Source organism: Dictyobacter kobayashii, assembly GCF_003967555.1.
GTDB classification, from domain to species: domain Bacteria; phylum Chloroflexota; class Ktedonobacteria; order Ktedonobacterales; family Ktedonobacteraceae; genus Dictyobacter; species Dictyobacter kobayashii.
In genome coordinates this window covers 5935690-5993360 of the sequence record NZ_BIFS01000001.1, presented here as the reverse complement: position 1 = coordinate 5993360, position 57671 = coordinate 5935690, and the positions used below count along the sequence as shown (strand labels likewise).

47 protein-coding genes and 4 pseudogenes (2 of these 51 only partly in view) are annotated in these 57671 nt (G+C 52.6%); 23 read left to right on the top strand and 28 right to left on the bottom strand.

All coding sequences use genetic code 11. The features are described from left to right. Together EL645_RS26730 and EL645_RS26725 are read right to left on the bottom strand one after the other, a co-directional pair. On the bottom strand, nt 1–773 hold the 5' portion of the coding sequence (locus EL645_RS26730) for an NADP-dependent oxidoreductase (protein WP_126553888.1). 148 nt of this gene lie to the left of the window's left edge; the window shows 773 of its 921 coding nt (coding positions 1–773); its start codon is at nt 771–773; its stop codon lies off the left edge, out of view. Between the two features lie 42 nt (nt 774–815). Further along, nucleotides 816–1738: pseudogene (locus EL645_RS26725) on the bottom strand (alpha/beta hydrolase). A 190-nt stretch (nt 1739–1928) separates the two neighbouring features. Between EL645_RS26725 and EL645_RS26720 the strand changes: the two are divergent. After that, on the top strand, nt 1929–2348 hold the full coding sequence (locus EL645_RS26720) for a winged helix-turn-helix transcriptional regulator (RefSeq protein ID WP_126553884.1): 420 nt from the start codon (nt 1929–1931) through the stop codon (nt 2346–2348). 114 nt (nt 2349–2462) lie between these two features. On the opposite strand, the gene EL645_RS26715 is transcribed toward EL645_RS26720, so the two are convergent. Further along, nucleotides 2463–2954, bottom strand: coding sequence for a DinB family protein (locus EL645_RS26715; RefSeq protein WP_126553882.1), 492 nt, complete (start codon nt 2952–2954; stop codon nt 2463–2465). A 298-nt stretch (nt 2955–3252) separates the two neighbouring features. After that, entirely contained in the window at nt 3253–4569 is a 1317-nt protein-coding gene (locus tag EL645_RS26710) for an MFS transporter (protein ID WP_246035485.1), read from the bottom strand. Between the two features lie 428 nt (nt 4570–4997). Here EL645_RS26710 and EL645_RS26705 point away from each other — a divergent pair, with 428 nt between their 5' ends. The 9 genes and pseudogenes from EL645_RS26705 (at nt 4998) to EL645_RS26665 (ending at nt 14854) form a co-directional block, all read left to right on the top strand. After that, entirely contained in the window at nt 4998–5498 is a 501-nt protein-coding gene (locus EL645_RS26705; protein WP_161977715.1) for a MarR family winged helix-turn-helix transcriptional regulator, read from the top strand. A 4-nt stretch (nt 5499–5502) separates the two neighbouring features. Continuing rightward, a complete protein-coding gene (locus EL645_RS26700; protein ID WP_126553878.1) occupies nt 5503–5931 on the top strand; it encodes a DUF6640 family protein in 429 nt (142 codons plus the stop codon). A 691-nt stretch (nt 5932–6622) separates the two neighbouring features. Next, complete coding sequence (locus EL645_RS26695; protein WP_126553876.1) at nt 6623–7654, top strand: LacI family DNA-binding transcriptional regulator; 1032 nt, start codon at nt 6623–6625, stop codon at nt 7652–7654. 30 nt (nt 7655–7684) lie between these two features. Beyond that, nucleotides 7685–8590, top strand: coding sequence for a 5-deoxy-glucuronate isomerase (iolB, locus tag EL645_RS26690; RefSeq protein WP_126553874.1), 906 nt, complete (start codon nt 7685–7687; stop codon nt 8588–8590). A 15-nt stretch (nt 8591–8605) separates the two neighbouring features. Then, complete coding sequence (iolC, locus tag EL645_RS26685) at nt 8606–9634, top strand: 5-dehydro-2-deoxygluconokinase (RefSeq protein WP_126553871.1); 1029 nt, start codon at nt 8606–8608, stop codon at nt 9632–9634. A gap of 190 nt (nt 9635–9824) precedes the next feature. After that, a pseudogene (gene iolD, locus EL645_RS26680) lies at nt 9825–11703 on the top strand (3D-(3,5/4)-trihydroxycyclohexane-1,2-dione acylhydrolase (decyclizing)). Nucleotides 11704–11767: 64 nt separating this feature from the next. Beyond that, nucleotides 11768–12697, top strand: coding sequence for a TIM barrel protein (locus EL645_RS26675; RefSeq protein ID WP_126553869.1), 930 nt, complete (start codon nt 11768–11770; stop codon nt 12695–12697). 37 nt (nt 12698–12734) lie between these two features. Continuing rightward, a complete protein-coding gene (iolG, locus tag EL645_RS26670; RefSeq protein ID WP_126553867.1) occupies nt 12735–13784 on the top strand; it encodes an inositol 2-dehydrogenase in 1050 nt (349 codons plus the stop codon). A gap of 47 nt (nt 13785–13831) precedes the next feature. Further along, the gene (locus tag EL645_RS26665; RefSeq protein ID WP_161977714.1) at nt 13832–14854 is read left to right on the top strand and encodes a tagatose 1,6-diphosphate aldolase; all 1023 of its coding nucleotides are present in this window, start codon (nt 13832–13834) and stop codon (nt 14852–14854) included. 341 nt (nt 14855–15195) lie between these two features. Here EL645_RS26665 and EL645_RS26660 read toward each other — a convergent pair whose 3' ends face one another. Further along, nucleotides 15196–15519 (bottom strand): alpha/beta fold hydrolase, encoded by a 324-nt coding sequence (locus tag EL645_RS26660; protein WP_126553863.1) that lies wholly within the window; start codon nt 15517–15519, stop codon nt 15196–15198. A gap of 260 nt (nt 15520–15779) precedes the next feature. On the opposite strand from EL645_RS26660, the gene EL645_RS26655 reads away from it, so the two are divergent. Then, nucleotides 15780–17495: a putative glycosyltransferase family protein gene (locus tag EL645_RS26655; RefSeq protein WP_126553861.1), complete on the top strand. Its 1716-nt coding sequence runs from the start codon at nt 15780–15782 to the stop codon at nt 17493–17495. 39 nt (nt 17496–17534) lie between these two features. On the opposite strand, the gene EL645_RS26650 is transcribed toward EL645_RS26655, so the two are convergent. The 3 genes and pseudogenes from EL645_RS26650 to EL645_RS26645 form a co-directional block, all read right to left on the bottom strand. After that, nucleotides 17535–19958, bottom strand: coding sequence for a glycoside hydrolase family 65 protein (locus EL645_RS26650; RefSeq protein WP_371865767.1), 2424 nt, complete (start codon nt 19956–19958; stop codon nt 17535–17537). A gap of 39 nt (nt 19959–19997) precedes the next feature. Next, a pseudogene (gene otsB, locus EL645_RS45785) lies at nt 19998–20744 on the bottom strand (trehalose-phosphatase); the annotation flags it as partial. Between the two features lie 407 nt (nt 20745–21151). Continuing rightward, nucleotides 21152–23101, bottom strand: coding sequence for a PAS domain S-box protein (locus tag EL645_RS26645; protein WP_161977712.1), 1950 nt, complete (start codon nt 23099–23101; stop codon nt 21152–21154). 1464 nt (nt 23102–24565) lie between these two features. Between EL645_RS26645 and EL645_RS26640 the strand changes: the two genes are divergently transcribed. The 5 genes from EL645_RS26640 (at nt 24566) to EL645_RS26620 (ending at nt 30314) form a co-directional block, all read left to right on the top strand. Continuing rightward, nucleotides 24566–25504, top strand: a complete 939-nt coding sequence (locus EL645_RS26640; protein WP_126553856.1) for a hypothetical protein — start codon at nt 24566–24568, stop codon at nt 25502–25504. Between the two features lie 46 nt (nt 25505–25550). Then, entirely contained in the window at nt 25551–26180 is a 630-nt protein-coding gene (locus EL645_RS26635; RefSeq protein ID WP_126553854.1) for a hypothetical protein, read from the top strand. A gap of 481 nt (nt 26181–26661) precedes the next feature. Then, nucleotides 26662–28593, top strand: a complete 1932-nt coding sequence (locus EL645_RS26630; RefSeq protein ID WP_218032028.1) for an alkyl/aryl-sulfatase — start codon at nt 26662–26664, stop codon at nt 28591–28593. 605 nt (nt 28594–29198) lie between these two features. Beyond that, on the top strand, nt 29199–29471 hold the full coding sequence (locus tag EL645_RS26625; protein WP_126553850.1) for a hypothetical protein: 273 nt from the start codon (nt 29199–29201) through the stop codon (nt 29469–29471). Nucleotides 29472–29501: 30 nt separating this feature from the next. Beyond that, nucleotides 29502–30314, top strand: a complete 813-nt coding sequence (locus tag EL645_RS26620) for a hypothetical protein (protein WP_126553849.1) — start codon at nt 29502–29504, stop codon at nt 30312–30314. 102 nt (nt 30315–30416) lie between these two features. Here the strand turns inward: EL645_RS26620 and EL645_RS26615 are convergent, their stop codons facing one another. The 3 genes from EL645_RS26615 to EL645_RS26605 form a co-directional block, all read right to left on the bottom strand. Then, the gene (locus EL645_RS26615; protein ID WP_126553847.1) at nt 30417–30734 is read right to left on the bottom strand and encodes a helix-turn-helix transcriptional regulator; all 318 of its coding nucleotides are present in this window, start codon (nt 30732–30734) and stop codon (nt 30417–30419) included. A gap of 190 nt (nt 30735–30924) precedes the next feature. Next, on the bottom strand, nt 30925–32166 hold the full coding sequence (locus EL645_RS26610; RefSeq protein ID WP_126553845.1) for an NAD(P)-binding domain-containing protein: 1242 nt from the start codon (nt 32164–32166) through the stop codon (nt 30925–30927). A 53-nt stretch (nt 32167–32219) separates the two neighbouring features. Beyond that, a complete protein-coding gene (locus EL645_RS26605) occupies nt 32220–33461 on the bottom strand; it encodes an FAD-dependent oxidoreductase (RefSeq protein ID WP_126553843.1) in 1242 nt (413 codons plus the stop codon). A 490-nt stretch (nt 33462–33951) separates the two neighbouring features. Here EL645_RS26605 and EL645_RS26600 point away from each other — a divergent pair, with 490 nt between their 5' ends. Beyond that, nucleotides 33952–34680, top strand: a complete 729-nt coding sequence (locus EL645_RS26600) for a 3-keto-alpha-glucoside-1,2-lyase-like domain-containing protein (protein ID WP_126553841.1) — start codon at nt 33952–33954, stop codon at nt 34678–34680. Nucleotides 34681–34767: 87 nt separating this feature from the next. Here EL645_RS26600 and EL645_RS26595 read toward each other — a convergent pair whose 3' ends face one another. The 4 genes from EL645_RS26595 to EL645_RS26580 all read right to left on the bottom strand — a co-directional run bounded on the left by EL645_RS26595 (nt 34768) and on the right by EL645_RS26580 (nt 39492). Next, the gene (locus EL645_RS26595) at nt 34768–35208 is read right to left on the bottom strand and encodes an EamA family transporter (protein ID WP_246035592.1); all 441 of its coding nucleotides are present in this window, start codon (nt 35206–35208) and stop codon (nt 34768–34770) included. Beyond that, a complete protein-coding gene (locus EL645_RS26590; protein ID WP_126553837.1) occupies nt 35147–35734 on the bottom strand; it encodes a DMT family transporter in 588 nt (195 codons plus the stop codon). Before EL645_RS26590 ends, EL645_RS26595 begins: the two co-directional genes overlap by 62 nt. A gap of 141 nt (nt 35735–35875) precedes the next feature. Further along, nucleotides 35876–38353: an MBL fold metallo-hydrolase RNA specificity domain-containing protein gene (locus tag EL645_RS26585; RefSeq protein ID WP_281276419.1), complete on the bottom strand. Its 2478-nt coding sequence runs from the start codon at nt 38351–38353 to the stop codon at nt 35876–35878. A gap of 92 nt (nt 38354–38445) precedes the next feature. Next, nucleotides 38446–39492 carry an MBL fold metallo-hydrolase gene (locus EL645_RS26580; protein ID WP_126553833.1) on the bottom strand — a complete coding sequence of 349 codons (1047 nt, stop codon included), beginning with the start codon at nt 39490–39492 and terminating at the stop codon, nt 38446–38448. Between the two features lie 312 nt (nt 39493–39804). On the opposite strand from EL645_RS26580, the gene EL645_RS26575 reads away from it, so the two are divergent. Beyond that, nucleotides 39805–40206 (top strand): VOC family protein, encoded by a 402-nt coding sequence (locus EL645_RS26575; RefSeq protein ID WP_126553832.1) that lies wholly within the window; start codon nt 39805–39807, stop codon nt 40204–40206. A gap of 288 nt (nt 40207–40494) precedes the next feature. Further along, the gene (locus EL645_RS26570; RefSeq protein ID WP_126553830.1) at nt 40495–41271 is read left to right on the top strand and encodes a class I SAM-dependent methyltransferase; all 777 of its coding nucleotides are present in this window, start codon (nt 40495–40497) and stop codon (nt 41269–41271) included. Nucleotides 41272–41578: 307 nt separating this feature from the next. Here the strand turns inward: EL645_RS26570 and EL645_RS26565 are convergent, their stop codons facing one another. The 11 genes from EL645_RS26565 to EL645_RS26515 form a co-directional block, all read right to left on the bottom strand. After that, nucleotides 41579–42148 carry a HEAT repeat domain-containing protein gene (locus EL645_RS26565; protein WP_126553828.1) on the bottom strand — a complete coding sequence of 190 codons (570 nt, stop codon included), beginning with the start codon at nt 42146–42148 and terminating at the stop codon, nt 41579–41581. 361 nt (nt 42149–42509) lie between these two features. After that, complete coding sequence (locus tag EL645_RS26560) at nt 42510–43193, bottom strand: methyltransferase family protein (RefSeq protein WP_218032027.1); 684 nt, start codon at nt 43191–43193, stop codon at nt 42510–42512. 244 nt (nt 43194–43437) lie between these two features. Then, entirely contained in the window at nt 43438–43899 is a 462-nt protein-coding gene (locus EL645_RS26555) for a hypothetical protein (RefSeq protein ID WP_126553826.1), read from the bottom strand. Between the two features lie 380 nt (nt 43900–44279). Beyond that, nucleotides 44280–46415, bottom strand: coding sequence for a hypothetical protein (locus EL645_RS26550; protein ID WP_126553824.1), 2136 nt, complete (start codon nt 46413–46415; stop codon nt 44280–44282). A 53-nt stretch (nt 46416–46468) separates the two neighbouring features. Further along, a complete protein-coding gene (locus tag EL645_RS26545) occupies nt 46469–47239 on the bottom strand; it encodes an SDR family NAD(P)-dependent oxidoreductase (protein WP_126553822.1) in 771 nt (256 codons plus the stop codon). An 11-nt stretch (nt 47240–47250) separates the two neighbouring features. Continuing rightward, nucleotides 47251–48138, bottom strand: coding sequence for an enolase C-terminal domain-like protein (locus EL645_RS26540; RefSeq protein WP_126553820.1), 888 nt, complete (start codon nt 48136–48138; stop codon nt 47251–47253). Next, nucleotides 48129–48392 carry a hypothetical protein gene (locus EL645_RS26535; RefSeq protein ID WP_126553818.1) on the bottom strand — a complete coding sequence of 88 codons (264 nt, stop codon included), beginning with the start codon at nt 48390–48392 and terminating at the stop codon, nt 48129–48131. The genes EL645_RS26540 and EL645_RS26535 overlap by 10 nt, the downstream gene beginning before the upstream one ends. An 85-nt stretch (nt 48393–48477) precedes the next feature. Further along, nucleotides 48478–49044: an extracellular solute-binding protein gene (locus tag EL645_RS44580; RefSeq protein ID WP_126553816.1), complete on the bottom strand. Its 567-nt coding sequence runs from the start codon at nt 49042–49044 to the stop codon at nt 48478–48480. Beyond that, nucleotides 49041–49937, bottom strand: a complete 897-nt coding sequence (locus EL645_RS44575) for an ABC transporter substrate-binding protein (RefSeq protein WP_161977710.1) — start codon at nt 49935–49937, stop codon at nt 49041–49043. The genes EL645_RS44580 and EL645_RS44575 overlap by 4 nt, the downstream gene beginning before the upstream one ends. Before the next feature lie 87 nt (nt 49938–50024). Next, a complete protein-coding gene (locus EL645_RS26520; RefSeq protein ID WP_126553813.1) occupies nt 50025–50861 on the bottom strand; it encodes a carbohydrate ABC transporter permease in 837 nt (278 codons plus the stop codon). A gap of 58 nt (nt 50862–50919) precedes the next feature. Then, nucleotides 50920–51882, bottom strand: a complete 963-nt coding sequence (locus tag EL645_RS26515) for a carbohydrate ABC transporter permease (protein ID WP_126553811.1) — start codon at nt 51880–51882, stop codon at nt 50920–50922. A gap of 804 nt (nt 51883–52686) precedes the next feature. Between EL645_RS26515 and EL645_RS26510 the strand changes: the two genes are divergently transcribed. The 4 genes and pseudogenes from EL645_RS26510 to EL645_RS26495 all read left to right on the top strand — a co-directional run. Continuing rightward, a complete protein-coding gene (locus tag EL645_RS26510; RefSeq protein WP_126553809.1) occupies nt 52687–53742 on the top strand; it encodes a LacI family DNA-binding transcriptional regulator in 1056 nt (351 codons plus the stop codon). A 244-nt stretch (nt 53743–53986) separates the two neighbouring features. Then, on the top strand, nt 53987–54292 hold the full coding sequence (locus EL645_RS26505) for a hypothetical protein (RefSeq protein WP_246035483.1): 306 nt from the start codon (nt 53987–53989) through the stop codon (nt 54290–54292). Nucleotides 54293–54384: 92 nt separating this feature from the next. Continuing rightward, complete coding sequence (locus EL645_RS26500; RefSeq protein ID WP_126553807.1) at nt 54385–54873, top strand: hypothetical protein; 489 nt, start codon at nt 54385–54387, stop codon at nt 54871–54873. 103 nt (nt 54874–54976) lie between these two features. Next, nucleotides 54977–55216: pseudogene (locus EL645_RS26495) on the top strand (ISNCY family transposase); the annotation flags it as partial. Nucleotides 55217–55298: 82 nt separating this feature from the next. Here EL645_RS26495 and EL645_RS26490 read toward each other — a convergent pair. Both EL645_RS26490 and EL645_RS26485 read right to left on the bottom strand, forming a co-directional pair. After that, nucleotides 55299–56222: a DUF6807 domain-containing protein gene (locus tag EL645_RS26490; RefSeq protein WP_126553803.1), complete on the bottom strand. Its 924-nt coding sequence runs from the start codon at nt 56220–56222 to the stop codon at nt 55299–55301. Between the two features lie 458 nt (nt 56223–56680). Next, on the bottom strand, nt 56681–57671 hold the 3' end of the coding sequence (locus tag EL645_RS26485; RefSeq protein ID WP_126553801.1) for an RHS repeat-associated core domain-containing protein. Its footprint extends 2519 nt past the window's final position; the window shows 991 of its 3510 coding nt (coding positions 2520–3510); the start codon falls outside the window, past its right edge; it ends in the stop codon at nt 56681–56683.

The following is a 57671-nucleotide window of genomic DNA, read 5'->3' as shown; positions in this document are numbered from 1 at the left end:
GCACTGCCCCCCTCAGCGTTACCCTCGGCCTTGACACCATACTTCTCTGCTGCCGCAAAGTTGATAATAGTATCGATGCGTTCTGGTCGGACACCAAGATTCAAAGCGAGTTCGACGTAATCAGCACCGAATGTATCGATAAAGGCATCGAGATGATTATCAGAGATGGTCCGAAGTCGCTCCTCGACGCCCTCGCCGTAGGCGACCGGGATAACATGGTGGTCGCTGAGCCACTGATGATGAGCTGGACTGGCCAGGCCGATCACCTTTGCACCCTCACTTACTGCCAGTTGCACCACGATTGAACCGACGCCACCGGCAGCACCTGAGACAGCAAGGGTGTCGCCCTGTTGCAGCGAGACAGCGCGAATGGCCGCGTAGGCGGTTGTCCCGGCGACGAACAGCGAGCCAGCCACTTCCCAGGAGACATTGGGAGGACGATGGATCAGGTCATTGGCCTCGACAACAACGAATTCTGCGTGGCTGGCCCTCTTGTGTGTGAAGCCAATCACTTCATCGCCCACGGTAAACGCTTGCACTCCTTCGCCGACAGCGGCAACGACACCCGCCAGGTCACTGCCCTGGCCAGAGGGGAAGGTACTGGGCCAGCGCTGATGAAACAGGCCTTTGCGGATGGATGCCTCACCAGGATTGATACTGGCAGCCTTGACGTTGACAAGTACTTGACCCGGACCTGGCACAGGCCGCTCGACATCTTCGACCTGCAACACATCAATATCGCCATAGTGATGAAATCTGACTGCTTTGGACATGATTTTCTTCCTTCTTTTTATCTATCTCTCTCGCGTGAAACGCTATGATAATTGTGTTTGGCGGCGGATAAATCTGCCTATCTGCTCAACTGATTGCTGTCCTTCAGGCAAGACATAAGCGTATTGCTGAAAGACGTGCCACATGTCATCCCACACGACTAGTTCGACCGGGACGTGTACGGCTCTGGCACGTTCGGCGACCTGCAGGGCATCATCCAGCAGGACTTCATCACGACCGACATCAATACGCAGAGGTGGGAAGCCGTGCAGGTCTGCGTAAATCGGGGAAATGAGTGGATTGTGTTTATCTTCCGAGCCAGCATAGAAGCTCGCCAGAAAGTTAATGGTCTGTGCAGAAAAGATGGGATCGACAGCTTCACGCGTCGTCCGGCTCTCAACCGTACCAACCAGGTCCGTCCAGGGCGAAAGGAGTACTGCCCGCCTGGCATGACGCTGTTCCTGTCACGCAAGGTTTGCAACAAGGCAAGAATCAGGCCGCCGCCTGCAGAGTCGCCTGCAAGCACGATATGCTCTGGTTTTGTTCCATTGGCAAGCAACCAGTGATAGGCGGTCAGGGCATCATCAATGGCGGCAGGAAAAACGTGTTCAGGCGCGAGACGATACTCAAACAACAGACTCCGCATACCAGACGCGGTCGCCAGACGTGCGACCAGATCACGATGCGACTTGAGCGAACCAATAATATAGCCACCGCCATGCAGATACAGCACCACACGTTCTGCGTCAGCATCAGGCGGACTTATCCATTCTGCGGGTAGGCCATCCACGTCAACCGCTTCGATGCGTGTCCCTTCAGGCAATGGAACTGGATGTCCGACATAGCCTTCGACCAACAATTCATAGTCGGTGCGCTGCTCTGCTAATGATGGCTGTGGCGCGTCCTGACGGGCAGCCTGACCAGCCAACAAATAGGAGCGAATCTGCACACTTTCCGGGCTAGACATAAGGAAACCTCTTCTTTCAACAAGGATCTCTCGATAAGAATATCTCGATTGGAGTGGATGACCAGGCCGTGCTCGGTCATCCACTCCATCCACTCCAATCCAACCAAAAAGTAGTGTTACTACTTGTAGCTACTCTACCCGAAAAGCTTGTATCTTGTAAGATGTAACCAAAAAGTGATATAGTTACCACATGGAAACTAAGCAACACAGCGGACCCGATATTTTCCAGGAGAACTGCCTGTCGCGGCAGGTGCTGCAATTGATCGCGGATCAATGGACGCCGCTGGTGATCTATGCACTGGAAGATGGCACGATGCGGTTTGGGCAATTGCTCAAGCGGATCGGTGGTATATCGAGGAAAATGCTGACGCAGACGCTGCGGGCAATGGAACGTAACGGCCTGGTGCAACGCGTCGTCTATCCTGTTGTGCCTCCAGCCGTCGAGTATTCTCTCACTCCATTGGGACAGACTCTGGTAGAACCAATAAAAACATTAGGCGACTGGGCTTATGGACATTTGCAGGAGGTCGCACATGCGCAAACGGCGTATGATCAGCGCGACCATACGCCGCTTCAGGATGAAGTAGCTTCTCTTGTCCAACAGCGCTAGCTACGAATTTTTATCATCATTACCAGACTGGGAACACACCTCAACCATAAAGCCGCCCGCCGCTTGCATAGAATCAGCAGCCTCTACCAGCCGGCCCCGTCGTACGGTGGAGGTTCACCTTTTGCGCGTTTCTTCTTTCGTCTTCGCCAGCCAATCACGCAGGGAAGGCATGTGGTCCTCGTAATGCTTGAAAGAGTTGCCGGCTATCAGCTGCCAGGGTCTCCACTCCTGAGGCATGTTCTTGAAACGGTGAGGATCATTGAGATCCTCGTCTCGAAGTTGCTGCACCACTTCCAAAAGAGCCGTGTATGCTTGCCGCTCTTCGTTGACGATGTCGTGTAAGGGTCGGTCCTTATTTTGCTGGTATGTGATCTCGTTGAGCTCATCGTCAGAGAGGTTCCAGAGATCGGAGTCAGCAAGGACGTGCGTGCGCAGAAGCGGAACTATCTCGTTCTCGCCCCATGCAACATGGGCAATGACGTCTTTTACCGACCATTTACCAGCAGCGCCTGGCTTCTGCATCTGCTCCTCATCGATCTGGGCCAGCAACGCCTCCCAGGCAGCTCGCGTCTCTGTAAGTGTCTTGAGCAATGTTGCTTTCTCCATGATATTCTCCTAACTGTTCCCGTTCAGCCCTCAAATGGACTTTCTCTCCCGACTATACTATGAAAACAGGACAGCTCTCACCCTCTTTGTGTAAGCAAAATCACCCCACGGTCGATGGTAGATATCCCATAGAGGCAGGCTGTTTCTATGGCCATACACCAATTGACAACCCCCCGCCTCATTGAGTACAATATGGGCAGGCGGCTCATAAGATGTTAACTCACGAGGAACATGAGATTTGTATCCTCAAAAAAGTCTTTTGGAGCCGCCACCAGACCACTCTCTTTCTTCTTTCCCACTACGACTCCATTTCCTTCTGCGTTGCTTTCCACCACATCCATCCAACACCCACCACCAGCAGGCTGAGTAGTGCGCCGCTGAGCATGGCGATGGGCGCGCCAAAGAGACCCGCCAGCCAACCCATCAGTAGATATCCCAGTGGTAGACTTCCATCGAAGAAGAGTACCTGCACACTTAAGACACGCCCGCTCAGGTGATTCGGTGTGACCGTTTGTAGGATAGTCATTGCCTGCATGGCAAAGGCTTCTTCCATAAAACCAATGCTTGCAATCAGCAGCAATGACAGGAAATAGCTGTGCGAGAACGAAAACATTACTTCCAGAGCTCCGAATGCCAGCATGCCGATCAGCACGCGCCAAGACGTTGGCTGCTGGTTACTCCAGGCTAACCATAGCGCTGAGAGCAACGCGCCAATACCAGCGGCGGCAGAGAGAAAACCAAAGCCAGTTGCTCCCACATGGAGCAAACCGGTGGCGAAGAGTGGAAGGAGAACATTGAAGTTTGAGCCGAAGAGCAAAACCAGGCCCACCACCACGATCACTAACAGTACCACAGGCGTTTTCCAGACATAGTCCAGGCCCTCACGCAGGCTCTGCCAGGTCTTCGCCACACCACCGTTTTGCAGGGGTCGTCCGTGTAGCTCCTGACTCTTGATCAGCGCCAGGCCCACCATCACCGGCAGAAAACTGAGCGCGTTGAGCAGAAAAAGCACAGTGACATTGCTGGCGGCAATAATCAGCCCTCCCAGGGCCGGACCAACAATGCGCGCTAAATTAGAGAGGGAGGAGTTTAAAGCTACAGCATTGGGCAGGTCCTCGCGTCCAACCATCTCGCCCACAAATGCTCGACTCGCTGGCCTGCCTAGACTGCTCGTCAAACCCACTAGCAGGGCTAGCACATATAGATGCCAGATCTGTAGTATCCCGGTCACAATCAGCGCCCAGAGCAGAAACGCTTGCAGCATGGACGCCGCCTGGGTCACCAATAAAACTTGTCGTTTGGGCCAGCGATCCGCAAAGACGCCTCCAAAGATTGAAAAGAATAGTATCGGCAAAGCCTGCAGCGCACCCACCAGACCAAGTTGCCAGCCACTGTGCGTCAACTCTAGTACCAGCCAGACTTGTCCGATACTCTGCATCACAGACCCCAGCAGCGAAACCATCTGGCCGAACCAGTAGAGACGAAAATTGCGATGCCGCAATGAGGTAAACGCCCGTCGCATCCCTCCATCCGCGCTCCATACCGTCATCTCCCGTTCAGAAGCGCCCGCAGCAGGACCAGGCCTCCTCAGAACAGGGAAAAAATACTTTTTCATGTTTGCGGTTCCTTCTCATACCCATCAAAAGCCATTCCTTAGCTAACCTACCCTCTACTAAACAGACCAGCAAAACAATATTTCTCCCTGCTAACCTGTTCAACGTATCGGATGACAAGTATACAAGAGAAGCACCCAGAAAACACCGTTCCATTGAACGATGCACAACCATTGACAACCGTGATACAATTAAAATGAGAAAAAACGTCTCTCACTAAACCTGCTGCAACTATCAATCCACTATTTATAAAACCCCACCATGTACGTGCGGGGCTTGCCCCGCTTATGACCTCCCATCTCGCAAATGCATCAATAAAAACTCCCTCATTGAAGAAATATCTGCGACAATCAACCCTTGACGCAATTGTCACCATCAAATATAATCACTATCAATGATTATTTGCGATACAAATCAAAAGAAGGCTATTATGGATCTACCGGCTCAAACAAAAAATGAGGTCAAGCGGCACGAACCTGTTACGTCTCTATTGCCAGTTCAACGGCAGTGGACAAGCGTACTACTTAACCACGCTGCCAGTCTGGCCCAGCAACACTTCACCCAGGCTTTATCAACACTCCATATTACTGCCCGCCAGTTTGGTGCTCTCTCTGTACTTGCAAATAAAGGACCATTGACACAGATAGAGCTCGGACGCTTGATTACAGTTGATCGCAATACAATGGTCTCGCTCACCGATGATCTAGAGCAACTCGGACTTGTACAACGTTGTCGGCATCCCCACGATCGCCGGGCCTACGCAATCACATTGACCGCTAATGGCCAGCATACCTTTGAGCAAGCAAACAAACTGGCCAAAGGCTCAGAAGAAGATTTTTATGCATCATTATCGGAAACAGACGTAACCCATTTGCGATCCTTGCTTCTCCGTTTGATTGAGACACAGGAAACAAGTCCCGAAAGGAAATAATATTATGCTAGCTTTTTTTGATCCAGGGCGTTTACTTGTCAGTATCGTTGCTCTGGCAACAATACTTGGAGGATTACTGGCGGATTTTGTCGTTCCGGCCACGGCTCGGCAACACATCTTTAATCCTCATTGGCCTCCACACGCTAAATTCCACAATGGACAAACCATTTCGCTAGGTATCCTGCTTGGCGGCCTCTCTCTTTTTCTGCTCTGGATTCCCCTGCAGACATCATGGCCGCAGTTTCAGCTCGCCGTGCTCATTGCATCTTTTTATTGGATAGCGCTTCTCTGCGCACGTGCCTTTCCCGGTACAGCCTGGACAGATCCCGAATTTAAATCTTCCGGACATGCTCTGGCCCCCCAGTTTATCCTGACCCTTATATTATTGGCTCTATTAGTGCTAGGATCTATCCTGCGGGCTTCTCACCTATAGTGTTTTGATCGGGTGTACAATATACCTCCACTTGAACCGAAGGCGAGAGGAAAAAGCCCAAAGAAACACGATCTGTACGTGCGGGGCTTGTCCCCGCTTCCTCCTCCCTCGCTCGAAAACTCAATAATAATAACGAATTGTACGTGCGGGGCTTGTCCCCGCTTCCTCCTCCCTCGCTCGAAAACTCAATAATAATAACGAATTGTACGTGCGGGGCTTGTCCCCGCTTCCTCCTCCCTCGCTCGAAAACTCAATAATAATAACGAATTGTACGTGCGGGGCTTGTCCCCGCTTTCTCCTCCCCCGCTCAAAAACGCAACAATAATAATGAATTGTACGTGCGGGTCTTGCCCCGCTTCCCCCTCCCCCACCCGAAAACAAATAATAAACACGAAAAGCCCCCGTAGGCGGCATAGACATGTGGCCCTCCAAACACCTCCCCACACAACCAACCGCCTGCCGGCCTCGTGCATGCCGCTCTGCTGGCGTACGCAACTTCCCCTTCACACGCACAAAGCAAGCTTTTCTTGACAACCGAGAAATCGGCATCTATACTTGCAAATATAGTATTTTCCATGTTTTTCTGCACGCCACCGCAGGCCAAAATTTTTTTACAACGCTTTGCACACGTGTGCATTGATAATCCTGGCCCACAAACGGAGGAGAGGCAACCAGCAAGGGAGTAAAACGTTTGCGTCCACACGAGGTTTCTATCGCTGATATCGCACGCATCGCCGGAGTCTCTCACACTACCGTCTCGCGCGCGCTACGCGAAAGTCCACTCATCAGCAGTGAGACGCGTGCGCGCATCCAGCGCCTGGCCAGTGAGATGGGCTATACACCTAACGCGATCGCGCAGAGCCTGCACACAAAGCAGACCAGCACCATAGGTCTGGTCGTTACCTCGATTGCCGACCCGTTCTTCGGTGATGTCGTCAAAGGCGTAGAAGAGGTGGCGCGCGCTTCTGGTTTCAGTGTGCTGCTCAGCGCGTCCTATAATAACCCGGAAGAAACCCTGGATATCATCGAGACCTTTCACCGTCGGCGCGTCGATGGTATCCTCGTCGCGTCTTCGCGCATCTCCGAAGACTATGGCCGTCGCCTGCACCACACCCATATTCCAACGGTGCTCATTAATAGTGAGGTTGAGGGCCAGGCCAACCTGCTCCATTGGATCTCGGTCGATGATTGTCAGGGTGCTCAACTCGCCGTTAATCACCTGCTACAACTGGGTCATCGCGCCATCGGCTATCTTGGTTGCCATAGCCGTCCAGCCTCGAATCTCCAGCGGCAGCAGGGCTATCTTAACGCCCTTCGAGCGGCCGGTATAGAGCCGTCGCCATCATGGGTTGTGATTCCTCCTGGTGCCGAGGCTTCGCAAGAAGAGGATCTTAGCGCCGGACAACATGCTCTCTCGCCTTTGCTTGAGGCTGGCGTTACTGCGATCTTTTGCTACAACGATATGACCGCGATCGGTATGCTAACTTCCTGCCATGCCAGGGGCATCGCTGTGCCGCAGGACCTGAGCATCATTGGTTTCGATGATATTACGATCGCCAGTTGTGTCACGCCTCCGTTGACCACCATTCATCAGCCACGTGTAGAACTGGGTCGCCTGGCGACTCAGGTGATGCTGGATCTGTTGCAAAGCCGTCCCGGAGCAAACCATACCCTGAGTCCTACACTCGTGTTACGCACGAGCACCGCTCCTTTGTCAAAGTAGATATATTGAGATATGGAAAGGGGATAATGTATGCGCCAGTATAATGCTGACAATCTGATCGTCCATCCTGGCGGTGCCAGCGATGCCGCCGTCATTACCGAAGTCACGCCAGAGTTGGCCGGCTGGGATTATCTTAATTTTCAGGTTCGTCGTCTACCTGAGCATGGTTCGTGGACATCTGCCACCGGTGAACATGAGCTGGCACTGGTTCCTCTCGGTGGTCGCATACGTGTCGAGTCGGATCGCGGCCAGTGGGAGCACATCGGCGAACGCACAAGCGTCTTTAGCGGCCTCCCACACGCCCTCTATCTGCCACGCCGCACATCCTTCAATGTCCAGGCGGAGACCTCTTGCGAATATGTTGTGGTCTGGGTGCGCACCGATCAAGATCACGAGCCGCGCCTGGTGACGCCCGCCGATGTCTCGATCGAGATCCGGGGCGGCGATAACGCGACCCGCCAGATCAACAGTATCATCCCACCTGGTTTCCCTTGCCATCGTCTGATCGTCGTCGAAGTATATACGCCCGGCGGCAACTGGTCGAGCTATCCACCACACAAACACGATATCCATAAAACAGATAGTGCTGGCAGCGTCGTTGAGGCCGATCTTGAGGAGATCTATTTCTACAAACTTAGCCGCCCCGAAGGCTATGCTTTCCAGCGTGTCTATACCGATCCTGAGTCTCCGCTGCATCGTGCTGGCAAACCCATCGATGCGGTCTTGCTTGCCCGCGAGAATGATGCTGTGCTGGTGCCCGAGGGCTACCATCCGGTCGCTTCACCTCCCGGCTATACCACCTACTACCTCAATGCCCTGGCCGGTAGCGCCCAATCGCTGGCCAATAGTGAAGATCCACGTTACGTCTGGATCAAAGCTGGCTATCAAGGACACGATACGCGTGTGCCGGTCTATGAGATAGCGCGCAAAGGTTAGACGAGAGGGGCAAGCATGGAAACGCTCAAAAAATTCGATGTGATTACGATGGGCCGCTCTTCAATTGATCTTTATTCTAACGACATTGGAGCGCCTTTTGTGGAGATCGGCGGTTTTGCGGCCTACGTCGGCGGTTGCCCAACTAATATCAGTGTGGGTACGCGCCGGCTGGGCCTGGACGTGGCGCTACTGACGGCGGTGGGAGACGACCAGGTCGGGGATTTTATCTTGCATTTTCTTAAACGTGAGGGTGTTACGACGCAGTTTATTCCTCGCAAGCCAGGACTGCGCTCAAGCGCGGTCGTGCTTGGCATCGAGCCGCCTGATCGCTTTCCCCTGACCTATTACCGCGAGAATTGTGCTGATATCGCTCTTACCATCGATGACGTTCTGGCTACGCCAATCTCTGAGGCCCGTGTCCTGCTGATCAGCGGCACTGGTCTGTGCAAAGAGCCCAGTCGCAGCGCTACCCTTTTCGCGGCTGAACTGGCACAGCAGGCTGGCGTCCCCGTTATGCTCGATATTGATTTCCGGGCCGATCAGTGGCACGATCCGCGCGCCTTCGGCATCACCCTGCGTTCAGCCCTGCGCCTGATCGATGTGGTGCTCGGCACCGAGGACGAGATCAATGCTGTGATGCTGACGGATACCAGCCAGGTCAACCTGACGCACTCCCAGATCTCGGATGCGCGAGTGAGTGGGGATAGTCTGGCTGCCATTCACGCTATGCTGCGATTGGGGCCGCGCCTGCTCATTCAAAAACGTGGCGCCGCTAGCTCGCTGATACACACGATCTCTAATGGCGTCATTGCTGAACCGATGGCGGTGCCCGGCTTCCCGGTAGAGGTCCAAAATATTCTGGGCGCGGGCGATGGTTTCGCGGCTGGTGTGGTGTATGGCTTCGTTAATGGCTGGGACTGGTACAAAACGGTGCGCATGGCGAACGCCTGTGGCGCCATCCTGGTCACTCAGCATGGCTGCGCCAACTTCATGCCCACTCATGATGAGGTAATGACATTTATTCAGGAGCACGGTGGGTTTTAAACCGCGAGGATCAATCGTAGGTGCGCCCCTTGCGGGCGCTTGCCGCATTGCGGCCCCGTACCACGAGCATCGATCGTAGGTGCGCCCCTTGCGGGCGCTTGCCGCATTGCGGCCCGTACCACGAGCATCAATCGTAGGTGCGCCCCTTGCGGGCGCTTGCCGCACTGCGGCCCGTACAGGAAGAAAAACCATGAACGAACAGCCAACGTTGACGATGGCACAGGCCATCATTACCTTTCTTAAAAATCAATATGTTGAACGTGACGATGTAGCGCAGCCCTTCTTTGCCGGTTGCTTTGGCATCTTCGGACACGGCAACGTCGCTGGTATTGGTCAGGCCCTACAGCAGTTGCCCGCTTTTCGCTATTACCAGTCGCGCAATGAGCAGGCGATGGTGCATAGTGCCGTGGCCTACGCCAAAACCAAAAACCGGCTGCAAACCTTTGCCTGCACCTCTTCGATTGGACCCGGTGCCACTAACATGCTCACGGGTGCCGCTCTGGCGACCATCAATCGTCTGCCAGTTCTGCTACTACCCGGCGACATCTTCGCGCGCCGCAATGTCGCTCCAGTGTTGCAACAACTTGAGTCCACGTACTCGCAGGACATCTCGGTCAACGATAGCTTTAAACCGCTTAGCCGCTACTGGGACCATTAATCGCCCGGAGCAGCTCTTGACCTCGCTGCCGGAGGCCATGCGTGTGCTGACCAGTCCGTCCGAGACTGGTGCGGTCACGCTCGCGCTTCCTCAGGATGTGCAGGCCGAGGCATACTCTTATCCAGCCGATTTTTTCCAGCCTCGTACCTGGCACATCCCGCGCCTGCGAGCCGATCGCCAGGCCTTGCAACGTGCGGCTAGCTGGATTCGCGCCAGCCAGCGCCCGTTAATCGTCGCCGGCGGCGGCGTGATCTATTCGGAGGCCAGCGCCCTCCTGCGCCGCTTTGTCGAACAGACGGGTATTCCAGTGGGGGAAACGATGGCTGGCAAGGGTAGTCTGCTCTATAGTGATCCGCTGAACCTGGGCGCCATCGGCGTGACCGGCACGTTTGCCGCCAATCGTATCGCCCGCGAGGCCGACCTGGTAATAGGCATCGGCACGCGCTACAGCGATTTCACGACGGCCTCTAAAACCGCCTTTCAGCATCCCAACGTCCGCTTTATCAACATCAATGTTGCTGAATTTGATGCGTTCAAGCATGCGGCCTGCCCCCTGGTCGGCGATGCGCGTGCGACGCTGGAAGAGCTGTTAACGCTGCTGGATGGCTATACGGTTGCTCCGGATTATCGCGCCCAGGCAACGCAGTTGCACACTGCATGGGACGCCGAAGTCGAGCGCCTCTATGCGATCCGCAACGAGCCCCTGCCGAGCCAGAGCGAGCTGATCGGCGCGGTAAACGAACTGAGTTCGCCCGAGGCGATCATGGTCTGTGCCGCCGGAAGCCTGCCCGGCGACCTGCACAAGCTGTGGCGGGCCCGCCACGTCAAGAATTATCACCTCGAATACGGCTATAGCTGCATGGGATACGAGATTGCCGGGGGCCTGGGCATTAAGATGGCTGCGCCTGAGCGCGATGTCTATGTTATGGTGGGCGATGGCTCCTATCTGATGATGAATAGTGAGATTGTTACTTCCATTCAGGAAAACTATAAGTTGATTATCGTCCTGCTCGACAATCATGGCTTCAAGAGTATCGGTGGCCTCAGTCGCTCACTGGGCCAGGAGGGCTTCGGGACGCGCTACGCCTATCCCGACAACAATATCCTCCCCGGCGATACAACGGGCGCCGAGGTTCATACGTTGCCGGTTGATCTGGCTGCCAATGCGCGTAGCCTGGGCGCGCACGTCATCGAGTGCCAGACCCGCGCCGATTTTGTGGCCGCGCTTGAGGCGGCGCAAACAATCGATCATACCACAGTCATCTATATCCAGAACGACCGCTACCTCGGTGTGCCAGACTATGAAAGCTGGTGGGATGTGCCGCTTGCGGCGACCAGTGAGATGCCTGCGGTGCAATCCGCCTACACAAACTGGGCTGAGAAACGCCAGCATGAACGCTATTTCCTGTAAGTATTTAGCCGTGCGCTGGCCTCATGAGTGGCCGCGCAAATTCTAGGATAGGTGGGCAAAAAAGATGATGATACGTGTTGCGAACGCCCCTTGTTCATGGGGCGCGCTCGAATTTGAAGGTCTGGCGGGCGAGAGCATCGGCTATCAACAGATGCTCAATGAGCTGCGTGCCACTGGCTACATTGGCACAGAGCTAGGCGATTGGGGCTTTATGCCCACCGAACCTGTTCAGCTACGTTCAGAGTTGGAACAACGTGCGCTCACAATGGTGGGAGCATTTGTCCCGGTGGCGCTGGCCAATCCGGCCGCTCACGACCCTGGCGCCGACGAAGCCCTCAAGGTCGCCCGCTTACTTGCCGCCGTAGCCAATCCAAACGACCAGCCACCCTTCCTGATTCTCGCCGATGCCAACGGGACCGTGCCGCAACGCACACGCAACGCCGGGCGTATCACGCCCGAGCAGGGACTGAGCTCGGCGCAATGGACGACCTTCGCGCGCGGTGCCGAGCATATCGCGCGCGCTGTCTATGATGAAACAGGCTTGCGCACCGCCTTCCACCATCATTGCGCCGGCTACGTCGAGACGCCGCAGGAGATTGCTCGCCTGCTAGAGCTGACCGATCCAACCCTGCTGGGACTGGTTTTCGATACCGGCCATTACCTCTACGGGACAGGCGGCACGGACGGCCAGCATGTGCTGGATGGCCTGAGACTCTTTGGCGAACGCATCTGGCATGTGCATTTTAAAGATTGCCATCCCCAGGTAGCCGAGCGCGCCCGCACTGCAGGCCTCGATTATTTTACCGCCGTACACGATGGCGTCTTTTGTGAACTGGGCCAGGGAAGCGTCCCTTTTGCGGAAATCAGCCCATGGCTATACGAACAACATTACCATGGCTGGATCGTCGTGGAACAGGATGTCCTGCCCGGCATGGGAAGCCCTAAAGAAAGTGCGCAGCGCAATCGAAATTATCTTACATCGATCGGTCTTTAGACTATAGGAAACATAGCGAGGGTAGAGGAGAAACCTTGTGCCAGCAAATCGATTAAAGATCGGCCTGATCGGAGCCGGGCGTATTGGCTCTCTGCATGCCGAACATCTGGTTACACGCATTCCTGCGGCCCACCTGTTGATGGTAGCTGATACGAATGAAGAGGCTGCGCGCGCCTGCGCGGAGCGCTATACTATCCCCTCTTTTACATGTAATTATATGGAGCTTCTAGAACATCCCGCTATTCAGGCCGTTGTCATCTGCTCATCAACCGCTACGCATGCGTGTATTATCGAGGAGGCGGCGCAGCTGGGCAAGCATATCTTTTGCGAAAAACCGATCGCCCTTGATCTGCCTACAATCGATCGGGCAATTGCGGCAGTTGAACGGGCCAGCAGCGGACGAAATTTAAAACTACAGATCGGCTTCAATCGGCGCTTTGACGCCAACTATCGTCGTGTACGCCAGGCGGTGGAGCGGGCGGAAGTGGGTCGCCCACATCTGCTGCACATTACCAGCCGGGATCCAACCCCACCACCCATCGAGTATATCCGTGCCTCGGGCGGACTCTTTCTTGATATGATGATCCACGACTTCGATATGGCCCGCTTCTTGATCGGCTCTGAGGTCGAGGAGGTCTTTACCCTGGCCGGGGTGATGAGCGATCCTGCCATCGGCGAGGCTGGCGATGTGGATACGGCGGTGGTGATGCTGCGCTTCGCTAACGGCGTTATCGCCACAATCAATAATAGCCGTCGCGCCGCTTACGGCTATGATCAGCGCGTAGAACTGCTGGGTAGCGCTGGAGCAATCAGCACCGATAATAATTATCCCAACACTGCTATCATCAGTGATGGCCGGTGCGTGCGGCGCGATCTGCCACTACACTTTTTCCTGGAGCGCTACACCGAAAGCTTTGTCCGCGAACTGAGCGCGTTCGTAGAGGCGGTGCACTATGACCAACCCGTACCAGTCAGTGCCCAGGACGGGCGCGCCCCGGTGGTGATGGCTCTGGCCGCTCACCGTTCGCTGCAAGAACAACGACCTGTACGCCTCAGCGAGATCGATGCTATCTACTCGCAGCCATGAGAAAAACCGTATACAAAATATCTGCTATCTGACATCCAGGAGGGATATTGATGACAGTCAAAATGAGCCGTGGCAAATTCGCCGCTTTAAATGCTTGCGCCAATGAGCAAGGCGTCATTGCCGCCCTGGCGGTTGATCATCGTTTGAATCTCTTGCAGGCGATTGCCGACGCGCGCCGTGCGGATGCGACGATACGCGATCTGCATGTATTCAAGGCGACGGTGGCTAGCGTCCTCTCGCCTCATGCCAGCGCGCTGCTGCTAGATCCTGAATATGGCCTCGAAGCGATCGCCAGTTGCGCGCCTACGACAGCGGTAATGCTGGCCTATGAGAAGTCCGGCTATACAGGTGAAGCGGGAGATCGCTTGCCCGACCTGCTACCGGAATGGAGTGCGCGCCGCCTGATTGAGGCTGGCGCGCGCGCCATCAAAGTCCTGCTCTATTACAATCCCCGTGACCATGCGCACATCAATGCACGCAAGCAGGCCTATGTTGAGCGCGTCGGCGCCGAGTGTCTGGCACTGGATGTCCCTTTTTTCCTGGAGCCGCTAGTCTATGACCATACGTTGGGCTATAGTCAGGAGTTGGCATTTGCCCGCCAAAAACCAGCCTATGTGACGAGCGTGATTGAGGAATTTGGGCAGCCGCGCTATGGCGTCGATGTGCTCAAGGTCGAGTTGCCCGTCAACCCTGCCTTTGTGAGCGGCACGCGCGCTTTCACTGGTGAGACAGCGTACACCCGCCAGCAGGCCCTGGAATATCTACGCTCCGCAGCCAGCGCAGCCACGCTCCCATTGATCTATTTGAGCGCTGGGATCTCCGACACAACCTTCTGCGAAATGCTAGAACTGGTTGCTGAAGCCGGTGCGCGCTTCTCGGGCGTGCTCAGTGGCCGCGCGACCTGGCAAGGCGCTATCCCAATCTATGCCCGACAGGGTCAACAGGCGTTGGAGGACTGGCTTGCCGAGCACGGCGTGCAAAATATTCAAGCCATCAATCGCGTGGTTACCGTCGGCGCCACTGGCTGGTGGGATGTCTACGGTGGCCGCGCTGCTATCGAGCTCGTCTAAAGGCAGTCACCTGTCAGACCAACGCGGTCTCTTGCAACAGACAATACCATTTACTGCTTACGCTGGTGCGCTAGCAGACAACAACCAATACGAATCTCTTAAACCTCCTACCTCTAATTTAAATAAAACCCCCATTGTAAAAAAAGCAACAATAATAACGAATTGTACGTGCGGGGCTTTTCCCCGCTTACTCCTCCCCCACCCGAAAACGCACAATAAACATGAAACGCCCCCGTAGGCGGCATAGGCATGCAGCCCTCCAAACACCTCCCCTTCGACCCTTACCATACGCAATCTCCCCTTTACACGCACAAAGCCCTCCCACGCCAGACCATCCCAACTCAAACACCCTTATTCAGAAACCCATCCACCACCTGCATAAATTCAGCAAATCGAGTACGGTGAATATTATGAGAAGCCCCCGCAATCTCCACAGCAGCACTCGGAGCAGAAAGTCGCGCCTGCACCTCTTCCCAGGCTCTTTCATCCAGCGTCGAACCCAGTGCACGGTCGGCCCGCACCACCAGCGTAGGCACCGCAAGCTTGCTCAACAGAGGCAATAGCTCGCCCTCTTTCTCTGTGTCAGCAAACACACTCACCACAGCTTCTCGGCTGACCTTGCTGGACGCATCCAGGCAGAATAATCTTGTTTGATTGTGTGCCACTCACTGTCATCGTTCTTTCCTATCTATTTCTAGAGTTTTTTCTTCATTATGACACACACCATGTCGATCCGTCAGGCCTGCTCGCCAACGAAACCCACTGTCTTAAACCCGTACACCTCATTTAAATGACTTGAATAGTTTATATTTATCGTTTAATAGCACAATCATACTAGAATGAGAACAAAGAGAAAATATGGACTTGGCATGCGATAGAAGAATTTTACTACCGTTGGGCTCTATTGTTGGGAGGATGCAGAAGATTGATTGGATTAAAAACCAAAACCGCGACACAAGAGAAAACAAGCAAGAAGACTCTGCGTGCATATCTACCAGCACTTATTATTAGTGTCTCTGTTATCGTGTTTCTACTGCGGGTTATTTTCTTTGTGGCTCCGTATGGTGCTGTAGAGCAAGATAGTGGCTGGCTCATGGGCGTCGCCAAAAACCTCGCTTTGCGAGGCATCTATGCTTCATACACCAATACGATCACACAAGAAGGTGCAGGTGCGTTCCCGAGCATTCACGACAGGTTCTCGGTTCAAGATGGGAATGGTTATTCCTATTTTCCTGCCGCTGTAAGTGTCGGACCCGGTTATATAGTGCCTGAGGCGGGTTTTATTCGAGTTTTTGGCAGTGGGTGGTGGCAATATAGAGCCTGGCCTTTGCTTTGTTACGCAGGATTGCTGTTACTGCTTTTTTCTTTTGCCTGGTGGATCGGCAATTTATCTTCATTGCTCATTTTTGAGGTCTGGTTATGGCTCATTCCTCAGCTCACAATACAATTCGCATATGAAGCATTTGGCGAACATATTGCACTTCTTAATTTGTTAATAAGCTTTTTTCTATATTATCTCTCTCTCTATAAAAAGAGAAAATATTTGTTCTACCTCGCCGCAGGCCTCTTCTTATCTTTTTCAATCTTAACGAAAACGTTATTTGCCTTACCTGCGGCAACGTTCGCGGTCCTTTTTTTGCGGGAACTGTGGATCTATCGTCAGGAGAGGAAAAGCCTCTTCATTCGATGGTGCCTTTTGGCTGTAGGGCTCCTGGTGCCATACCTTTCATTTGAAGTATACCGCTTTCTTGTGCTTACATCTCAATTTGGATATATAGGATGGGAGGCAATTAATAAAGACATCTTTCTTAATACCCGAGATGCTGGTAGTGGGATCAGCAATTTATCCGACATCTTGCACGCCCCCCTGGCTCGCATCAATGAAAGAAAAATAAATATCTGGCTTGACGTTGGCATACAACAATACTTGGTTCTATGGGCGATTCTTCTGCTTTCACCATTTGTCGTTTTCAAATTTGTCGCGCCCAATAAAAAAGTTCTGGCCTTAATGCTGTATTTGGCGCTAGCCTTCTCATTTCTATGGTTTATTTTCATTGCTCCTAATGAATGGAGTCGACACGTCTGGCAAGGCATACTATTGGGTATGCTGATGGTGAGTGTTACATTTGGTTTACTCATTCAGAATACCTTTACTCTAAGGGTGAAGCTAGTGTACATAGCTTTGTGTGTTATCGCCACGGCAAGCATGGTGAATTACCAGGTTTTGGAGCCTAAATTTTTCCTTGACCAACATTCTATTGATAAATGGCGTGCCGTCCAATATATCCATGGCTCCGATGGTTTTCCACATGTGGCAATCTTCTCCATGGCCGATCAACAGGCGCTCATCAGCTATTTCAATGCGCATATCCATCAGGATGACCGTGTTTATTATGAAGGTGGGTTCCTTGTTGCGGAGGTTTCACCGCTGGTTGACAAGGTCTTTTACCCACTGAATCGCTATTTTAATAACGAGGAATTCAATCCAGATAATGGATCATCGTATCTGATCTTCGGTCCTTATCAACAGGGCCCATGGTCAATAGTAGCACCTGATTATATGCATATTAAGATGGCCTCGCTCTGTGATCAGGTGGTGTTTCGGAACTCCTCTTATATTCTTTGTACGTTAAAAGAATAAGAAGAATCCAACCCGCCATATTAAACTGGTACGCCTCGTTTAGAGGATGAAAGTGTAGCCTTCACCGGACCTGATCTCTCGCACCTGGTCTCCAACGCCCAGTTTCACGGACCTGTTCAGGCTGTCAACTTCGGCGTTGACCCGCAGGCGACCATCCTCAAGGGTGACCTCGATCAATAATCCTCTGAAACGCATGGGCAGGCTTAAGCCACGTAGGTGAGCCATGTCCTTGGGGTTGAGGTAGAGGATGTCGTCCCGAATTACCTCACCCATATAGCTGCGCTGCACCAGGTCCAGCGTCCCTGACATCACTCCCATGTGGATACCTTCGGCTGTGGTGCCTCCTTGTATGTCGCCGACATCGCTCTCCAATGCCACCATATAGCGCTCCCAGGAAACCCCGGGATTGATCTCCGAGAAGATCCCGGCATACGTTACGAAGCTCAGGGTGGACCCATGCGAGGTGCGAGCATCGTAGTAGTCGACTGTCTTGCGCAAAGTCTCAGTCGTGTATGGATAACCGAGGCGCTCAAAGATCTGCTTTAGCTCATCCTGCCGGAAAAGATAGAATAGCAATACGGTGTCTGCCTGCTTCGATAGTTTGTAGCGGTCAGGCTCTTTTCCCTGGGCGCGCAGGATGCGGTCGAGCCGCTGGATGTTGCCGTATTCCCGGCGATATGCATCCCAGTCCAATTCCTCCAGCTCCTCCCAACCCTCGAACTGGCTGATTACTCCATCGGCATGGAAGGGGATGTACATTTTGCGGCTCATCTCCTTCCAGAGCTCAATCTCCTGGTTGGTAAGGCCAATCCGTTCGCAGAGTGAGCGTCGCCTCCGCTCCGCCAGCATATCCAGCAGCCTGCCTGCTACGTCCGAGATCCATGCCACCATTACGTTGGTGTACGCATTGTTGCGTAACCCGGCCTTGCTGGAGCCTGGATATTTCTCATGGAACTCGTCGGGTCCCATGACGCCGTGGATCTCGTAGCGACCACGTTCCGGGTTGAAGTGGGCGATACTGGACCAGAAACGGGCGATCTCCATCATCATCTCGGCACCCGGCCCGAGCAGAAAGTCGGTATCGCCCGTGGCCTGCAGGTAGTGCCAGATGTTGTAGAAGATGGCCGCGCTCACGTGCCTCTGGTTCTGGCTCAGGTCGGCTTCCCATAATCCGGAACGCGGGTTGAGGTGCACGATCTGCGTCTCTTCCTTGCCGTCGCTACCGCTCTGCCAGGGATACATCGCGCCCCGGTAACCGGCTTCTCGCGCCAGTGCACGGGCCTCGTCAAGCCTGCGATACCTGTACATCAAAAGACCACGGGTGATCTTCGGTAGCCGGAAGTTCAGGAAGGGATAGACATAGAGTTCGTCCCAGAAGATGTGGCCGCGATAGGCTTCCCCGTTGAGACCGCGCGCGGGCACGCCAGCGTCGAGGTCGGCCGTGTGGGGAGAGCAGGTCTGCAGGACATGCGAAGCATGAAAACGCAGTAGGAACTGGACCCGTTCGTCGTTGGGCACCCGGATATCGCAGTCGTCCCACAATTCGTCCCACGCACGCTGGTGCAGGCTAAAGGCTTCGCCGAAGGTACCGAAAGATTTGACTGCCTTCTCGGCGTTGGTCAGTGGCTCGTTGATCGCCTGGTCGAGCGAGGTATAGAATGAGACGAGCTTCTCTACTCGCACTGGTTGCCCTTGCTGGAGCTCAAAGCCTAGCGTCTGGTGGGCATAGTCCTCCATTTGATAGAGCCCACGCTTGATCTCTATCTCACCATTTTCGTCATATACACGCGTTCTGGCTGCTTCAGATACATAGATATGGGATTGGCGGGTCTGTGCTATCAAAGAGATGATGTCCGGACCTGGATTTCGGCTCGCCACTGGATGCAGATGGTGACCTTCGAGCTCGCGGTAGCGGGCAACCCCCTGGTTTATGACGCGCGCATCCAGCGCCGTGATGACCTCTACATTGCCGGACCAGTTTTCAGCGGTGATGGTCCATTCCAGAGCCGCCTGGTGCATATCAAACATGCTGACAAAGCGCCGGCTGGCGAGCGTCGTTTCGCGCCCCCCACGATCTCGGAAACGCAGCTTGCGTATCACTGTGGCGTTACGGAAGTCTACTTCGTGTCGGTAGCTTAGCAGCTCAACGTTCTTCAGGTTGATCGGCTCGTTGCCTTCAATCCGGAGCTTGAGTACGAGCCAGTTGGGGAGGTTGACCAGGTCTTCATTGAGGACCGGGCGACCACCCATGATGGTTGTCTCTCGGTTATAGCAACTATGGGCATAGGTACCAGGATAGTGGATGTCGTCTACGTCGGCCCACTCGGCGCTGCCCCGCGTGCAGAAATAGCCGTTGCCGGTCGAGGTCAGTACCTCCCGCAGCCTCTCCTGCTCGGGATCAAAGTCATCGTAAGCGAGCGTCCAATCCTTTGGATCAGGTCTGAAGCCCGCGCTGGACTGCATTCGCTTTGCTTCCGTTGGGTCCGGGACGGCCAACCTGTCGAGGAACTTCTCGACCTCTCCAATTGTGTTCAATATATAGTCTGCGGCAGTGGTGCGGCCAGCGGTCTCAGGATCGTCGGAGCTGCCGACGAAAATACCAATGCCACGCCCCTTCAGGGCTCGGAAGGCGTCTTCATCAGTGATATCGTCACCCAGATAAACAGGAACTACATCATCTCGGTCCAGACCCAGCGCCTCAAGTAGATAGAGTACCGCCTTGCCTTTGTCCCAGTCTAATTTGGGCTGGATCTCATAGACCATCTTGCCTGGAGTGACCTTGAGCTCGTCGGGATGCTCGCTAAGGATGGTATCAACAATCTCTTTGACTCGGGGTTGCTGTTCTTCTGGTACAAGGCGGAAATGCGCGGCCACAGAACTCTTTTTGGGCTCAATCAGAGCTCCTGGAAGATCGGACAGCTCGGCGCGTAGCCGCGCCTCTACCTCTCGTAGCAGTCCCTCGAATGACGCACCTTCCTCGCGCTGTATAGACCCTCCGGACGGGCTCCAGATGTCAAAGCCGTGGCTGCCAGCCACGATCAGGTTGTCGAGCCCCATGAGCTCCTGCACAACCCGGCGGTCGCGACCGCTAACCACTCCCACAGGCACGCGTTCGGCTAACCTCCTCACGACATCACGCATGCTGTCCGAGATCACAGCATCCTCGGGCCGGTCGCGGATCGGTGTCAAAGTCCCATCGTAGTCAAGGAACACTGCCGGCTTCTTGCCGGCGAAGCGCTGCGCCAGCATCTCGCCCTGGTCGAGCGCGTGGGGTAGGTCGCTGATCTGCCTCGCCATAGTAGTTCACCCGCCTTTGTGAGTCGCCTCTTTCGGCTGCCCTGACTGCCTGCCCTCTCTCAGAGTGTTTAGTATTTAAGGATAGGGCAACGATGAGAGCTAAAGGGGGCCATTTGACATAATGACCAGATATCATAGCCAACAGCCCATTAGGTGCGGTAACTCACCAGCACACGACAAAGTGCTATCCGAGTAGCAGTCGAATTATATCATTTTTCCCTGGTAAGCGTCTGTGATCAGCCCTTATTACCTGCAAGGATTTTTTTCATATGTTATAGCATAACTGTACGTGCGGGGCTTGCCCCCGCTTTTCTCCTCTACGCCCGAAAAATTAAATTATAGCGGATCAACCTTTTTTATCAGGGAAGGACATCGGGGACAATGGGTAGCGAAAAGGTGAAGGTCGAGCCCTCACCCTTAGTACTCTCCACCCAGAGTTTTCCGGCATGCCTCTCAATTATCTGGCGCGAGAGGTAGAGGCCGATACCCAATCCAGGATATGGTTCATCTGGATTCGTTACCCGGTAAAATTGATTGAATATCTTGCTATGGTGGATGGGGTCGATGCCAATACCTGAATCTTGTACCTGGACCACGGCTATTTGGTCTTCTCTATGCAGCATTCTGACAACAATAGTGGAGGCGCGAGGTGAATATTTGATCGCGTTGGTTACAAGATTCACGATTACCTGTCCGATGCGGTCTCGATCTCCCAGGATGGTCGTGTTTGTCTTTCCTTCGAGCTTGATATTATGGGTGGCCGTGGTCGCTTGCATCTGCTCAACTATTTCAGCAACCAGCGTATCTAGCTCAAAGGGCTTCTGTTCCATGGTTAGTTTACCATCCTGAGCCTTGGAAATATCGAGCAGGTCGCCAATAAGTTTAGTGAGTTTATTGAGCTGCAAATCCATAATAGAGAGAAAGCGATAAATATCTGGTTCATCACGCTTCTCAAAGCGCTTCAGCAATACCTGCGTGAATCCTTTGATGCTGGTGACAGGCGTTTTCAGTTCATGGCTAGCCATGCTGATAAAATCATCTTTGCGCTGATCCAGTTCTTTCTGCATGCTATTATCCAGAATGAAGGCCACGCATTCATTGGGGTTGGACTCATCCAGGGCGGCAGCCGTAACGACTACCGAGAGGAGCGTACCATCCTTGCGATAGTATGCTTTTTCGTACGGTTTCGGGATAGCACCTTTCTCTCTGAGTGCCTTTAGTGCCTGCAGATCAACTTCGGTGTACTCCGGTGGCGTCATTCTAGCCCAGTCTATTTCACCTGCCTGCAGGTCTTCGCGCGTATAACCCACCATTTGCAAAAAAACATCGTTGGCTTCGTTGACATGGCCTTCCATATCGCAGAAGATCACGCCTACGATATTCGCATCAATCAGTCGGCGCAGGCGTGCCTCGTTATTTTGAATCCGTTGCCGCGCCAGGACTTGCTCTGTTACTTCCATAGCATGGACAATAATGCCGCTGACTTTACCTCGTGCATCGTTGGCAGGTTGATACACAATATTGAAGTAGCCGGGCTCCAGTATACCTGTGCCTGCTCGGTCAATCATGGCTAAAACTTCATTCCCCATATACGGGACGCCGGTTTGATAAACACGATCGAGCAGTTCAAAAAAACCTTGACCTTCCAGGTCCGGCCAGTTCTCACGTACGGTCTTCCCCAGGGTAAATTCGCGGTTGCCATAGAGCCAGCGAAATGAATCATTAATCAATGCCAGGCGATGTTCGGGTCCAGTGAGTATACTGATCAGCGCAGGTGCCTGGACAAACAGGTCATTCAGGTGCTTTTGCGCCACTTCAGCCTGCCTGAGCGCCTCCTGTTCACGGGCCAGTAGTATTCTAGCCTGCTCCTCACTCGCCAGGAGCAGGTCGGTAGATTGTTTTTGCTTGCTTATATCACGAAAGTTACCCAGAATAGCGTGCACAGCAGGATAATGCAGTAGATTGGTGGCCGTCCCTTGCAGCCAGCGATATTCGCCGTTTTTTTGCCGAAACCGGTACTCAAACGTGGCGGAAAGCCCGGCAGTTTTCAGCACAGGAGCCAGGGCCGCCTGTACTGCGTCCAGGTCATCTGGATGGATTAAAGTAAAACCATTTTGTCCCATAAACTCTTCAGAAGTATAGCCAATCACATTTTCTGTTGAAGGACTGGCATAAGTAATAAGGCCCTCAGGGCTCATTAACGCGATCGCGTCTGCGCTATTTTCGATCAGTGCTCGAAAAAAAGACTCATCTCGGCCAAAATTATCCATTGGTGTTATCTCACCCAGGTCAGTTTTAAATATATCCATCTCTAGCTTATCCATATTTTATGATGTGGTGGAGAAGATGCTCTGTACGCATCTTCTCCACCACATCATAAAACCTGATCGGGCGCGCCTGCGCCCGTCCGCACAGGGGTGACACACTTCCCACGATAATAGGAATCTGACACTCTGTAGAAAAAAGATTGCAAAAAATTACACTTCTATTACAAGATACGGACGATTAAGATAATGGGTAACTGCCAATAAAAAATAGCCTTTCCTGCTTTTGAAATAACAGCACTTATACAGCTATATATGCTATCCTTTATAATAGGCGGAGTTAATCAAAATTCTAGCATGAACCCTAAAAAAGCCCGCATGGATACGCAATGAATGCAGCAATAAATATGATCCGTACATGCGGGGCTTACCCCATTGCCGTTGAGATACAAAGAATTTGAGCTCAAACATAGGATTGGAGCTTGCTTCCCCTTTTCCCTTCCTGTACGAAAAAGCGACAAGAAAGACGATGCACATAGGTTCGGGCCTCAGCGCCCGATTGCCCCACAGGTAGTGGGGCCCGGTCTCCTCGCCGCTCGGTCTCTCATCACCGATACCTCGACCCACGCGGTGCCCAAATGCATGGTCCGTGTTTGGGCACCGCGTGAAGGAAAGGATCATGCCACAAGGCACCCTATCGCTAGGATACTGGGTCGCCGGGGCGGCAATCGGCCGCTGAGGGCCGAACCTATACCATTCGTTCTTCTTCTTGTTTTTTCGTATGGGAAGGGGAAAAGGGGGGCAGGCTCCAATCCCATGCTTCTGAGCTCAAATTCTTCTGAACTACATGGTATTGGGGCTTGCTCCCGCTTTTTCCTTCCCATACGAAAAAACAAGAAATAAACAATATTTGTATATTCGGGGTTTTCGCCCGCTTCTTCCTCTTCTGATCGAAGACCAAACAATAAAAACAACGATGCGCAGAAGTATTGATTCCTGGGCATTCCGCCACAATTCACGCAGTTTTCGCCTATATACTCAGCCAGGCGATCACAATTCAATCACACTCAATCAAAAAGTACATATTTGATGATTTTCCCTATCAGAATCGTACAATATATGATACTATTAAGCTGTTCAATATGTTACAATTAAAAAACAATTTCAATGGATGTCATATCAATTATATTGCATTTATAGCCATTCTAAATCACAGACAATCCTGCAAAAAAACTATAAGATGTGCGTAATATCCGTATACACACAGTGATATTGCTTGCGCTACATCCGATGCAAAAAATATGACATCTATAAATCAGACACGCCATAGAAATACACGTTTCACTCCCTGTTTTAGATAACGACGGTCGGGTTTCGTTTGTTCTATTTAGATAACCATTGCCGAACTTGCAGACAATTAATCAGTCCATTTCGAGTAATATTATCCACACACTATGTCGCCATATGCGCATATTGCGTTCCGTTTGTGCAGCAAAGTGAAAGGTTTGTATGGAAGATAGTAAGTTTTCACCTCCTTCCACCTCTACGGCGGAGGAGCGTAGACAGCCGATTGTGCTTATTTCTCAGCTTTTAAACCAGACTGCGAATCTACAACATGTGGATGAGGTGTTCCTGTGGTTATCCCGCTCTATGGTGCAGTATTTAAATATATCAGTCGTTCAATTCTGGGCATCTCAACTCGATACACAGGGGAAATCGCATCTCATTCTACGTGCTGCGGCTAATCAGCTACTCTCTCCAACACATCCCTTCTACACAAATAGACAAATAGAGATAGCGATAGAGCGTTTCTTGCAGAAAAAAGAGCACGCGCTGTCACTCCCGATTGAGCAGATCTTCCCTTCTACCCTGGTACAGCTGCTGGCCCAATACAATACACACTTTTTTTCTGGCTATTTCCTGCAGCATACCACCTTCCTTCCTGCACCACAAAAAACAGCATCAATAGTATATGTGCCCACACCGTTAACCATGGTGGTCTCATTCTTTACCGCCGAGCCTTTGACTAAAGATCAAGAGCGCGCCATCCATTTTATACTGGGACAGTCTATACGTATTCTTGTCAATCAGCAGTTCTTGCTTGAGGCGCGGCCCTCTACTGGCAATACTGACGCGATGCGTGTCTTGAATAAGAACCAGGCGCTCTCCCTGACACATATCATTCCTCAACGCACCCATAATATGGAACATGTTCAGGCCGATAATCCGTTCTCGACCGCTTCGACGATCAAGGATAAAAAGGCGCGGCGCTTTTACTCCTCTATCGATGGCTCTAGAAGTGTTGCTGAACTGGCGCGCATGCAGGAATTGACCTCCAAAGAGGTCAGGTTTGTCTTGAGCTTCTTATTGCAAGATCGCCGCATTCAATTGTATACACCAACCGGTGAGCTCATAGATCCGGCCCCGTTTATGCCAACTCTACTCTAGCCGTAACAGGCTATACACTATTTTTATAGCAGGAGGAACTATACACATGCCGATGACCCAGATCGCCACCCTGATGGCGATCCCGATTGCTGGTGTTTGTCTCATTATTTCTATCCGGGCATTTTATAGCTATTCACTGTCACGTAGCGATATGTTATTTGTGCTGGGATTGGCGATGGCTTCTATTTCTTTAGGAACATTTGTTGGCGTGATTGGTGAGACCCATCTGGGCGGCAACACCTTTAGCACTGATTGGGCTCGCACATATGGGGCCTGCTGCGGTGGACTCTTTATTTTTCTTAGCTCCCTCGTGAAGTCACAGGCACAGATGCAGCAACTTAAGCGCGCTCAGATTATCGCGCTAGCTTTATTGCTAGTCGTTATTCTGCTGACGCCTCTCTATCCATCCATCAAGAGTCCTCAACTCTCACTGATCTTGAATGGGCTGCGCATGCTTATCTATGCCTGCGCCTTCATTCGCTACGCCATGCTCTATACCTCTAAAGCGACGCGCTTTAGCTTCATGATGAGTATAGCTTTTCTAGTACTCGTCATTGGCTATGGCCTGAATATTCCAGGTATGTTTCAAACAAGCCTGATCTTTATAACTGTAATCGCGGCCACAGTACGTATTATTGCCTACCTGGGTCTGCTGCTCGCCTACTCCATCGGCTAACCCCATCTCACTCAGGTCGTGAGGATGTCCGCATCCTCACGACAACCTCTCTATCATTGAAAGTTTAACACTGATAGTTTGCTCGCTACCATCCAAAAACAGCCCACGATAGGAAGAGCCATACACCCCGAGAGATTAGCCAGCGTTAAGTAGATTATTCGCCATTGGGAGACACAGATGGCCAAGCCCAATAAATCCGATCGTTTCACTCATTTTTATTAATCCTTCTACATTGTATCCCATAACTTTTTTTATGAGGTGTTGTAGAAAAGGTGCATCGCACCTTTTCTACAACACCTCATAAAACGAGTGCGGGCGCGGAGGCGCACGCCCGCCCGGGAACAACACTTTATGCTTCAGCCGAAGCATAAAGATCCAACCTTTGGATGATGTTTTTTCTCTGTACATGCACTATAAAGAGATGCAGTCAATGACTGTGTCAACCATTTGAGCACACTAACGATGAGAAAGGATCATAAAGTTGTTTAATTCTAAACAAAAAACGTCACAGACCAAATCCGCACCTTCAGCAGCCTCCTCAATCACACAGGAGGCGAATGCCCGTGTCCTGAGCCAGCTGCCGTTTGAGCAAAAAGAAGACTTTGAGAACGCTAAACGCGGCTTCATTGGAACAATTACGCATAAAACGATCAAAAATGAACATGGGGATGTTATCTGGGATCTCGGAGCATATGATTTCCTCTCATCTGCGACTGCTCCTCCTACGGTCAACCCTAGTTTGTGGCGCCAGGCCCAACTTAATTGTAATCATGGGCTTTTCAAGGTCACTGATCGGATTTACCAGGTCCGTGGCCTGGATCTCTCCAATATGACGATTATCGAGGGTGATACAGGTTTGATCATTATTGATCCTTTGACGACCCTCGAAACCGCCCACGCTGCCCTGGATCTCTACTATAAGCATTTCCCCAAAAAACCTGTGCAAGCGGTCATCTACACCCATAGCCATACCGATCACTATGGTGGGGTGAAAGGCGTCGTTTCTGAGGATGATGTTACGTCCGGCAAAATACCGATCCTGGCTCCTGAGGGCTTCCTTGAAAACGCGATTAGTGAGAATGTGTTTGCCGGTAATGCGATGAGTCGGCGCGCACTCTATATGTATGGCATGATACTTCCCAAGAGCGTGCAGGGACAGGTGGACGCAGGACTGGGCAAAACCGTTTCGCTGGGTACGGTAACCTTGATCCCTCCCACGGATACTATTCATCAGACCGGTGAGAAACGCACTATCGATGGCGTGAAGATGGAATTTCAGCTGGCACAGGATACTGAGGCCCCTTCTGAAATGCTGATCTACTTTCCTCAATTTCGCGCGCTCTGTGCGGCCGAGGATATGACCCACAATTTGCATAACATCTATACCTTGCGTGGGGCAGAGGTGCGCGATCCGGTCTCCTGGTGGAAGGCCATTAATCAAGCCATCGAGAATTTTGGCTCTCGTACCGATGTGGTTTTCGCACAACATCATTGGCCGACCTGGGACCAAAAGAATGTCCTGAACTTCTTTGAGAAGCAGCGTGATATGTACAAATATCTCCATGATCAGGCGATGCGCCTGATAAACAATGGCTATACCATGCTGGAGGTAGCTGAGATGATCCAGCTCCCTGAGAGCCTGGCTAAAGCCTGGTATAACCGGGGATATTATGGGAGCGTCAATCATAACGTCAAGGGCATCTATCAGAAATACCTGGGCTTCTATAGCTCTAATCCAGCGGATCTGCATCCACTCCCGCCTGAAGCGGCCTCCCAAAAGTATGTCGAGTATATGGGTGGCCCTGAGAAGGTTATGCAAAAGGCCCGGGAATCATTCAATGCTGGCGAGTATCGCTGGGTGGCACAGGTCATGAATCACGTTGTCTTTGCCCATCCCGATCTGCAAGCAGCCCGCGAACTCCAGGCTGCTGCCCTTGAACAACTTGGCTATCAATGTGAGAACCCTACCTGGCGCAATGAATACTTGATGGGAGCACTTGAACTACGCCACGGCGTTCCACAAGTTCCCACGACGAAAACTGATAGTCCTGATGTCGTCAAGGCGATGCCCATCGATATGTACTTCGACTTCATGGGCATTCGACTTAATGGCCCCAAAGCAGCCGGCAAATCCATTACGGAGAATATACACTTTAGCGATGTCAAAAAAGACTACGCTCTACAACTCAAAAATAGCGCCCTGACCTATACACCCAACAAGAAATTCGCGCACCCCGATGCCACAATCACCCTGACCCGAGCGATCATGGACGCGATAACGCTGGGTGCCACCACCTTTGAACACGAAATAGAATTTGGCGCTATCCAGATCAAAGGCAACAGGGACAAGGTCTTTGAAGTCCTTTCTTGCCTGGACACCTTCGAACCATCATTTAACATCGTCACTCCCTGACCCCAACCCGGCTAGCGCTCACCAGATGGCTGGCTGGCCCTTTGCTTACCTGCTTATGTAACTTCTAATTGTTTATAATGCGATATAGAAAATGCACATCACGCATTTTCTATATCGCATTATAAGAATATATCTTATCCCCAAGATCTCCGCTATCTTCACGCCTGAGTTTGAGCGCCAAAGGCGCTCAAGAAGTATTCTTGTGTGATACAAAAAGTGCGCCCGGCGTACTTTTTGTATCACACAAGAATAAAAAGCGCGGGCGCGCATGCGCACGTCCACACAAGAGCTGCACGCTTCCCAGTGTAATGAAAGCCAGACACATTCAAAGAAGAGAGTATCAGACTCTCATGATCATCGCCTGCAGCCTGCACGAGTTTTCGCACTTGCGGTGCTCAGAAAGTCGTTTCTATGTTGGTGCAACAGGGGCGCGGATGCGCCCCTGTTGCACCAACATAGAAAACCAGCGCGGCCGCGCATGCGGACGCCCGTGTGGGAGCGCTCGAGCGTCCCGGTAAGATGAGAGTCTGACACTCTCAAACAAATAGAAAACATGTTAATATCTGGATACCATCCAAAACTACCGGAAGAAATGGGGATATCTTATGCCTTTACAGCCAAATGGTGGAAATTTTTTGATGCCCGTTGAAACCGAGGCCGATGTCCGCGCATTGTTTGAGAAGGCTCTCTCGCTCTCTCAAACAACTGGCGCCTTCACCAGAGAGCGTTGGCGCGCCGATATTGAGGATCACTTCTACTATGTTGGAGCTATTTGTCCACAGCATTTTCGCCCACTCCAAACTGAAGCAGTCAATCTCCCAGGCCAACAACTCGCCTTCTTGAGATTTTCTTTTCCAACCTGGCTCTATCTGCTTTAAGCTGCTCCAGATAGCTGTGTTGAGCAGTTAGTGCGGCGCCTCTATCATACAGATCAGGATTGTCCAACCTACCTTCTTGAGTATATGCTGGCCGCCATCGGCACGCCAGCAGCCAGGGCTGCAATGGCGGAATACGCTACCAGCACCCACCGGCAGAAAAATTTCATGGACCTTGGCTTCTGGCTTCCAGCCGATGGAAAAATTGCGGAAGCTCGCTTTACACAGCACCGCAGTGCGCTACGTTTCCAACCCGTTGCTGATACGCTAACACCCGAAGAACTTATCAAGCTACCTCATCCGGTTGGACTTCCCATATCCCTGGTTGCTGAAGAAAAAGCCCAAACAATGATTTCATGGCATTACTTAACCCTCGATCTTACTCAGGTCGCTGGTCTGCCTACCCTGGCCTTCTCACGCGCTCACCTTGTCAGTCCGCTACATACTGGTTCATGGACACTCTTCTGCACTATTTCAGAGCAAAACCTCTATACACAGGCAAAGCTGTCTACCTCCGAGGATGAGGATCCAGAGCAGCTTGCTTTACTTCGAGCACAGACTATCAACTATCAAGATGCCGGCAAGGGGGAACTTCGCCTCTTACCCTATGATGATCAGCTGGTGTATCGCAATGGTCATACACAATCAACCGCACATGTATATGGAGATGTTGGAGGGCCACCCCTCGGTCTGAGTGAGAATCCTAGTTGCCCAATCTGTGGTAAATTGATGTTTCATCTGTGCACCATTGCCAGCACGCTCCGTGAATATGGCGCTGGTTTCCGGAGCGCCTTTTTGTGCGAAGATTGCCAGCAAGTCGCCTCTCAATCCAGTGGTTGGAATTAACGCTTGCTTCTACTACTATATCTTTTGACCTGTTGTATCTAATACATATCATCGAGGCAACAAACGTTCATGCATCTATGGATATCGAAGGCAAAATAATAGTCAGACAGTCGGTGTGGTGTTCTTTTGCTCTTGAGCTGTGTTTTTGAGCAGCAGCATAAGGAGGTCACTTACCTGTTGTCCATGCTGCGCCGGGTGACGCAGTGGTCGATCAAGATGAATCTGGTAGCGATTGCTGCGCCCCACACGTATGCGCTGAATATAGCCATCCTCTTCTAGATCGCTCAATATACGCTGTACGGCGCGTTCCGTAATACCTACCATTTCGGCGATCTCTCTGGCGGTCAGGTGATTATTGTCCGCTGTGCAAAGAAAGACCTGAGCATGATTCGTTAAAAAGGTCCATCCTGGCTTCGCCATACGATTCTCCCTTCTGTAGACGATCTTTCTTTCGCGCTATATCCTTCGTTCTTGTGTAAAAACGAATATTTGTCTACTTACTATTTCAGATTATCGTTGCATCCACAAGAGAGAGGCGAGTTCTAACGTGTGGCTGAACATAGCTAAGCCGCTGTCCAGCCACACGCCCGCATATCTGACGAAGAGATTTTCAGACTGCTTTGCCGGATTTTCGCTGTATAGCCGCTGTGAGACGACGAGCGGTCGCATCGGTACCCACCACAAAACGGAAAAGAGGACCAAAACTGGGCACGGACGAGAGTCCGGTGAAGTAGAGACCGGCAACGCTGCTTTCAAACCAGCTTGAGAGGATCGGTGCCCCGTTTGCGGTCTGGATTGCGGCCAGCAATGAAGGGTCGAGCATGGGTAACCTGGCTATGTCAACCTGATAGCCGGTCCCCAATAACACGTGATCTACGATGAGGTCCTTTCCTTCTGGTGTAAGAGCTAGCCTGATGCCGTCTTCTCGTTCGTCGATCCTTTCTGGCTGCTGATTCTCATGGAAAACCACCTTGTCAAGCAGGCGCGGTTGCAACCAGGCGGCTCCTGCCGGGCCGTAACGCCCACGACCTCGGAATAAGCGCGCCTTAGCGGACTCAGGTAGAGCATGAAACACGTAGGGGAAATGCTCTAGACCCCAGGGAAACCAGCCAGAGGCAATGCCAGCACGTGGCTCGCGTATCCTTTCCATCAATGATCGTTTACGCGGAAGGTCCACTGGAAGCCATCTGAGCGGGGAACGCGAGACCACGTGGACCTCGGCTCCGTTCTCATGGGCAAGGGCGGCGGCCTCTAACGCTCCCTGACCTCGACCAATAATGGCCACACGTTGACCGCGAAATTTGTCATAGCTATTATGCTGTGAGATGTGTGAGACACGCTCTGGCGATAGGTGCGCATACTCGATGGGATGATTAACATAATAGCCCGTACCAACAGCCATGATGACCGCCCGACTGGTGATACTGCGACCATCGGCCAGCTCGATCTGAAAACGTCGGTTCTGGCCTCTGACCTGCGTAACTTGCACCTCATCAACATTAGGGACTGCGTGCTGCTGAAACCAGTGGCCGTAATCGGCGAAGACGGCTCTGGGTAGCGGCCAGGGCTGGGGCATCTGTTTCTCTTGCAAGTAACGGGCGAAACTGTAATGCCCTTTCGGATCAGAAAGGCTGGTGGCCCACCAGGAAGAACGCAGCAGCATATCCTTCGGAGTGGCATCTCTCCAGAAGCTGAAGGGTTTACCGAAAACCATCACATCTCTGCCCCTGGCTCGCAGGTGAGCAGCCGCCGTGAGTCCATAGGGACCAGCCCCGACAATCGCCACTTCCACAGAGGGCGAGGACTCGGAGCTGGCAGAGGCCATACCTTGCCTCTGGATCAGGGTGCTCATAATTCTTCTCTTTCTACATAATTGTATAGATGCATGCTAGAGATTTCTGTCTATTACACTCGTGCCGCCACGGTCAAGTCGCGGGCAATAGCAGAGGAAACACGCTTCGCGGCTGCGTCCGCCCCGATTACAAATCGATACATAGGGCTGAAACTGCGCACTGACGAGTAACCAATAAAGTAGAGGCCGGGCATACTGGATTGAAACCATGTGTTCAATACAGGTGAACCCTGATAGGTCCGTACAGCTTCGGTGATTGTCGGATCGAGCATCGGGAGACGCTTGAGGTCTGCCTTGAAGCCGGTCCCCAGGATGACATGATCAACCTCAATCGATTTGCCAGTTGAGAGCTTGAGTGTGACGCGCTCCCCACTCTCTTTGGCCTCTAAAATTGCTGTCTCTTCCAAAATCTGGACCTTGCCGAGCAGGCGCGGCTTCAACCAGTGCGAACCAGCCGGGCCGTGGGTTGTATCAACCAGCGTATCCCTGCGCTCCTGTGGGAGGCGCTGCAACATGTAAGGGTACTTTTCAAGCAAGAGGTTCATCCAGCTACTGCCCATACCAGCTTTAGGCGCGCGTAACTGTTGCAGCCACGGTGGCAATTTGCCACTGGCAACTTTGACCCACTTTAAAGGACTGCGGCTGATGATCTGGACGTTGGCACCCGCTTCTGCTGCCAGCGCCGCTGTTTCCAGGGCCGCTTGCCCGCGTCCAATGATCGCGACCTCTTTCCCTGCAAAGTCTCTGAAATGCTGATGATCAGTCGAGTGGGAGACCAGGTTCGAGGGCAACGCACGGTATTCTTCGGGAATATAACGATAGTAATGTAATCCGGGCGCCATGACAATAGTACGACTGGAAAGGATTCGGCCATCAACCAGTTTGACGGTATAGTGTCGATCATTGCGCTCGATCGAGGAAATATATGTCTCGTCAAGGTCGGGAACCGCATGCTGCTGGAACCAGAGCGCATAATCAATAAATGTTTGGATGGGCAACGGATCAAGGGAGGGGCTTGGCTCGATTCCTTGCTCGATCAAGTAATGCTTGAAGGTGTATTTTTGAGCAGGATCAGAAAGGTTAGAGGCCCACCAGTAGGAGCGCAACAGCATCCCTTGTGGCATGTGCTCTCTCCATAATAATAGCGGCTTGCCAAAGACCGCGACCTTCAATCCTCGCTGCTTCAAATGGGCCGCCGCCGAGAGCCCATAAGGACCAGCACCAAGTACAACTACATCATATGTGGTATTGGAAACTTCTACAGCCTCTCCGGGTCCGCCTATAATAACACTCATATTTGCCTACTCCTGACTATCCATTTTTAAGCTTCTTAAATTGAAATTCATGGTTTTTTTGTTAACATATACGAAAATTATAACACGACAATAATGTCGTACGTCAAGCCAGATTACTTTTGGAACCCCTCATCCCGGTACCGCTCCATTTTTGAAATACAATGAAATAACATGACAAAAAATCGCCCTCCGCTCACTCTTTTGAGTGTGTCAGGCTCTCATGATTTCCGAGATCTTCACGCCTGAGTTTGAGCGCCCTTGGCGCTCAAGAAGTCTTCTTATGTGGTGCAAAAAGTGCACTGAGCGCACTTTTTGCACCACATAAGAAAAAAGCTCGGGCGCGCCAGCGCACGTTCGCATAGGGTGCTAACCAGGCTGTGAAAAAAGGAACACAAAAAGCGTATCTATATGCATAATATATATGGATAAAAAGCGTAGCTGCTATCAGCAATATATTCCTCCACCAGGAGGTGGAAAAGGACTTTTTAATATGTTCGCTGCCACTCATTCTAAGTGCCGCTACCCAACCGTACGGCGCGGCTACCTGCTACTCTTCACGCTGCTCGGCCTGCTGTCTGCCTGCGCCTCAGGCCCCTCCACCGGTACCTCATCCCCTACCTCGGTCCCTGCAAAGCCTGCACCCACTAAGCAGCCAGCCGGGGTGGTTCTCTACCAATCCAACTGGTCACAGAGCCTGACGAGCTGGCACCCTTCCGCTGGCTGGAAGAAAATCTCCAGCGACACGCTCCAGACCGACCTGGGTGAGAATCGCACGCTCCAACTTCCCTATACTCCAACCATGTCCAACTACGCGGTCGAATACCGGGTCCAGATTGTGAGTGTGCCGAAGGATGGTGGCTATTTTATGCTCAATGCCGATCCGGCGACTGGCAAAGATGGTTATCAGGCCCACATCCTCAACCTGCTTACCACAAGCCACCATGCCTTTTCGGTCCATCCGCTCTCAGAAATAGTTATCGACCCTTTCGAGCATGAGATGGATGATGCCAGCCCGCAAGTCTTAGATTATGATCCCCAGGCGAAATGGCACAACTACCGTGTGGAAGTACAGGGCTCAAGGGTCTTCTTCTACATCGATGGCCATCGAGTCAGCCGCGCCAGTAGCGCCAAAACCGACAGCCTGTCGCAGGGTCCTATCCGCCTCATCTGTGGTAAAGCCATCCTCAACATCGGTCGGATCCGCGTCCTCACCATCTAATCACGCCCAAAAAAAGCGAGGGAGGAACCGTTGTTCCTCCCTCGCCTGGTAACCTGAAAAAGCTTTGCCTGCTGCCCAGGAAGCTCATCATTCTCTGGCCGAGGTCTCTACCAGTGTATCAATGGTGACTTCTGGCTGCGTCAATTTGGGCCTGGTCAGGAACGGGATGGCGCCAGTGGTAGAGAGCCAGGAGCCGGCGATAATCAATAGGAAACCTACGATGGTGGCGATGGTGAGCTGCTCACGCAGGATTGTTACGCCCAGGAGCACGGAGACGGCGGGGTTGACATAGGTGATGACCGTGCCGCGACTGGCTCCCACTTCGGCGATGAGTGCGAAGAAGGTCGGTAAGGCCAGGGCTGTGCAGATCAGGCCGAGGATGAGCAGGCTCACCATGACGCCTGCACTGGGTACCCTGCTGGGGAGCCGCGTCAGAATCAATGGCAATAACACAATAGTTGTGATGCTACACTCGCCGGCGGCCACGGCGACCCTGGACAAATTGACCAGCGGTCGGTTTTTGAGCATCATGGCACCAATCGCATAGCCGGTTGCCGCGAGCAAGATCAATACTGCCCAAGCCACATCTGTCCGTCTCCCCAATGTCGAAGCCCAGCAGGACCACCAGGCCTACCATTCCAACCAGTAGCCCAACCAGGCGTAGACCGGTGACGCGCTCGCTCTTGTCGAAGCCCAGTGCGATCAGCGCGACCAGGATTGGATTGGCGGCGATTAGCAGGCTGGTGAGGGAGGAGGCAACATGTTGTTCACCATAGCTAATCAACAGGAATGCTCCGACCATGTGGATAAGCGAGAAGAGCAGGACAATAGGCCAGTTCTTGAGGAGTGGCCGCAGCGTTTTCTGCCGGGCCGCCATTGGTAACAGTACCATAGCGGCAATCGCGGCACGGGCAAACACTACCACAGCCGGGTCCAGTTCACTTACGGCAATTTTGATAAAGAAATAGGGAATACCCCAGAATACAGAGATGGCGATAAAGAGTAGCCAGCCTTTGCGAGTCATCATTGCTCCTGTAATTTGATACATTTCCATAAATACACCTATTTAAAGAAGGTATCATACAAATGGAGTTGGAACAAGAGCCTTTTTTGTCTATGCTGATGGTGCCATTATCCCGGGCTATGATCTGAAGTTTGTCGGCGTTTTTCATCAATTAACACTCACAAACTTCATTTATGACTCGCTGGTGCCCAGCCTGAGCTCTAATTGCCAGCCGGTGGCTGCTTCGAAGGTGCGCTGGGCCTCTTCTTTGGCCTGCGCACTCATCGCACCGATGCCGGTGAAGGTGATGCGCTGCCGCCCATGGTCGATATTGGGCTTGCCGATGATCTTAGCTTCGATCGGGATTAGCCTGCGGGCAGTGTTTGTGAGCGCTTTCAGGTGCACACGTTCGTGTAGCTCAACATCCCAGCCGGTCTGGGCTTTGATCTCCTGGAAGCGTTGGGCATACTTCACACGCGCACCCTTCGGAAAGTAGAAATGCAGCCATAAGCAGCCACGTTTGGCATCTACGCCGATCTGGTACAGGTCCTCGGCATCGCTGAGGAGCTCGCTGGCTTTGGCCATCGCTTGCACCTGCGAGACGCGGTCCTGGGGGTCGGCCTCGACCAACATCTGTTTGGTGGCTGTCTGCTCCACTGCCACCGCAGTTCGTTGATCTCCATCCTGCTCGTTGGCGGTTATCTCTGGTTCCAGTCTGCGACCATCCCTGGTCGCGGGTGCGGCTTGCAGGGTCATGCCCTGTAACTCTAGCGTCCAGGCTGTCTCTGCTGTGAATTGTCGCTGCGCTTCGTATACCGCTTCGACCTCTGTACTGCCTTTGCATAGCATGCCCACGGTATTGCGATCCCAGTAGATCGAGGGGCGTCCGATCACTTCCAGCCCATCAGGCAACATGCTGTGCGCCATGGTGGCCAGGGCCTCCTGACTCGGGGTGAGAGGATACAGCTGGACGTGCCAGCCTGTGCTCTCTTCGATCTGCTGAAAGATCGTTCCATAGCGTTGCTGCGCTACTTCAGGGAATTCGAAGCGCACCCGCAATACATAGTTGGCTTTCTCCATTCCTACCTTTAGAAAGCCGGCCAGCCCGCTCATTAGCCCTCGCGCGGTACTGATCGCCTGCTGCTCCTGGACAACACTCCCGGCACTAATCGGTGTGGCCGCTACGGGGCTGCTAGCTTGCCTTGCTGGCTGTGCTGGCTGGCTGACGCCTGCGTTGCTGGCGATCGCCAGTGTCCAGCCGGTCTCTTCCTGTACACGTTGCTGGGCGGCCTGTATCTCTTCTTCGCTGGCCTCTCCTGAGCAGTTGAAGCGGATCAGGCGCTGCTCTACAAAGATTGAGGGATTGCCCTGAACGGTGAGTCCGGGCGGTAGCTGTTTCTGGGCGAAGCTACTCATCTCACCCAGGGGCGTATGCGGCGAGATGATAATGTTCACGCCAGTCTCTTCGGCGGCGGCCTCTAGCTGTTCGTGGTAGCGCTCCCAGGCTCCTTCGGGATAGATGAATGTGAGGGTGACATCTCCGCTCTCACCATCTACGCTGCGCCGAATCAGCTCAGGTGGCGTGCCGATGTAGCGCTCTATCGTTGTTAGTATCCAGTTTTGATCTGGCCGTTCACGCTGCTCCGGTTCATTCAGGGCTTCGCGCCATGTGCTGGCCAATCCATAATGAACTGGCCCTTGCCCTTCCACCAGGTCGTCGTACTGTTCAAATAAGCGTGGATGTTGCTGCACGAGTTTGGCTACCGCCAGGCGCTCCTCTACTTTATGCTGTGAGACCCCGGCTAGCTCGCAGAGCTGTGTCAGAGTATAGCTCTCGCCTTCCTGGCAGTTCTGTGCCAATGCATAGGCTGAGAGTCCCCTGCGTATCCTGCGGCCATTGCGTACGCAACTGGTCAGGGTCTCCTTTTCGCTCAGCCCTTCTTCGTAGGGCAGTGGCCCCACCACCTCTAGCAGGGCCCTTAAAGGAAATCTCGTTCGGTCATACGATTCGCCTCTGGGAAAGAGGACACGCAGGGTCTCTCTGGCGTCAATCGCCCGGCAGAAGACCGGCTTGGCGGCGGCCGGATTTGTGCGTAACAATATGATGCGCCCCACCAGTTTGCGCAGTCGGTCCTCTTCAGCATCTTCCTGAGTGCGTCGTACATAATAGGCTTCAGAGATTTCGCCCGCTGGCGTAAAATAGGGCTCGTCGTAGGGCTGCTCTTCTTCCATTACATCCGAGAGCCACATCGCATGTTCAGGGATCGCTCGCTCACCGTACCAGACATTAACCAGGTCTCGCACGGTTACGACCTGGTATGAGGGCACATGCTCCAGGGCCTTCCATAGCTGCTCCAGGTGCGAGGCGTTGAAGATTACGTCGTCTCCGATCCCATAAGGTAGGCTTTCGGGCACGACTACCGTCTCTGCTGCAGGCAAGGACTCTACGCGCTGCTTCTTCTGGCGCACGCTCAGGTCCAGGGTCTCACCATTGCGTGGCAGCAACACATCGGTCTGTTCCAACAATGTCTGCAGGGCCCGCCTGGCCTCGTCGTCTCCATGCACCAACGCCACCCGTCGTGGTTTGAGGTGCGCCGCGTACGAGGCCAACTCTCCTCCATCAGCATGGGCTGAGAGGCTATATTTGGCCACCTTACACTGGACCGCTATCTGCTGTTCTTCGAGTTCCAGGGTCTCTTTCTTGTGCTCGGCCAGGTCGAGCAGCTTTTTTCCTGGCGATTCTTCGTCCTGGTAGCCGGTGATCAGAATCGAGGCATTGGGATTACCAGCGAGCCGGGCGGCATACCAGGCGCTGGACCTCCGGTCAGCATTCCTGAACTGGCGATAATACAGGCGGGCGGCCCATCCAGAATGGTCTGCCGCTCCCTGGCATCGCGTACAAAGTTGACGTTATCGCCCTGAAATGGTAAGAAGCCCTTGCGTATCTGTCGCCCTAGCCGTGGCGTCAAAGCCTCCGGCATCAACTGATAGGCCGTACAGACGCGCCGCACCAGCCCATCAACATAAATCGGAAAGACCGGCACTACCCCTTGTTCCTGCATAGCTTGTAGCAGGAGCAGAATCTCCTGTCCACGCCCTAAACCAAAGCAAGGCAACAGGACATGCCCGCTCTTCAACCCTTCGGCTACCGCCTGCGCCATGCGCTGCTCTTCAGCCTGCCGATTGGGATGCAGTCGGGCCCCATAGGTAGATTCCAGGATCAGCAGGTCGGGCCGCTCGATCTCTGGCGGCACAGCCCCCAGCACGGTCCGCTGCGGCGTCAGGCTCAGGTCGCCTGAGACCACAATGCTCTCTTGCTTGCTGGTAAAGCCCAGACTCATGGCCCCTGCAATATGCCCGGCCCGACTGGTATGGATAGTAATTCCCGGCAATTGTCCGACAGTACAACTCTCCCCAACAGGGATCGGCCTCACCCGGCTCAACATACTCCCCACCAGGGCCGCCGGATAGAGTGGGATCTCCATCTCTTCCACTGCCCGCTTGTTCATAATCTTTAAGGCGTCGGCCAGCATGATCTCCATCAGCAGATGCGTGGCCCGCGATGTATAAATAGGAGCACTCGGAAAGGCCCGGTGCAGCAACGGCAAGGCACCAATATGGTCCGCGTGTGCGTGTGTCACAAAGATCGCCTTGACATCTTTGCCCTCCAGCAGCGCCAGATCTGGCAAAGGATCGGCAGATCGATCCACCCGCACACCAGCATCAACCACAATCCACTGCTCAGCAATCTCTATGGCTACACAACTTGCCCCCACTCCGGCTGCGCCACCTGCGAAAATTACCTGCATACTATCCCATCGCCCTTTTCTAGAACGTATCGCTCATACATCATGCCCATTACTACCTTGTGCTTAAGCATTCTATTGCCTGCACACCACCTTGTCAACGTACCAGTTAAGAACATCTGATTTACTTCGTCTAAGCGGTGAAAAAAACGCAAGATTGAAGAAGTTTTGTCCTTCCTTCTCTGCTAAACTACTCATTGTTGAACACAAACAAGCCTGCCCTTCTCCCTGGTAGCGGAACAAAATTTACACATACACACACCCATGGACTCCGTTCTGAAATCGACGGCGAACAAAGGAAAAGAGGAAGCAATCATGATTGACGGCATAATCGCGACGGTAGTGTTTGTCCAGGACCTGGCCAGATGTACGACATTTTATCGAGACACGCTCAAACTTCCGTATGCAGGAACCGATGCCAATTCTTCAACTTTCCAGTTGCAAGAACGGTACCTGATCCTGCTCTCGGCCTCAGGTGCCACAGACCTGCTCGGCTCAGATCCCAATGAGCTCAAGATCGCTGGAACTCCTCGCGTCGTGCTGGCTGCTGGCGTTGAAGATGTCGACGCTGCCTACGCGGAGCTCAAGGCAAAGGGAGTTACCTTCCTCCGACCCCCAACTGACCAACGCTGGGGGCTACGCACAGCGCACTTTGCCGACCCGGAAGGCAACATCTGGGAGATCAATCAATCCATAGCCTCGAAGACAGAGGGATAGAAAATATGTTATGATATCAGCTCGAACCGTGTAAACAATAAGTCTATCTGACACTCATAACCTCCGCGCCCTTGCCGCTCATACATTTCGCACCTTCGGTGCTCAAAAAGTTTTTTAGAGTGTGTTGCAGAAATGTGCTGTGCACAGCACATTTCTGCAACACACTCTAAAAAACAGCTCGGGCGCGTTAGCGCACGCCCGCAAGGGCAACTCCCCAGGTTCATGGGAATCAGACACTCAGGCAATGGCCGCAGCCATTGCCCCTCTCTACCATAGAAGGACACATCCATGCCACCAGAGCCCAATCATCTACAGGCCAAAGAGGCCACCAGATTCCAGGAACAGAGCATTGTTGACAACTATCAATACCGTTTTCCCTATCCACCCGAAACGTTCAGCATCCTGGCGGATTTGCTCAAGGACCATCCTTATGCTGTGCTGGATGCGGGCACCGGGCTAGGGGACCTGGCCCGACCATTAGCAGCATTGGTAGATCGCGTAGATGCGATAGACCTCTCTTCGCCAATGACACGCAAAGGGCGTTCCCTCCCAGGCGGTCATCATCCCAACCTGCGCTGGACCACTGGCGCTATCGAACAGGTAAAGTTGCGTCCTCCTTACTCATTAATTACAGCCGGCGATAGCCTCCAATGGATGGATTGGGATATTGTCCTGTCCCGCTTTGCCAGCGCCCTGACCCCCCATGGAACCCTCGCGCTTGTCAGTCGCCAGGAACTCTGGCCAGCAAGCATTCAACAACTGCTTGAGCACTACGCCATCCCCCCCACACCATCCCCCTTCGACCTGGCAAAAGAACTCGAGCGCCATCACTTATTCCAACCACAGGGCGAACACACCACCCAGGCAATCACTTATACAGACACAGAAGAAAAAATCCTGGCCGCCTTACACGCACAAATCAGCCTCTCACCACAACGCATGCCCACCACAGCAAATATCACAGCCTTCAACCAAAACGTCCACGACCTCCTTGCGCCCCAAAGCCAAAACGGCCAGCTCAAAATACAATACACAGCCACAATCACCTGGGGCAAACCCCTATAAAGCGCAGGCAACCCTTACGCTCAAAACAAATAATCAAAAGCCCAAAGAAACACAAATTGTACGTGCGAGGCTTGCCCCAGCTTTATCCCTCCTCGCACCAAAAACACCAAGAAACACAAATTGTACGTGCGAGGCTTGCCCCCGCTTTATCCCTCCCCGCACCAAAAACACAAATTGTACGTGCGGGGCTTGCCCCCGCTTTATCCCTCCCCGCAAGCCCCCCCTGATAAACACGAACCGTTTCGTATTTGAGAAACCGCTTTATCCATGTCTGCTTTTTGTTTCCCAGAGGTTACCTGCTTGCTGACTACAAGTCAGGCTTAAAGATTAAATCGTCCAGATCGTGATGCTCATGCTGATAAGAGTGCTCCTCTAACTCTAATTCCGCCAGACCCCTGGCCGCCTCAACACGCACTCCAGGATCCGGGTCCATCTCCTTGCCGCTGAGCGTAGATGCGAGGAGCGCATCTAATTCTTCGTGCCGATGGTGCAGAGCAGACTCCTCCACATCCAATCCCGCCAGACCCCTGGCCGCTTCAACACGCACACGAACATCAGGGTCCTTGCTGGGACCCTTAAGTGTGGCGCGCAGCGTGGCCACTACCCTATCGTCAAGAAAGTCTTTCTCCCGGCGCAAGTGTAGCGCTGTAACGAGTGCAAGCCACACCAGAAACACTACAGTTGCCAGCAGGCCCGCAAGATGCGTCAGAAGCCCAAACGAAAATCCTTCAGAAGTGGTGGACAACCAGTAGAACCCGCCAGCAAGCACACAGAGCACGAGAAAAAATCCAAAGAGGACTAAACTCACTCCTCGCAGGAACCAATCTCTCTGCCTCGATTTGCTCCCAGGCCCGGAGATATTCGCTACCCTTTTCATTTTGACGTCTCCTCCTTACTACCGATCCCTTCCTATCTATCTCAATCAAACACTTTCTCTCCTGACATTCTATAACACGTATATCACGGCTCTATCACTGAATTACAGTAAACCCTCACAAGAAGGTCTCATTTCGAACACAGCTATTTTCAACATTCCAATATACTTACAATCAGCCCTGAATATAACTGTATAATCCTTATGACTTTTTATATAAGATTTTTCACATGACATCTACATTAAGAGAGGCTACCTGGTTGCGATACTTCTCCGTTGTGGGAATTAAAATCAGCAACCAGACAGCCTATACCAGCATAGATAGGAGGCGAATTCATCAGCCAATTGTAAACGCAACCTTATACTACCAGACGCGAGGAATCAAACGGTAGTGTACCCGAGCCATATAGGCATCATAACCAGGCAACCCAACCAGCAGCGTGTGCTCCTCTCGCACCGCCCGCCAGGCGAATAGACCACAGAGAACCAGCGCGAACAAGAGCCCATACACTGACCCCAGCAAGAGAGCTGTCCCCACGAAGAAAAGCAGAAAGCCGCTATACATAGGATGGCGCACATACTGATAAAGACCAGTAGATATCACTTTGTGCTCACGCTCCTTCTGAATGCGCACGGTCGGCGTCAGATAGCCATTTTCCCGAAAGGCCAGAAACATAAAAACAAACGAACCAATCAGGGCCAGCGCACCCACCACCTGAAGCCAGACCGGAACCCACGACCAGTGGAAACGCACAGCGTCAAGCGGCATCAAGGCCAGCCAGACCATGCAGACCACTACCAATGGAACAAACAATCTGTCCCGTTCCGATTGACCTGATTTGAACATACTCATGCGCTCCTCTAGCAATCCAGGATTACGCCTGGACAACCAACGGGCAGTAACACTAACAAAGCCGTAGAGCAAAACCAGAAAGATCCATGCAGCAGGCCACGCGAGAGTACCAGCAGCAAGAAACAGGATCAGCGGAAACATCAATACCTGAAACATTCCCCCTAGCAGAGCTTGAATCGCAAAATTCCTCACCATAACAAAACCTCTTATTTTCATTCATAAAAACAAAGTTTTATATCACTAAAAACATAGTGCCATACAGCTAAGGTTATTGTCAAGTGGCAAAATCAGAGGGATTGAACGAGAAAAGCAAATCTCCACACTCCTGCACAGGATCAAAACAAGCATGATCCTATGGAGCTTGCAACAACGCTTCCAAAGCCACGCTGCAAGTACCCTTAAGCCAGCTCTATCACATTTTTCTTCTTTTCTTATATAATCATACCGCTATCCCTGTGGTACGACTGAAAAGGGCAAAAAAATCCGTTTTCCCCAGAAGAGGTTGACGAACATCCTGAGGATGAAAAAGGTTATCGGTATCAATGAGAAGCCATTCACAACCACTAACCTGTAATTCCATAGTCTTTATAATTGTGGTGCCATTCAAAAACGTCAGCTTATACACTTCTCCATTATCCGAACCACAATTATAACTAGCAAAAGGTGAGATCCCAGGAAGTGCCATGGATGTATCATAAAGTCGCTGTACCGCAGCCGCATCCGTAATACGTTTTTCGAAAGGAGGTAGAGCAGGCTTGTAAGGATCTATGGGACGAGAAACCAGCAATACAGTAGGTTCCGGCTTCGGGCTAACCAGAGACACAACAGTAAAAACTCCAAACGCCAGCACCGCCACTGCCAGTAACGCCAGGCCAACCCTGAATTTTTTTTGCTTCAGCAATGCCCTTAATCTTTTCAACAATATCTTTCTCCCATTTTGATTGAATTCGAACCAGCAAACCAAACTCACAGAAGTCCCGCACTACCAACACCCCAAACACAAAACATCTCCCATCCATACGCCCATGCCTTCTTTGAGTGCTTCTCCAGTAATAGGAATACTCCGCTGCATATTAGATGCCATATTTTGCCCCTCTTCTCTCATTGCCTAAAAAAATTCTCAATCCGCTTAAAAATTAATATATACATATGCACATAATTATAACAACCTATTACTATAAGAGTAAAATAATTACTAACTAGATAAAAAGCGCTTCTCGCGCCCAATAAAAAAGGCGCAGCCTGTATAATATGGCTGCGCCTCTCATCCCATCATCTATATCATTGCGGTGCGTTCAACACATATCCCAATGACTCCTCATAGGTTTGTCCCTCACAGCTGGCATCAATCGATACAAAATGATCATTGCCGGAGCGGCAGCGGTAGATCTGCGTTGTCCCTGTCGCCGAAGCGCTATCGATCCACCCCTCGGTCCGCAGGACGCTTTTTCCCTCGCAAGCAGCATCCAGCGAGACAAAGTGGTCGCTGCCATTGAGGCAACCATAGAGGGCGACCGTTCCGCTCCGACTGCTAGCATAGAGGTAGCCCAATGTCGTCTCCAGATGATAGCCGCCAGCAACCGCGCCACTGGTAATCCAGTGGTCGGGAATGCTGCCGTTGTAGTAGCGGTTCAACGCCGGTGTCCCGGATGCTGTATAGCCGATTGAAGGGTCCCAGCTGGTAGTATCGTAGGTGTTATCACCATTGTTGGCGATCTCGAAGCGCACCACATCATTGGTGTTGACCGCCACGTTGTCCAGGTTGGCTTCAATTCCTACTTGATCATTGTAAGCAATCGTCTGTGGACCCCAAATGACGCTCCCGTTTTTGGTGATGCGTGCCACAACACCATTGCCGCCGCTGATATCGCCTTTGAGGACTCGGCTGCGGATGCTGATCGTCCCATTGCTTGGTGCCGTCCAGGCCCGTCCTACCCAGCATTGTGAGCAGGCATCGGGATGCATGCCAAACTGGGTAATCTGGGGAACGCTCGCGGCAGTGGGCTTCCAGGTGCTGCTGCTCGCATCGTAAGGCAGGTTGCTCCAGCTCGCTCCATCATTACTATACTGATACGACCAGCCATGCTGCCCCTGTGTTCCACTATAGTCGTTGCCCGCGTTGTAGAGGGCGCTGGACACAGTGGCCTGTATATTATTGGTCAGGGTGAAGCCGCTAAAATTAGCCCCGCCAGAGGTGGTGGTCAGGCCCGCTGGCTCAGAGTAGAGATTATCACGAATGGTACCAGTTGGCGTGATATCTGTCCCTAGACGCTCGATGCCGCCATTGCCATTGTTTGAAAAGACGTTTCCAGCTACCTCACTATTGGTGCTGTGGTCACTACTGCCGTGGATGGCCAGGAACTCGATGCCGGCCCCGGCATTCCCGGCGATATAGCTATCGCGAATGCGTACCTGGTCGTTGCAGCACTCATAATCAAAACCGGTCTGGTCTGGTGAACTGGTATTGGGAACATTGGTCATAATGCTGTTCACAAACGAGACGTTCTGTAGTCGACCGAAGATGATACCAGCTGTCCCTGAGTTACTGTGGCAGGCACCCTCATCGTTCAGGCGTGAGTTAAATATCGTCACGCTCTGCATATTGACCAGGCGCATGCCCTCGTCACAGCCGGCAGCCGGACCATTGTCGTCATGTAGATAGAGACTGCTCATGGTTACGTTCTGCACCAGGTTGTGGCCATCCCCGCCATCACTGGATGTCAGGCCATTAAACCAGTCGAATGAGATGCTGTCCTGGTTGTGTGTGCCTTCGATGTTGCTGAGTGTGACATTCTGCAACGCGTATTGCGTCGAGGTAAATGATACGTTGCCGGTAATCTCGATACCCGCCGAGTTCCAGATACGATCATTCTGTCCGCTGGTCGTGTTCCCCTGGTGGATACCACGGATGTCGTGCACATAGATATTGGAGAATTGCAGACCCTGGTGCGCTAGTGTGTCGTAATAGACCAGGATGCCGGTGCCTGCGGAGCCGATCTCCAGGTTGTTGACGCTCCAATAGGATGGGTCGTTCATGCGGATGGCTCGGTCGGCCTCGTTGCCGTTGCGGATAATCTTTGGTTGCGCCCCCGAGCCGTAGGCATCGATCGTTGCGTAGCTGCCCGCCGCACCCGAGCCATTAATGGTCATCTGCTGATTCCAGCTAGCCCCGCGTGCCAGTAGTATCTGGTCTCCAGGACCAAAAGTATGGCTATTGATGGGCGTAAAATCACACCAGGGGGCGCTCTGCGTAGTTCCAGCCCCGGCATCATTGCAGTTGGAGCCGCTCTGGTTGTTGACATAATACGTTGTACTATTCGCATAGGCGACTGGGAACGTGGCCGGGTTGAGTGAGAGCAACAGGATGGTAATCACACAGGCGCTGCCGAGCAAAAATCCCAACTTCCTTATTGGCATATGCTTCTCCTCCTTTGAGAGATTACGTGTTTCAATGGCTCTTACTAAGAGCACTACACGACGAGGGCTCCCCCTTCAATTGGCAATACAATGCTGGTGATAAATGATGCTTCGTCCGAAACAAGATAGAGGACGCCGTTGGCGTAATCCTGCGGCTCTCCCTGGCGCTTCATCAGGCTGTAGTGCTGGATGCGGGGTACGCCGCTCTTTTCCCAGGCTTCGCGCTGTTCCTCAACGTTGGCGTTGATGGCGGTGGCCGCACCCAATGGGGCGACGGCGTTGACGCGCACGTTATAGGGGGAGAGCGCCACTGCCAGCGCCCTGGTCAGGGCGTCTACACCACCTTTGGAGGCGATGTAGTGGATCTGGTGTGGACTACAGATCTGGGTTGAGACGGTGGAGATGTTGATGATGACGCCGCGTTGCTGTTCTATCATCACTGGCGCGACGGCCCGTGCCAGGTAGAACATACCGCTCAGGTTGACGTTTAGCGTTTTCTCCCAGACCTCATCGGTAATCGAGAACAGGTCCCGGAAGGGGCAGATGCCCGCGTTGTTGACCAGGATGTCGATGCGACCATAGCTTGCCTGGACCTGCTGGACGGCGGCGTTGACCTGCGCGGATACGGATACGTCGACTTCGATTGTCTGGGCGCGCCGCCCTAGCTTTTCGATCTCGCGCACTACCTCGGCCGCTTCTTCGTCGAGCATCCAATCCAGGATCGCGATGTCCGCGCCATGGGCCGCCAGGGTGCGTGCGATGCAGGCCCCGATCCCTCGTGCGCCTCCGGTTACAATCGCCACCCGACCATCTAGTTTGTGCATGCGCTCACTCCCTATGCCTGTTCCAACACGTCTTCATTTAAGCTGATACCTAGCCCGGCTGCCTCGCTCGGTCGGATGCGCCCATGCGCTGGATCAGGTACACCCAGTACGCCAGCCACCGGTCGCCCGCTATCACGGTTCCAGGTGCGCACCCATTCAGCAAATGGGCAGTTAACCTGGCTCTTGATCAGGTGGAGTCCGGCCGCCTGCAAACCACCTGCATGCGGGACGACGATCAGGCCCCAGGCAGAGGCCATGGCGCAGATTTTGCGGGTCTCGCTGATGCCGCCAACCCAGTTGATGTCTGGCTGAAAGACTGAGATGGCCCCCGTCGCCAGCAGGTCTCGATGACCCCAGCGTGAATATTCATGTTCCCCGGTTGCCAGGGCAACTGGACCTGTGTAGCGCGCCAGTTTTTCATAGCCCTGGATGTTGTCTGGGGAGAGCGCCTCTTCGATCCAGCGCACACCATAGGGTTCAACCAGGTCGATCATGCGGATGGTGTACTCTACATCCCAGGCCATGTAGCAGTCGAGCATGATGTCGCGCTTGTCGCCGATGCGCTCGCGGCATTCTTTGACCAGGTCGCGATTCTTGAGCAGTCCCTCGCGTCCATCGGCCGGACCATATGGCATGGCCAGTTTGACGCCGAAGAACTCGTGGTTGTCCCAGTCGACGCGGTCATTGGTCGTCTCATAGACTAGCATGTCTTCTTTGGTGGCCCCGCCCAGCAGTCGGTAGACCGGTTGCTGCAAGGCTTTGCCGAAGATGTCCCAGAGGGCGCAATCAACGGCACTGATGGCGAACATGCTTAAACCTTTACGCCCGTAAGGGAGTGAGGCGCGAAACATCTGGTCCCACAGGCGTTCGATATCGGTTGGATCTTCACCTACCAGCAAACGCGCAAAGTGCTGCTCGATGATGATCCGTACGGCCTCCCCCCCATCGGCGTCGCCAATCCTTGCACACCATCATCGGTCTCGATGATGACGGCCAGACCCCCAAACGGTGCTGTCCAGGATGAACGACGGGCCGCGTAGCGGGGATAGGGCGACATCGGGTTGGCAATCACGCTTTCTGAGAGCCAGGAGGGCTGCGAAGCAATTTCTTTTTTTAGACGCAATGGTCGACAGTGGATAGCGGTGATTTTCATGGCTGTGCCTTTCAATCAGGATGATGTGGAACGATGATGTTCCACGCCACCCTGATATAAAGAGCTTATTTAAGCTACCAGCGGACTACTTAGCCCAGCTCTCATTTTGCCAGCTAGGATTCTGCTGCAGCTGGTAATCTGCGGCGGCTTTCCAGGAGGCATCCAGTTTACTCTGCGTGGCCGAGAGGCTGGTGGTGCCCAGCAGGTAACCTTGCATGATCTGGGTGTAGTCCTGTCCTTGCTGGGGCGATAGTCCCTGCAGGGCATAGCCGTCCGATTTGGGTGACTCGCCCCATGCTCCATCCGAGAAGCCGCTGATCACGCCCGGGGCGGAGACGCCGGTTACCGAGGGCACACCTGTGGTAGCGGTAATCCAGCTCTGCGCATATTTGGGAGCGGTCATGAATTGCAGGAAGCGCACCGCGTATTTCAGTTGATCCCCTTTGACGGTTGAAGGGATCATATAGCTGGTTCCACCGGTCGTGACACCAAACTGGGCGGGATCATTGGTCGACAGTGGCGTGGTGTCGGTGGTGATGGTCGGGAAGCCCATGCTGCCAACCTTGAATTTAGCGCTGGCGACCTCGGCGGCTCCAAAGTTAACTCCCCAGGCCATTGCTGAGCGACCTGCCAGGAAGTCGTCCAGGTTCACACCCGCACCGGATAAACCTTTGATACCTGACCAGTTGGGGTTGCTCCGGTTGAGTACATGTCCTTGGCCAGTTTCAAGGCCTCCACGACCTCTGGGAGATTCGCATTGAGCTTGCCTGTTTTGACCGCGCGCACCAGGTCTTTGGTGGTCAGGGTGCTATACGTCCCGGGTTTGCCGGAGGCGTCGAACCAGTTGAAGTCATTGTAGTATTTGTTCATCATCTGGTTCAGGATCGAGCCAACCGGGAAGGCGATGCCGATCTGCGAGTTGTCCATTGCCATTGGGGTAATACCGGCTGCTTTGAACTTCTGCAGTGCCGCTTCCCAGTCTTTGTAGGTCTTGATGGGAAATGGCACGCCAGCCTTCTGGAAGAGGTCCTGGTTGACAAACAGTCCTACGCTCACCAGGTTGAGTGGCACCCAGTAGAGGTGTCCGTCAGCCGCAGATGAGATGGTCTGGTTGTATGCACGTGAGTCAAACAAGTCCATCCAGTGGGCTTTCTCCGGCGCATAGGGATTGGGCTGCTGCAAATAGCTATCGAGCGGTGTGACCTGGTAGGGTTTATAGCTGGTCTGGTTGAAAATCAGGTCTGGCGCGCTCCCAGAGGCCAGTTCGGTCGCTTCAATCTGCGAGAAATTGGAGAGCGGCAAGACGGTAATTTTCACTTTGACATTCGGGTTGAGCTTCTCGAATTGCTGTACCGCCGCATCCCAGCCCGCGCCAAAGCTCTTTCCACTGCTGTTCCATTGGTTGGGACCAGCCAGCGTGATCGTGATCGGACCATTCCCCTGGCTCTGCTGATTGCTTCCACAGGCTGTGAGCAGCAGAGCTCCCAGCAGGCAGAGTAGGCCAAACACATGGGTTGAACGCCAGACAGACCTTGTCGTGTTCATAAACATGAGTCCTTTCAAATTAAAGATAGTGAGACAAGGAGACAATCGCTAGTGAGACATTAAAACCTGGAGACGCTGCAAAATTGCCTATTTTAACATGTCTCCACCACCAACTACACCGCCGACACCGGCAATGAAGTAGCGCGAGGCAAAGAAATAGACGATGACCAGGGGCAGGCTGGCCAGCACGTAGCCGGCAAAGAGTGGTCCCCACAGGGTGACGTTCTGTCCCTGTAAAAAGGCCAGTCCGGTGGTGACCGTTCTCAGGTTGTCATCGGTCAGGGTGAGTAGTGGCCAGAAATAGTCGTTCCAGACGGTGGTCAGGGTGAGCAGGATGATGGTGCCGATAATCGGTCCTGAGAGCGGCAACATGACGTAGAAGTAGGCTTGCCATCCTGCTGCCCCATCGATGTGGGCGGCTTCAAACAGTTCATTGGGTACTTGCTGGAAAAAGGTGCGCATCAAGAAGGTGGCGAAAATCGAGCCGCTGGCCATGTAGGGCAGGATCAGCGCCAGACGTGTATTGATTAACCCCATGTCACGCACCAGGATAAAGAGTGGGACCAGGCTTGAGATGGAGGGTACCATCAAGAGTGCGGCGATCATGGTGAAAAGAAAGTTGCGCCCCAGGAACTTATAGCGGGCGAAGACAAAGGCCGCGATTGAGCTGAGCACCAGCACCCCGATCATAGAGGTGCAGGCAACGATCAGCGAGTTCATGATGTAGACGCTGATCTGGTTCCAGGCCGCTGTGTAATTCTCCCAGTGAAACGGTAAGGAAGGTATCCAGTAAGATGTATGAAACTGGTCGTTGTCCTTTAGCGAGGTTACAACCATAAAGACGTATGGAAATAAGGTGAATATTACCAGTATCATCAAGATACTGCCGATCAAAAGATCACGACGTCCCTGGCGTGTTGACATGCTCGGTCATCCTTTCGTTCTCTCGTCTATCGAAAGCAGGCTTACAGCGGCCTGGCCCTCAGGCGGTGGCTACGGCTTGTTTTCTGGTGCGCAACGATATAACGCTAAACAAGGCGGTGATGATAAAGAGTACCGAGGATAGGGCGGCGGCATATCCCCAGTTGCCGTCGTAGAAGGCTTGATTGATCATATACAGGGCCGGCGTCATGGTCGAGTAGGCCGGTCCTCCGTTGGTCAGCAGGGCCATGGGAATGGCGAACTGTACATAGTTGATGATCGCCAGTACAAAGAGCAGGCGAAATTGGCCCGAGATCAAAGGGATGTCTATACGAATGATGCGTGTGAACCAGGATGCTCCATCGATGGAGGCGGCGTCAAATATTTCAGTGGGAATACTCTGTAAACCAGCCAGGAAGAGCAGGAACGGCGTGCTAGCGATCCAGGGAAAGCCCAGGAACATCAGCGAGTAGAGGGCAATGTTGGGATCACCCAGCCAGTTACGCTCCAGCGAGCTCAATCCAATCGCATGCAGCATGGTATTGATCATACCAATATTGGGCTCGTACATGAATCCCCACAGATAAAAGACTACGACCATGGGAAAAGCAATCGGCACAATCAAGAGGGTGCGAAAGATAAATTGCCAGCGCTTACTCGAATGCGCCAGCACCAGCTCGGCGGCGAACAACGGCACGATCCAGGCCAGCGTGACTCCGAAAATAAAGAACTGGATGATGTTGGTAAATGAGTGAATAAAGACACTATCAGAGGGGAGGGCCGCGAAATTCTGGAAACCAATGAACGGAGAATCAAAACCTGGACGCCAGTCAAAGAAGGCGTGGTACAGACCACTCAAGGCTGGATAATAACTAAAAAGACCCAGCACCGCGAAGAGTGGTAGCAGCGGCACATAAAACTTCCATGAAATCCTGCCACGAAACTGCCGCCCCAGGCGTCCTTTTTTAAGCACTGGCCCACGTTCATGTACATCAGCTTTTCCAGGACGAGAAATAGTCTGCATACGCATGCTCCTTCAACGCAGCTACAAATAAGCGCCATGCCTGGTGCTTCACTGCCCCAGACAACTTTTATTTATACACATGGATGAAACGCGCTCACCCAGAGAAGTCCGCAAACGTGGCTCGAACAACCAATGATTCGATTTAGTAAATCAGTTTACTTATGCGAAGTATAAGCAATAAATCACAGTTCTGTCAATAGCTTTCGAATAATTTCATTTAAGAATAAAACAACACACCCAAAGCAACAATAAGAACGATCTGTACGTGCGGGGCTTGCCCCCGCTTTTTCCTTTTCTGCTCTAAAAATCAATAATTATGATACCAAGCACCAAATCAACTATCTATATATCACTTTTCTTTCCACGAGCAGGCGATACGAGGCCCATTCTTTCAAGTGTGGAGTGTGTGTGGTGGGCAGCCGCAGCCGCCTCCCACCTGCAAACATGGAAATCACGAGCAGGCGATACGAGGCCCATTCTTTCAAGTGTGGAGTGTGTGTGGTGGGCGGCCGCGGCCGCCTCCCGCCTGCAAACATGGAGATCACGAGCAAGCGATACGAGGCCCATTCTTTCAAGTGTGGAGAGTGCGGGGGCGGCCGCAGCCGCCCCCACACTCTCCACACTCCCACCCCGGCGCCGCAGGCGCCAAAGGGGAAAAGTAAAAAAACCTGATAACCCTAAGAGCGACATTGACAAAAAATCATCTCCTCCTGTATACTTTCAAGCAGAAGTAAATCGAATTAATAAATCGTTTTACTAACTATCAAGGACCACAAAAAAATAAGAAGCAGGGTGCTGATAGCCATGGAAAAAACACATGCAAAAAGACCAACCATCAGGGATGTAGCGCTGTTAGCAGGGGTTTCTCGCACCACAGTTTCGCTGGTACTCAATAATGTCAGTTCCGCCAATATCTCACCCGAGACGCGTACCAGGATACACAATGCGGTCATTCAACTCAATTATCATCCTCTAGAGGCCGCTCGCAATCTGCGCACCCAGGCCTCTCAGACGCTCGGCGTGGCCATTCCCGATGCCAACAACCCTCACTATATGCAAATCATCAATGGCATCGATAGCTATGCTCAAAGTCAGGGCTATAGCACCTCGATCTTTATCACAAACTTCAGTGAGGAACGTGAGCGCCTCTGCTTCACCTGGCTACAACAAAAGCGCAGCGACGCCTTGATCCTGCTTTCAGGCACCGGTCGGGCTCTGTTGAACGATGTACGCTCCCTGCACGAGCGCGGCCATCTGATCACGACCCTGAGCTTCCGTCGTGATACGATGTTTGATGCCGATATCGATAGTGTGGTGCCGCAGGCCAATACAGGCGAACAGCTAGTCATGCAGCACCTGGCCGAATCAGGCCATCGGCGCATCGGCTATATCTATGGGGTAGCCAGCCATGAACTGCTACATGACCGCCTCGACGCCTGTCTACACATCCAACAACAATTAGGCCTGCCCATAAAAGAAGAATGGATCTACCGCTGCGGCCCAACCATTGACGATGGCTACAATGCAACCAATGCGCTCCTCCAGGCCCTCCCAGCAGACGGCGACCGTCCCACGGCCCTGGTAGTAGTCAACGACTTACTAGCCATCAGCGTACTGGCGGCCCTCAACCACAACGGCATCCACGTCCCAGAAGAGATGAGCGTCATCAGCTTCGACAACATCCCTCAAGCCCCCTACACCATACCCGCCCTCACCACCGTCGACTACAACACGCACTTGATCGGTGAAAAAGCGGCCCAGCTCACCATCGAACGCCTCACCCAACGCGACCGCCCCCCCATCCTCGCGGAAATCCCCGCCCAACTCATCATCCGCCACTCCACCGCCCCCTCCCCCTAAATATAAAGTGCAGGTTTTGCCCCTCTTATTCCTTCCATCCCGAAAAATCAACAAAAAAACAAGAATTGTACGTGCGGGGCTTGCCCCTGCTTTCTCTGTTCCTGCATGAAAATCAAAGAGTCCGATAGCCTCCCCCCTGATAGGCTTTTTTCCTCTCTCTTTCTTTTGGCTGCTTGACTCTTTATTGTTACCATGTTATATTTTTACCAATGTAACATAGCAACAACATCTAAAAGAGAGAAATATGATGGGTCAGATTGAAAAAAATGGCAGCCTGCATGGACAGGCTCTTCCCGTTGAGCGAGTGCAAATTGGCGCGCGCATGGAAAAGAATTTGGTCAAAGTCCTGAAAGCTCTGGCAGAATATTTTGATATCTCTCTCGGAGATTTGCTTGAAGGGATAGTTTTACATGCTTTCGAGCAAAAACATCCTTTTGGCGAGGAAACCCTCAAACGCATTACCCAGCTCAAGGAAGTCTATGGGATGGACTATGATGCGAGCGCCAGCCATCGCTTTATCGAGCAAACCGCAGCCGAAGAACCGGATTAACTGTTTCTTGTTCCTTTTTCACTATTGTTCATGTATTCCTCCCAATTCTTTGCGCGCTTGTGAAGAATGGGTGTTGAAAGGAAGCGAGTTGGATGTCGAATTTTGTTGCCCAGCATGTCACACGATCTCATGTGATTCATGTACCTGCTGCTGTTGACCATGCCTTTCCGCTGTTTGAGCCACTCGGAGAAAAGTACTGGGCACATGGCTGGAATCCAGAAATGCTGTATCCCGCCTCTGGTGTTGCGGAAGTCGGGACCGTCTTCACGACGCAGCATGCCGGCGAACCAGCGAAAATCTGGACCATTATTGCCTATGAAAGAGAACAGGCCCATGTGACGTATGTCAACGTCTTGCCACATGCTTATACCAGTCGAATCGATGTGCGCTGTGAACCTGATGGGGCGGAGGTAACCAGCGTTTGTGTCACCTACACGTTGACGGCACTCACCCCACACGGGAACGAGTATATTGAGAGGTTCACGGGGGAGCACCATTACCAGGCATATATCTCATCTTGGGAGACAGCCATTGGGTATTATTTGCTCCACGGACACATGTTTCCTCGCACAGAGGGGTAAGAGATGTCTCGCACCAAAAGCTGTCCAACCCTGCTGCTGGCTCAAGATGATGAGCCAGCACACCATCATTGCCAGATCTGTGGAAAAGTTGCGTGGGTTGCCTACCATCCCGGAGATTCACCAGGAATTAACCCAGCGTGGAGTCATGATCGCCGAGCACAGTGTGACGAATCTGCTCGCCCGCTATGAAGAGTTAGTCACACTGCATCTGACCAACCAGGCAAGGTTACAGCAATGCCTGAGCACACAAGGGCAGGTCATTCTTGCTCTCGATGGACTCCAACCTGATGTGGGTCACGAAGTCTTATGGGTTCTGCGTGATTGCCTTTCGGGAGAAATCTTGGCAGAATGCCACAGACATACGGCAAGCCTATGAACGTTTGCTGACATAGGAAAAAAGCGCCGCTTTAAGCAGGACCCAGATATCAGCGCAGCCTGCCCACATACTTATCAATCTGCTCCCGCGACCACTCCCCATTGGCCAGCACCACGCGATAGCTCAAATCCAATACATCATCCGGCTGCAAGGTGTAGTATTCATCGAACATAAAGGCACAGCTGATACAGGCGTAAGGATCATTGCGCACAAACCATTTATTTGGATAGCGTGGATTGCGCGGCTGGTCGATAAATATGATGGTTGATTGCTCACAGCTACCATCATGCCAGCCAGTAAATGCCAGCCACGGCGCTTGCTTGCCCATACACTCAGGACCCTCCAGCCCGCCGGCTCCCAGGATCTTCCCGTGCAAAAATGAGCGTGGACCACGCCAGAACAGGCCGCCATAACCCGCATTCTCTCGGCCCTCGGTCGTTGGTGAGCCAAAGGCCAGCGGCTTCCCTGAGACATTCAGCAGGCGCGACGAGAAATCCAGGCTCCAATAGCCCGCCTCTGCATTGATCTCGTTGACATCCAGGTGGCGCTCCTCTTCGATCCACACCGCTTCGCTATGGGTGATCCACTGTAACTGCTCAATGCAGGATACTCGCTCCTCGCTGGACAGTTCCTGCCACGCGCGATGCCGCATCCACCCATTATTGTCAAGTTGTACATAGCCCGCGTCTGGAGTATAGGTCGGGCCTCCCCAAAAGTTCTCGCCCGCTAGATTGGCGCTGGTCATTGAGAGTCCAATATGCCATTGGTGATCATAAGGACGCACCAGGCACACCTCGTTGCCAGCCAGCGTCTTCAAGGAGTGAAAATAGGGCCTGGGCGACTCGCGGGCTGGAAACTTTGGCTCATACACATAACTAAATAAAGGCTGCCCCTCATAATGGAGCGCAACCGTATCATACAAAGTATGGATCAACGTCGTCTTCAAAGCATCACGTCCTTCCTCACTAATCATACAGGCACCTATTATATAAAGGTTAGAGGATAACGTTTTCTATTGTATACCCAAAATGGTAGCTTCTGCACCATTCACACGTAGCAGTGACACGATGTTTAGGGTTTAAGAAATCTATACTTTTGCTCTCTACTTCAGGCTTACTTTCTATTTCGATACAAATAAATAGCACAAATAAATAATATCGCCCCACCTATAGCAAATATCAAACCAATCTGAACCATTCTTGTGTCAGGAAAACTGAAATATTTTATAATAGCAAATATTTCCAATAAACAAGCAAAGATGAAACAAATCGCTGCTCCTATAAATTTTGCATTTATCAACCTTTTGCTCCTCTTGATAAAAGAAATAACTACTATCATTAATCTCAAATAGCTTGATAGAGAAGCCACAAAGTTAAATCTAATCATTTGTAGCTTCTCATTATCAGGTACAGTAAGTTGAAAAGTAGTTTACTAACCGAGAAGGAATGGGCATTTCTCAGCGAGCGCAACTAGAAGAAAACCAGTGTTTCCAAGCACTTCAATAATAATAGCTATTATAACAGCAGGCGTTAACAATCCAGCAGTTCCTATTTCTACTACAGCGTTTATTGCCATATCATATGCAACAGAAGCTGCGACTGCTGCTAAAACACTTCCAATGCAATCAATAGCTTGTGGGCTTGTTATACTTGTCAGTCCACTTGGATCAACCTTATTCACAGGATCATCGTCAGCATACACGTACGGATTCGCCTTGGTGATCTCCTGCAGACTGCCCCCGACTGGCGTGGCTTGCGTCCAGCGCATGGTGACCGAGTCATAGTAGCGAATACCGAACTTATACAATCCGGTAATGCCGTCGAAGTAGCCACCGGCATAGGTCCAGGGTTGTACCACTTGCTGGCGCCACATGGCCTCGCGTCCCAGGGGATCATAGGTGTAGCGATCGACGGCGTTGCCGCTGCTATCGGTCAGTACGACTATCGAACCCTGTCCGTCGAAGAGATAGTAATACTTCTGTCCGTTGGTTTGCAGACTATTGAGCAGGCCGCAACTGCAACGTACATACTCCATGGTGCCAGACGCGCCCTTCTCGCTGCTCAGCCCCAGTGTGCTATACACAGCAGATAGACCAGCATTGCTGACCCGGTCAGTCTGGTTGGTGCCACTATACCCATAGTTGTAATTGCCACCAGAGGTATAGGAGCCCGCCGAGGCAGTGCCACTGATAATCTGATTCTGCGCATTCAGGACAGATGTGCGACTGGGATCGCTATTGGACGGGGCCGGGGTGACACTATTATTAACCGCCGTCTCGTTACCATTGCCATCATAGCTATAGGTAACGGCTATATTGGTGACTGTGCCCGTCGACGAGGTAAAGCTCCCACTTTCGTTCGTCAGCTCGTTGGCCTCATTATAGGTAAAGTTCGATGTATACTTGGACGCGCCACTATAAGAA

What these genes read in the sequence shown, in the direction of transcription:
- EL645_RS26720 (WP_126553884.1), top strand. Translation starts at nt 1,929, where the DNA reads ATGGAAACTAAGCAACACAGCGGACCCGATATTTTCCAGGAGAACTGC.
- EL645_RS26715 (WP_126553882.1), bottom strand. Translation starts at nt 2,954, where the DNA reads ATGGAGAAAGCAACATTGCTCAAGACACTTACAGAGACGCGAGCTGCC.
- EL645_RS26710 (WP_246035485.1), bottom strand. Translation starts at nt 4,569, where the DNA reads ATGAAAAAGTATTTTTTCCCTGTTCTGAGGAGGCCTGGTCCTGCTGCG.
- EL645_RS26705 (WP_161977715.1), top strand. Translation starts at nt 4,998, where the DNA reads ATGGATCTACCGGCTCAAACAAAAAATGAGGTCAAGCGGCACGAACCT.
- EL645_RS26700 (WP_126553878.1), top strand. Translation starts at nt 5,503, where the DNA reads ATGCTAGCTTTTTTTGATCCAGGGCGTTTACTTGTCAGTATCGTTGCT.
- iolB (WP_126553874.1), top strand. Translation starts at nt 7,685, where the DNA reads ATGCGCCAGTATAATGCTGACAATCTGATCGTCCATCCTGGCGGTGCC.
- iolC (WP_126553871.1), top strand. Translation starts at nt 8,606, where the DNA reads ATGGAAACGCTCAAAAAATTCGATGTGATTACGATGGGCCGCTCTTCA.
- EL645_RS26675 (WP_126553869.1), top strand. Translation starts at nt 11,768, where the DNA reads ATGATGATACGTGTTGCGAACGCCCCTTGTTCATGGGGCGCGCTCGAA.
- EL645_RS26650 (WP_371865767.1), bottom strand. Translation starts at nt 19,958, where the DNA reads ATGCAGTCCAGCGCGGGCTTCAGACCTGATCCAAAGGATTGGACGCTC.
- EL645_RS26645 (WP_161977712.1), bottom strand. Translation starts at nt 23,101, where the DNA reads ATGGATATATTTAAAACTGACCTGGGTGAGATAACACCAATGGATAAT.
- EL645_RS26640 (WP_126553856.1), top strand. Translation starts at nt 24,566, where the DNA reads ATGGAAGATAGTAAGTTTTCACCTCCTTCCACCTCTACGGCGGAGGAG.
- EL645_RS26635 (WP_126553854.1), top strand. Translation starts at nt 25,551, where the DNA reads ATGCCGATGACCCAGATCGCCACCCTGATGGCGATCCCGATTGCTGGT.
- EL645_RS26625 (WP_126553850.1), top strand. Translation starts at nt 29,199, where the DNA reads ATGCCTTTACAGCCAAATGGTGGAAATTTTTTGATGCCCGTTGAAACC.
- EL645_RS26615 (WP_126553847.1), bottom strand. Translation starts at nt 30,734, where the DNA reads ATGGCGAAGCCAGGATGGACCTTTTTAACGAATCATGCTCAGGTCTTT.
- EL645_RS26610 (WP_126553845.1), bottom strand. Translation starts at nt 32,166, where the DNA reads ATGAGCACCCTGATCCAGAGGCAAGGTATGGCCTCTGCCAGCTCCGAG.
- EL645_RS26605 (WP_126553843.1), bottom strand. Translation starts at nt 33,461, where the DNA reads ATGAGTGTTATTATAGGCGGACCCGGAGAGGCTGTAGAAGTTTCCAAT.
- EL645_RS26600 (WP_126553841.1), top strand. Translation starts at nt 33,952, where the DNA reads ATGTTCGCTGCCACTCATTCTAAGTGCCGCTACCCAACCGTACGGCGC.
- EL645_RS26595 (WP_246035592.1), bottom strand. Translation starts at nt 35,208, where the DNA reads ATGCTCAAAAACCGACCGCTGGTCAATTTGTCCAGGGTCGCCGTGGCC.
- EL645_RS26590 (WP_126553837.1), bottom strand. Translation starts at nt 35,734, where the DNA reads ATGGAAATGTATCAAATTACAGGAGCAATGATGACTCGCAAAGGCTGG.
- EL645_RS26580 (WP_126553833.1), bottom strand. Translation starts at nt 39,492, where the DNA reads ATGCAGGTAATTTTCGCAGGTGGCGCAGCCGGAGTGGGGGCAAGTTGT.
- EL645_RS26575 (WP_126553832.1), top strand. Translation starts at nt 39,805, where the DNA reads ATGATTGACGGCATAATCGCGACGGTAGTGTTTGTCCAGGACCTGGCC.
- EL645_RS26570 (WP_126553830.1), top strand. Translation starts at nt 40,495, where the DNA reads ATGCCACCAGAGCCCAATCATCTACAGGCCAAAGAGGCCACCAGATTC.
- EL645_RS26565 (WP_126553828.1), bottom strand. Translation starts at nt 42,148, where the DNA reads ATGAAAAGGGTAGCGAATATCTCCGGGCCTGGGAGCAAATCGAGGCAG.
- EL645_RS26560 (WP_218032027.1), bottom strand. Translation starts at nt 43,193, where the DNA reads ATGGTGAGGAATTTTGCGATTCAAGCTCTGCTAGGGGGAATGTTTCAG.
- EL645_RS26550 (WP_126553824.1), bottom strand. Translation starts at nt 46,415, where the DNA reads ATGCCAATAAGGAAGTTGGGATTTTTGCTCGGCAGCGCCTGTGTGATT.
- EL645_RS26545 (WP_126553822.1), bottom strand. Translation starts at nt 47,239, where the DNA reads ATGCACAAACTAGATGGTCGGGTGGCGATTGTAACCGGAGGCGCACGA.
- EL645_RS26535 (WP_126553818.1), bottom strand. Translation starts at nt 48,392, where the DNA reads ATGAAAATCACCGCTATCCACTGTCGACCATTGCGTCTAAAAAAAGAA.
- EL645_RS44575 (WP_161977710.1), bottom strand. Translation starts at nt 49,937, where the DNA reads ATGAACACGACAAGGTCTGTCTGGCGTTCAACCCATGTGTTTGGCCTA.
- EL645_RS26520 (WP_126553813.1), bottom strand. Translation starts at nt 50,861, where the DNA reads ATGTCAACACGCCAGGGACGTCGTGATCTTTTGATCGGCAGTATCTTG.
- EL645_RS26515 (WP_126553811.1), bottom strand. Translation starts at nt 51,882, where the DNA reads ATGCAGACTATTTCTCGTCCTGGAAAAGCTGATGTACATGAACGTGGG.
- EL645_RS26510 (WP_126553809.1), top strand. Translation starts at nt 52,687, where the DNA reads ATGGAAAAAACACATGCAAAAAGACCAACCATCAGGGATGTAGCGCTG.
- EL645_RS26505 (WP_246035483.1), top strand. Translation starts at nt 53,987, where the DNA reads ATGATGGGTCAGATTGAAAAAAATGGCAGCCTGCATGGACAGGCTCTT.
- EL645_RS26500 (WP_126553807.1), top strand. Translation starts at nt 54,385, where the DNA reads ATGTCGAATTTTGTTGCCCAGCATGTCACACGATCTCATGTGATTCAT.
- EL645_RS26490 (WP_126553803.1), bottom strand. Translation starts at nt 56,222, where the DNA reads ATGATTAGTGAGGAAGGACGTGATGCTTTGAAGACGACGTTGATCCAT.